Raw genomic sequence first — 57671 nt, forward strand, 5'->3', positions numbered from 1 at the left:
TAGGAATTGGGGTAGGAATTGGGGTAGGAATTGGGGTAGGAATTGGGGTAGGAATTGGGGTAGGAATTGGGGTAGGAATTGGGGTAGGAATTGGGGTAGGAATTGGGGTAGGAATTGGGGTAGGAATTGGGGTAGGAATTGGGGTAGGAATTGGGGTAGGAATTGGGGTAGGAATTGGGGTAGGAATTGGGGTAGGAATTGGGGTAGGAATTGGGGTAGGAATTGGGGTAGGAATTGGGGTAGGAATTGGGGTAGGAATTGGGGTAGGAATTGGGGTAGGAATTGGGGTAGGAATTGGGGTAGGAATTGGGGTAGGAGCCTGGCTGACGTTGATTCCTATTTGTGTTGGTGCTGAAGAGGATACGCGATCGCTTGCACTGATAGTTAAAGCATTTAATGACCCATTAGTATCTGTGGGAGGTGTGTACACCAAAGTATCGTCGCTAGATAAAGTAACACCAGTGGTTACGGGAACGCCATTGACAGTCAGAGTTCCCGTATTTACCGCATCAAGCCGGATGGTGGTAATGTCATTATTAGCATCCGTGACCAGTGGAGCCAAACTAGAGAACGTCAAGGTAACAGGTTGATTTGTCTGGGTATCGGGTAGCGATGAGTTTGTCGTTAATGTAGGCGGGGTGTTGACGGAAGTAATAGTGATACCCGTTGGAGTGCCGCTAGCATCTCCACCATTAGGTAAAACTGGAAAGCTATTTGAAGCGATGATTGAATTGTCGCCTGTATTAATTGATCCTGCTATGCCATTCACGCTTGCATCACCTACGGTAAATGGCACATTGTTTGGGCCACCATCGTGTCGAATTGTGACAGTACCTCCCGCTAGAACTTGAGCGATCGCACCTCCTTGACTAATAAAAAATCCACCAGTTGCGATCGTTACACCAGTATCATTAATTGTCCCTATTCCTTGAACTAGTCCATTGGTTAGCACTTGCACATTGCTTTGCACATCGCCACCTTGAACAACGTTAGCATTATCAGTAAAGATTGTGGCCTGTGTGTTGATGCTGCTAAAGCGAATTGTACTGCCAAAGGGATTGGTAGTTTGTAAAGTAACGCTACCACCTGTAACACCTTGTGTATCAAATCCCGTGGCAGTGGCTGAGGTATCAATAGCACCATTAACTATGATATTATTTGTGGCAGTTAAGCTGACCGCACCACTTGTAACATTTGCAGTACCATTTCCATCACCTTCAAAGGTGGCGATCGCTGAGGCATCAATCGCGCCATTAACGGTGATATTATCTGTAGCAGTTAAGCTAACTCCGCCAGCCGTACCGATAAAATCGCCACCTCCGGTTTTGAATACAGACGAGTTAATCGCCCCTGTGGTGATACTGCCGCCTGTGGTTGTTGCTACTACATTGCCACCCGTACCTGAGTTGTTAGCATCATTTGAAAAAGAATTAATCGTACCTGTGAGGATATTGCCTGCGGCACTCAAATTTACTGTTCCAGCCGTAGTACCATATCCAAATCCTTGAACATTGCTGGTGTCGAGGTTATTTAGAGTAATTCCACCACCAGTACTTTGGACTGTAATATTACCGGAGGAGTAGCCCTGACCACTGGCGATAATGCTGCCCGCAGTGATGTCGCCACTCGCAGACAAGGTTACGTTGCCGCTATTGCCAGAAAAATTAGTACTTGTATCTAAATTTCCCAGTGATAGGCTAGCTCCTGAAATGCTGATTGCTCCCCCGTTTGTCTCGATTGTGTTGGTGAGATTAGCAAAGATTACAGAACCACTTTGTGAGGTTAAGTTGAAGCTACCGCCATTGCCTAAGTTTAATGTAGCAACACCAAGGGTAGTTACTCCGGGTGTAGCTCCGGTGATGTCATTGATGGTAATATTACCTGTGGCTTGTAAGTTGATATTTGCACCGAATCCCAAAGCAGCGATCGCACCCCAAGAAACGGTATTAGCACCACTATCTGCAAGGTCAAAGGGAATATTGCTAGCCGTGCCATCAAAATCACCTGTCCCTGCTGCGGCATCGATAATGGTCAATGTGGTAGGGTCTAATAATAAAGTTCCAAAGTAGCCATTGGGGGCTGAAGCATCTACATGACCCCTGAAGGTCAAGAAATTTTTGCCTGATACTTCTACAAAACCACCATTCCCAGCATTTGCTCCGCCACGAGCCGAAATGTTCCCAAAGTACTGCGTTGTATTGTCGCCCCAAAGAATTACACGCCCCCCGTTTCCATTCAAATTACTATCGGCATTAATGACGGAATTGGAATTAACATAAGTCTGATCTGCATTCGGTAAAGTTCCCTTACCTTGATAATCACCGCCAATTAGCACCGTACCGCCGCCATTGGTTCCAGAGGCGTTAATATTGGCATCAATCACCCCCACTTGTTTACCCAAAGCAATTACTGTACCGCCCCTTTGACTCGATACATCCACGTTGCCAGAAACAATGGTTGTACCTGGATCTGTGGGAATCGTGACGTTAGAGCCTGCCAGTTGTACGGTTCCATCAGGATTGGCAGTTAATCCAGTGTTACCGACTGTGAGCAATTCTGGTAAAGATGCAATGGGAATTGTCCAGTTATTGGGTTGGTTGCTACTAGATGCGAGGGGCTGAATTTCTAGACTTAAAAGATTTCCTGGCTGACTGAGACGCACCCAGTTTTGCCCTGGTACGGATGCGATCGCAATTTGCCCCCCCGGTGCTGTTAGTTGCCCAGGGTTCACTACAGTACCGCCCAATAGATTCAAATTCTGTCCAGTACCTACTGCCAAATTCCCGGCGTTAACGATCGCTCCTGGTTGGTTGGTATTAAAGGCAAATCCGTTGGGGTTTCCTACTAAGGCTGTGTAGTCATTAATACCGATGGCATTGAACCAACTGCTGCCAAAGCCAATGCCGTTTGCTGTTGTCGCCGTGAAAGCACTAGGGACATTTAAGCTGGCGTTTGCTCCAAAAATAAATCCGGCTGGATTCATCAAAAAGAGGTTAGCACTACCACCTGTAACCTGAATCAAACCATTGATAATAGAAGCATTGCCGCCCGTGATTCTACCAAGGATATTTTGCAGAGCAGGATTGGCTTGAAAGTTGGCGATTTGTTCTGGTGAAATCCCAAACTGTTGAAAACTGTGGAACAGGTTAACACCATCTCCAGAAGTTGTACCGCCAGTGATATCAAGTCGATTGCCGTTGGGTGTAACAATTGTGTTTGTCCCATCAACTGCGGGAAGAATTTGTTGTGCTTGGGCTAATCCAGCACTTATGGCTGTCAGCAGAGGCATCATAATTACCACAGAAGCGGCAATGCTGGGCAGTAGAGATTTTTTACGACGCAATATGAAGCGACCTGCGGGCAATTCTACATCAATTTGCAACTTGTCTGCTAATCCGCGTCGCCTAAGTGCTTGAGCGATCGCTCGCTTAGACCAAAGAATTTGTTCTGTTCTTCTGGTAATCGAGAGGCTTTGAGGATGAATTCGGTAGAGGTAGAGTGGCTCTTGAACCCGGCGCACCTGAGCTACTTCTGAAAGTCGCAGGCATAGGTCATAATCATAAGCACAGCGAGAGAAAGACTCGTTAACACCTCCCGCTCGGTCGTAAATTGAACGGCGCATTAGGCGGAAGTGGAAAGTCATGAAGTTTACCAACAGACCTTCTTGGGAGTAGGGAATGTCACAGCGATGACCGTAGCTGATGACTTTGCCCTCTTCATTAATATTTAAGTAGTCAGTGTAAACAAATCCCGTTTCGGGATGGCTGTTGAGTACGGTGGCAGTTTTTGTAAGGGCGGTGGGGTCTAAGATATCATCACTGTCTACCAACCCGATGTAAGTGCCGCTAGTTTGGTTGATTGCTGCTTTACAAGCCGCAGCCGTTCCCTGATGGTGTGCTTTTATCACCCGCACTCGTCCATCTTGTTGAGCATAAGCGTCAGCGATCGCCACTGAGCCATCTGTAGAGCCATCATCCCAAACCAGCAGTTCAAAGTCTTGCCATGTCTGCGCTAACACACTGGCGATCGCTTCTCCAATGTAAAACTCCCGGTTGTAATTGACGATGACAATGGAGATCAGTGGTAACATCGAAGTATTCCCAAGTTTTCTACCTATTACCACAATATAATGCTAAGGGCTTTCACTTAGAGAATAATTACTGTTTATTATTTTTTAGTTACAAATCTTCTGAAATTGGAATGTCAAAAATATGATATTGAAATATTTATACAGCCATAGCATACTCAAAAATTAAAATCAGCCCAATCGTAAGATTAGGCACCCCATTGAGGATAAATGAGAAAAGAAACAGGAACTGGTGTTAAGCCGAAAGCAAAGACTCAGCAAGGAATTGTCTATTTCTCTCATCAGTTAGATGCCTTACTGAGTCTGGTAACTATTAAATGGAGTAAGCACAGTTTCAGTTTGCAGTGCGGTTTGTTAATTCTGCCTGCGATCTGGATTGTAACAGCAAATGAACTGAGAGCTACAGCCAATATTTTTACTTCTGACTCGGCTCAAAATAGCAGTTCCCCAGAGTTACAAATAGTACAGACACCGCAGCCCTCCCCAACTGACCTTAATCAACCTGAACCGAACCCCCAATCGTCGCCGCCACAACCAGAAACACCACAACGCATTCGGGTTCGCAAAATTCAGGTCGTAGATAGCACAGTCTTTAGTGAAAATGACTTTAATCCAGTTGTAAAACCCTATGAAGAACGGGACTTGACTTTAGAAGAAATCAGACAAGCCGCAGATGCTATTACCCAACTTTACTTAAATAAAGGTTATATAAATTCCAGAGCGATTCCAGAGGCTCAACAACCTGGTAGCACAGATGGTGTTGTGGTAATTCGTGTTATCGAAGGGCGTTTAGCAGAGATTGAAATCCAAGGAACACGAAAATTAAACCCATCTTATATTCGTAGTCGCATCCAGCTAGGTGCTAGTGTCCCTCTCAATACTGCTAAACTCGAAGATCAACTGAGGTTACTGCGACTCGATCCCCTATTTAAAAATGTAGAAGCACGTCTGCGTCCAACGGGTAAGGTTGGTCAAAGTATTCTAATTGTGAGAGTTGAAGAGGCAAATTCTTTAACTGGTAGCTTGGGTGTAGATAATTATTCGCCTCCCAGTATTGGTGCGGAAAGATTGGGTGTTGAACTGCGCGATCGCAATTTAACTGGTATGGGAGATGAGTTAGCAGGTTCCTATTACCATTCGTTTTCTGGTGGTTCCGATGCCTTTGATTTTAGCTATCAGGTTCCCGTTAATGCCATGAACGGCAAGGTACAGATTAGAGCGGCATTTTATAACAACGAAATTACTGAGCCACCCTTTGATGTATCTGGCATTCGGGCAAATCAGGATCTTTATGAAATCAATTATCGGCAACCGTTGATGCGATCGCCAAGAGAAGAATTTGCCCTATCCTTGGGATTTACCTACCAAGATGGTCAAACTTTTCTCTTTGATAACCTTGCAACGCCCTTTGGCATTGGGCCTGATGCCAATGGCGTTAGTCGCACCAGTGTAATTAAATTTGGTCAAGATTATCTTAAGCGCGATCCTCGTGGAGCCTGGTTTTTGCGATCGCAATTTAGTTTTGGCATTGACATCTTGGATGCAACTATCAACAATGACCCCACACCTGATGGTCGCTTTTTCAGTTGGCTAGGTCAAGTACAGCGCGTACAGCAACTCAATAACGATAACTTGTTGCTCATCCAAGCAGACTTACAACTAACACCAGATAGTCTCTTACCTTCACAGCAATTCGTCATTGGCGGCGGACAATCTGTACGGGGATATCGCCAAAATATCCGCTCTGGGGATAATGGATTTCGGGTGGCCATTGAAGATCGGATCACAGTTCAACGCGATGAAGCTGGATTATCCACGATTCAACTCGCGCCATTTGTAGACATGGGAGCAGTTTGGAATAAGTCTGATAATCCTAATAACTTACCAAATCAAACTTTTCTGGTGGGCGCAGGCTTAGGATTATTATGGAATCAGGCTTTGGGAATTGATAAGCTGAATTTGCGGCTCGATTATGGAATTCCATTTATCGATCTAAGCGATCGCGGTAATAACGCTCAGGATGATGGCTTTTATTTCAGCCTCCGTTATCAACCTTAGTACCCCAACTATTTCATGGTTGCTGGCATCCCGTATAAGGATGAATTTATAATCTACCTTGAAAGATATTTTTAAAATTAACGATAGCAAATATTCTGGTAATAGAAAGCCAGTTGCTAGCGATCGCTTTTTCTGAAAGGTTATTAAGATAAATATAGGCATTATTTTATACCCATTCAGTTGATAGTTCTTGCATGATTTTGATAATCATGCAAGAACAACCTTGTCAGGACTTACGCAAACAATAGCCGAAACCTTGATTTTCAGGTAGGGGCAATTCATGAATTGCCCCTACAGCGTGTAGTTTTGCGTAAGTTCTAGTTGTAATCAAATAAGCTTAATAAAGTGAGGTTTTTATGATGAATAATCTGGTTCCTGAACGCAAAACATCCGAAGAAGAACGTTTTGAAAATGACTATTATTCTTACTTTGAATCGCCTGAAAATGTCACCCGATATACACCAACATCTAGTTTTCTGGATAATGTTTTTAAGGAAAAGTCATTTTCTTTATTGGATTTAGGATGCGGTAACGCGGCTTTAAACAAATATCTACCTGCTCGATGTGACTACCTTGGAGTCGATCACAGTGAATTGGCCATTGAACAATGTTTAAAACTCTATCCAAATAGAAAGTTTGTTGCCCAAGATTTATCATTTTTCTTGTCAGAACTTGCTAGAGAAAATAAAAAATTTGATGCCGTCGTGCTAGCTGGTTTGTTATTTCACAGCGTTAACAAGGAAACTCAAGAACAAAAAGACGATCAAGAAATTATTCAATTTTGCGTGGATAAAATACTTAGCGAAAAAGGATATATCGTGATCATTGTACCTTTTTGCTATGGCAACCATCCAGATCATAGTCTATTTGTTCGAGCTGAGTGGCTGCAAAAGTCAGTAGAAAAAATGCTAGAAATTGCCAAAGCAAAAATTGTTCATGAAAATATATCCTTACAGGTGGACTTAGAGAAGAGAGTTGGACAACAGAAGGTAATTCCTGATTGGTTTGTTGCTGATAGCAATGCTGATTATCCTAGTATATTTGTTGGAACATATATGGCAAGTTTGACATTTATAGCCTCTCCTCAAGGGACTTGAATGTAGTACTAGTAACGACGAGATTTTTACATTAGTATAAGTAACTAAAAACAGGATTTGGGTTGTTTAATATCGGATTTTTAAAAGGAGACAATCATGCAAGTTTTAGTTATTGCCCGTGTCAAATCAGGAATTCCCATAGAACAGATTTTGCCCTTTGTTAATCCAGAAGCTGCTCAAGCTTGGGAGTTTTACGCTTCAGAGCAAATTCGTCAGATGTATTACATTGCCGACAAGAGTGGTGCAGTAATGCTCTGGGAAGGCGAAAGTGTTGAATCCGTCACCCAGCAAGTACAAAAGCTACCAATGGTAAAAGAAGGCATTCTTGCCTGTGAAATCCTGCCGCTCAAACCTTATACAGGTTATGCCTCACTATTTACACAGCAATAGGAGATATCTAATGAGTAACTCTAATACAATACGAGCAATCGTAGTTGATCCTTCAGTCCCCGAACGGTTGGTGATCCGAAAATTTGAGCGCCCTTCGTCCTTGCCAAATGAGGCGATCGTCCAAGTTGCTTCAGTCTCGCTCAATCGTGGTGAAGTGCGACGCTCTCAGAGCGCAGAAGCAGGATGGCGGCCAGGTTGGGATTTCGCTGGAACTATTCAGACTGCTGCTAGAGATGGTTCTGGGTTTCCAGTAGGAACCCGTGTTGTCGGATTTTTGCGACAGGGTGCTTGGGCGGAACAGGTAGCAGTGCCAACTCATGCGATCGCATCTCTCCCCGATGCCGTTGACTTCAAATCTGCGGCAACTTTACCTGTTGCTGGATTAACAGCGTTACTGTCTCTAGAGCGGGGTGGAATATTGTTGGATCGGGCAGTGCTGATTACAGGTGCGTCAGGAGGAGTCGGGTATTTTGCCTGTCAATTAGCGGCTCAAGCTGGGGCGATCGTTACTGCTCAAGTACGTCGCCCTGAATTAGTCGAATTTGTCAAAACTGCGAAAGCGCATCAGGTTATTGTTGGCGAGCAATTTGACCGATATGCGCCTTACGATCTCGTGCTTGACTCCGTAGGTGGGAAGGTTTTGCCTTCAGTCTTGGAGCAGTTAGCATCTGATGGAATCTGTATCATATTCGGGGCAACTGCTGGAGCAGATATTACCTTCAATGCTTCCCAATTCTATGGTAAAGGCGGATTGAATCTGTATGGATTTATTCTGTTTCACGAACTAAAAAAACAACCTGCTTCTGTTGGATTAGCGCGGTTAGTCAAGTTAGTTGCCAATGGTTCTTTAGTTCCCCACATCGATTTAGAAGCTTCTTGGACGGAAATAGCAGATGTAGCAAGGCAATTATTGGATAGACGCTTTGCTGGCAAAAGTGTCTTACACCTCTCAAATTAAATTGTTCCCTTAAGCCTTATACAGGTTATGCCTCACTATTTGCACAGCAATAGGAGTAAGTAATGAAAGGGTATCAGATTCAAACAGCTACGGGAATTGACGGCCTCAAATTGGTGGATTTACCCGAACCAAAACCAGGAGCAGGACAAATTTTAGTCCGGGTATGAGCCACTTCCTTAATAACTCTGGAAGACTTAAACTTGTTCCAGGAACATTTACACATTTGTCAAATAAAACTAATGTCTGAACAACAACCCGTAAATCCTTGGAACTACAAACCTTGGTGGTGTCAGCCCTGGTCTATAATTCTCACAGGTGTGACGCTGATTGGTGGTAGCTGGTTACTATTTAAAACTATCTGGTTAACAGTTCTCGTCTTCATCCCTGTAGCGACATGGATGGGATTTTTTGTATTACTTTGGCCGCAACTAATTACTCGCAGTGGTATTTTGGAATCAGATAAAGAGTAATTCGTAATTATGAATTTCTCCTGCTTTTACTGTTATATTGATGGGTAATCTTTCAGATTTAATGATTGATGCGGCTGATATAAGAATTTCCAGTCTATCTATCATACGAATTTGAAAAATGATTGCGACAGATGGACAGAGAAAACCCAGATACACCAAGCGGTTTCCAATCTAAAATCCAAAATCCAAAATGGTATCAGGTAGTGGGTGCGTCTCCTTCAGGCAAGATTTCATCTATGCTGAATACCCACGGTATACCTTTATTAGCTGGAGGGCTAACAGTAATCCTACCTCTGTTAGTAAATCTTTTCAATATGTCAGCGAATTGGGGAACAGTTTTCATAATGTTCTGATAACTTTCTATATCAGGACAAATCATGATTAACATCAGAACTCCACTATTAATTCTGAAATACCAATGACAACTCGATAACAAAATTCGTGTTATTTTGTCGCACGCTAAAAAAAACCTTTGCTTTGTTGCTTCTTCGAGTTGTCTAAATAGTATTTCACTCAATTGAATTGTCAGATGCGAAGGTAAATCATCTGGAGATAAGTACGGCTGATTCATAAGATTTGTCGTTTGGGTAAAATTTACCTATCGGTTAGAATTGGTTGGTAAGTTTTCCACGGCTTATATTACTCGCCTATCAAGGATCAAAGCTGAAATTGATTACTAAAACTGTATTAACTGCTGCTTTTTACCAACTATTTTGGTAAAAAGCAGCAGAACTGAAGAAAAAGAGTTTCCCGGCTTATTCAGTAAGGGCGTTCTCATTCCCGACTACAGTCGGAAGCTGACCCCCAGACTTTGTATGCGTTTACATTAGTGGCATCAAAAATATCAAGTTTTGACGAAGAACTCTTACAATTTAATAAGTTTTGATAATTTTTGGTTAATAGTGATAATTTTAACCGGGCTTTGGGCAAAAGAGATTGTAAATATCGACGTATTCAGGGAATTTGCACGGTGAAAGTTAGGGTGAAATGAACAACAGAGCAAACCAAAGGCATGAAAAACATAATGCAACACAATATTTCTATATATTCAATCGAATGTTGATTTTCATTGCAGAGATGTTGATATCGCGCAGCTTTGATGACGGACACACAATCCTGCGGTTGTTGCAAAATTTCCAACCTACCAGACTTTTTTTGCCAAGGTTCAGACACTCATCTGTAAAAAACCAAGCTGCTCCTCTACCTGAAAATGAAGCAGAAAGGCTCAAAGCATTAGCGGACTACAATATTCTGGATACCCTATCTGAACAAGCATTTGATGACCTGACTGCTCTTGCTGCTCACATTTGTAAGACTCCAATTGCTTTAATTAGCCTAATCGATGCCGATCGCCAATGGTTTAAATCTAAGGTTGGACTAAAAGCTAGCGAAACACCCAGAGATTGGGCTTTTTGCGCTCATGCCATTCTTCAAACAGAAGATATATTGGTAGTTACCAACGCCATCAAAGACAATCGCTTTAATAAAAATCCCCTAGTAGAAAGTAACCCCAAAATTCGTTTTTATGCTGGCGTTCCACTAGTTACACCCAATGGTTTTCCAATAGGAACGTTGTGTGTCATCGATACCATTCCTCGTCACCTAAGTTACCAGCAATTAAATGCACTGCGCCGCCTAAGTCGTCAGGCGATCGCTCAGATGGAACTCATTCAGGAAGTTCGCCACCGAAAACAATCAGAGATGGAAGGAAGGCAGTTATCGCTGACTGATGAACTAACAGGTTTGCATAATCGGCGTGGTTTCTTCTTACTGGCTGAACAACAGTTGAAAATTGCTCACCGCATGAAAGCTTTCTGCTGGGTTATATTCATTGATTTAGATGGTCTAAAACAGATTAACGACACCCTTGGTCACGACATGGGAGATGCTTTGATTGTTGATGCGGCTCAATTACTCAAGCAAAGTTTTCGTAGCTCGGATATTGTTGCTCGCCTGGGTGGAGATGAGTTCATTGTTTTTATCTCCAGCTACTTCAAAGATGCTGACAGCATAGAAGCGCGTCTGCAAGTAAATATCAACAACTTCAATCAACAACCCAAGCGTATCTGTCAACTTTCGATGAGTATGGGGATAGAGCGTTACTCACCAGAAAGCAATATGTCACTAGAACAACTAATTGCCAGGTCTGACGAGTTAATGTATGCTCATAAGCGTCTCAAGCGGCAATCTATCGGCTAAACCAAAACCGAATTTAGAGAACTAACAAGAATTTGACACTCTCAGGTCTAAAGACACCCTTGCTTTACGCTTACCGGAAAACTTGTAAAATGTTAGTCTATCAGTTACCTGTCTTTGTAAAAATCAGGGTGTCTAGTGTCAGAAGAATTCAGTTGCCAAATCTCACCGCCATTTTTGTCTGAGGGTAGCGATCGCGATCTCGGTTTAGATTCAACCCTCCAAGAACTACCAATGTACAACTTCCCGGTGGAAATTAACTGCACTGGTAGAGAAGTAGCTAATTTTTTGGAAAAATATCCCCTGCTACCAGGAGTAATTTTGGTAGAACAGGAAAAATTTATTGGGATGATTTCACGGCGGCGACTGCTAGAATTTTTGATTCGCCCCTATGGACAAGAGTTATTTTTTCAGCAACCATTGGAGGTTCTTTACAGCTATGCACGCATACCGATGTTGCTGCTTGCTGATACAACATCGATTTTAATTGCGATGCAACTTAGCTTAAAGCGATCGCCAGAATTATTAGCAGAACCAATCGTAGTACAAACGGCATCTGGTGCTTATAGATTGTTAGATGTTCAAGAGTTGAATATTATTTCTTGGCAAATTCGGGGAATCGATAATCTGGTGCGCTATGAACGCAGCCAAGCCCAAATGATTCAAAATGATAAAATGGCAAATCTAGGGCGTTTGGTAGACGGGGTAGCGCACGAAATTTTAGACCCAGTGGGTTTTATTTGGGGTAATATAATTTATGTTTCAAACTACAGCCAAGATTTACTCAAGCTGATAGCGGCTTATGAAAAAGAGTTACCAGCAGCTTCTCAGGCAATTAATCAGATTAAAGAAGAGATTGAATTTGATTTTTTAGAGCAAGATTTGTCGCGATCGCTTGCTAGTATCCGCACCGGAGCCGAAAGATTAAAAAAACTCGTCACTAGTTTACAAAACTTCTGTCATATCGATGCAATTTATCCTAAACCAGTAGATTTACATGCTTGTATAGATAGCATTATTCTATTAATTAATAGCCGTCTTCAAGGAGAGATTGAAATCGTCAAATACTATGGACAATTACCCCCAGTATATTGCTTTATGGGGCAATTAAATCAGGTTTTGATGAATATTTTAAGCGAATCTGTGGATACTTTACTCAATGAAGCAGTGCGACAGCAGTTGTATCTAGAAGATACAAATACTGTTCAAAAACCCCGAATTGAGATTACTACAGAAGTAATTTCACAAGAAGCAAACAACCCAGATGCACCAGATTCTCGCTGGGTTTTAATTCGCATTGCCGACAATAGCCCTGGAATGTCTGAGGAGTTGCAACAGCAAATTATGGAGTCTTTTTCTCTGCAAACAAAGACTGGTAAAGAAACTAGTTTGGCTGTAAGTTATCGAATTATCACAGCCAGGCATGGTGGTAAATTAAATTTACGTTCCCAACTAGGTTTAGGCACTGAATTTGAAATCTTGTTACCTTTGGTTTGATTAAACTCTACCTCCCAGCTTGTCTAATTGTAGTTTGGCGACATCCAACATTGAGTGTTATGCCACTACTGCAACCGCAAAGCGTAATGGTAAAACTCTTGATTCTTAATGTAATCTCGCGCTTCATAGAGTCTTTGCGCGGTTATGTTAGAAATTTGAGTAGCTAAAATTACTCGGACGGCTCCACTCTCTTTTGCGTATTCTTCCGCAACACTCATCAATAACTTTGCAATTCCCCTCCGGCGATACGACTCTTCCACATACAAATCGTTCAATATCCATACTCGTTTCATCGACACTGAAGAAAAGCTGGGATAAAGCTGAGTAAATCCAACTAATTCTCCATTGTCATTAGCTGCAAACACTACCGAGTCATTATTCTTGAAACGTTCTTTGAGAAACTCTTTGGCAGCTTCAAGGTTTGATGCCTGATTGTAAAAAGTACGATACCGATCAAACAGTACTGAAACACTTTCAAGATGATTAATATTAGCTAAAAAAACTTCCATCGCTTCTGGATAACTTACCAATTCAGTCCGAAATTTGGCAATTTATTCTGGAGTAACTATTGTTGGGTTAGCAGTCATAGAGTTTGTATTTTGCAGCAAGCTTTCGCCACGTTGGTAAATTTCCCGCGCGTAATCAGTCCAAGCGCCTTGTCCCCAATAGCGAAAACAACTGGTTTGCAACAAAAGGTTATGCAATAAAAGATTACGGTACTCAGATGAGTCGGTGGAAAGTAAATTATCAACTTTTTTATGAAATAAACTGCTTAGTTGATACATTGGAGAAATCACGTTTTCATATCCTTTTACCCAACTGATATGATTTGTCCACGAAGCTCCATCCATGTGAAAATTAGAATTAATTTGCTTTAATTCTTGAATGGCATTCTCTACAGCTTCAGGTTGGCAATTGTCTGCTGAAACTCGCGCCCAAATCTGATGTTGTCCCACTGGCTGGCAAGTTGGATAGTCTTCAGGTTTGCATCCAGCAGCTTCGATTAATTCTAAATATTCTGTACCACATATCCCAACAACACCTGATTTTCCTCCCCCATTATTGACCATATCCCACCAAGCTTGTTTGAAAGCGCTAGGAAATTCATTCATCATCACGCCGCCATTTTCACCATCTCCAATTTGGCTAACTATTGGTGGTACAAAAACACTCCCAATTTGTTGTTTGGATAATGTTTTAGCTTCATAGTAAGGCTGCATTTGGGCAACTAATTTAGTATCCGAACCTTGGGTTTTAATTAAGGCTGTAATGCTAATTGTTTCACCTTGGGAATTGCGAGCAATCAAACGATGTGGTAAATGTTTGTAGCTGAGAGATTTACCGCTAATTGTTTCTACAGAATGTTCTTGAACGAGTAGCCAGCGATATCCACATTCTTTCAGCGCTTTCACAAATTCAAACAAAGCATCAGGGTGATTTGGTAGGTGCATTTCTGGGGGCGAAAATCCTTTGACTCGCGCTAATGCTTCCCAACCAAAAATTGCGGCAAAGTGATGTTGCCATGCGACAATATGCAATTTAATATCTGGTATGGGGGTGGAAGGAATAACTGCATGGCTCCACATTGTACCCAGCCACTCGACATAAGGTTGATAGGTGCGATCGCAAGTGATGCGTTTTAGGTTATCGATAATATCATTGCGTCCCATTTGCCGCAGTCCCCACAAAAGATTACCTGAGTAATCCAACATCACACGCGGATTGCAACCTTGATTTACGAGTTCGGGGATCAAGTCTCCCATGCGGCTGTAACAATATGCAAAAGGATTTGCATTGTGGTTATCCCCAACATTTGGATGTTCAAACATATATTGCAGATTGCTGATCAGTGTACCATCATGTCCAGCAGGTATAGTTGGCTGGTGCATGTGTAAGGCGATCGCAAACACAGCATTTACGTTTTCTAAGCGGATATTCGTTGTTGGTAAAAATACTGCTTTATCATGGTTAACTACAGAGATAACCTCTGTTTCCCAACCAGAAATATTCGGCAAGCCATCAATGATTTCGGGCAAAGTGGGGAGAGTAGTAGACAGTGAAAGCATTTCTGGTTGCTCCGAAACAAGGTATGTCTCATTATGCGATCGCACAGCAATTTTGGATCTGCAACTTTATTTATTGATGCAAACTGCGTAGGCGTAGCCCGCCGCAGGCATCGCTTTGTAGTCACCTAAAATCTATGTAAGTTAGCAGTTCCCAAATCGCAAACCTCAGATTCCCGACTTCTTAGAGAAGTCGGGAATCTATTTGTTCACGAATGATTTAGGATTGCTAAGATGTTAACGCTGAGATAATAATTAAAGCGACTTGGCCTCACATTGATTTTTTCTGAAAAATAACAAATCGCCAGCACGCTGAATCTTAGCCAAAAAACTGAGTTTTTCTTCAGGCTGTTGTCTTCTTCGCGCTGGGGGAGCTGCTATTCGTAACATTAACTCTAGCAACCAAGGGGCGAGGCGTTGACACAACACAGCTAAATGACTTTGCCATCCGACTAAAATTTCTGGTGAGTCATTTTGCATTCCGGTGACGAGTGCTTTAGCCACTTGCTGGGGAGTCATCGGGATCACCCAGCGAAATAATTTGAAGTCGCGCACCATGTCTGTGTCGGTGAGGGAAGGCAATAATGCAATCACTCGGATATTGTATTCAGCTAGTTCCCGGCGCAAAGCTTGGGTAAATCCCAAAATTGCAAACTTGGTAGCTGAGTAAGTCGCCATCGTCGGTGCAGCCACTTTCCCCATCAGACTTGATACATTTACAATTGTCCCTTGTCTTTGGCTGGCCATGCGTCGAGCGATCAAACTGGTGAGGTTGTACATCCCTAACAAGTTTACAGAGAGTTCTTCTTGAACTTGGGGCATTTTAGATTGCAGAAACGAGCTTTGGTATGCGACTCCCGCACAATTAACCAACAGGTGAATCTGTCCGTAATTGCGCCACAGTTGGGCAACAGCGATGTTCACTTCAATTGTCTGCGTCAAATCTAATGGCACGATCGCAGTTTTTGTGCCCATCGCCTCGATTTCATTGGCTACCTCGACTAACTTTTTGCGATCGCGTGCTACCAATATCAGTCGCTTTATGCCTAGTTGTGCTAGTTCGAGGGCGATCGCTCGTCCAATACCACGGGAAGCCCCTGTAATTAGGGCTACTTTACCTTGAATCTCCATTGGTTTTATCCTCCAAAATTTAAGTCTTACCAAACTCTTCGTTATTGCCGACAAACACAAATCTTCAGTTACTTCCTTGCCGACACAAGGTAAGACAAATAATCAATCGCAATTGAAATCAAACTGAAACTGAGGCTTTAGCAACGAGATATTTCTTGGTTAATCTGCAATCCCTCATAATTGTCTATACGAGGCAGAAATTTCTCGTTTTTAACCTGTCAAAGCCCAATACATCGAACCGAATGCGTATAGCTCATAGATTTTATTTCTCCTATATCCGAGCTTCATCAGCATCGTTGTTATACACACGTTAGCAATTAAATCAAGGTATTGCAATATTCTTTAATAAGGATTTCTTAATACTTCTTAACGACAAGCATATATATACAAAAGATTTTATTAAATAAGTTTTCATGAATACCTCAGTACAAATATTTGACTTTCTTGACAATTAGCTCCAATTTGATGAAATTATTATATCTAAGTGATAACTTAGATATAAAAAAGACATATAGAGTTTGAACTTATGGTTGTAATAGTTGGCTTTTCTGATTCACTTGGAGATTAATATCAGTATATTTACTGTTGCGTTGAAAATAAATGTTTCTGATTTTTATTTTTTAAATAAGATAAGAAAGCTAAATTATTGTCTTGAATATAAATTACAATGGCATATTTATCTGCCAAAAGTTTAGTACAAATTGTAATCTGTTTGGGTTTAGCTTTGAGTTAATCAAAGGAATGCTTGAGACTTGCCTAATCTATAACGAACTTAAATCATTCGTGAACAACAAAATACCCAACTTCTTTAGGAAGTCAGGTATCTGAGCCGTAAGTCAATATAATTTATAGTTTAATATTCTACCTGAACTACACTCCGTGCATTTACGCAATTCGTAATTGTTACACTTACTTGATATTACTAAGGAGGGGTAGCGGTAGGTTGAGGATTTGGTGGTTTTGTTGACTGAGGATTTGACCCATTCCAAACTTGATTTAACTGAACTGCCGACAACGACTGTAAGATACTAAGATTAAGTGGCTCTTTACTGATGAATGTCCCATAGGATGGCTGTAAATAAGAGCGATATTCAGGACGGTTGAGGAGATGGGTTTCCAAAAAAGCTACACTCAGAGCTTTGAGATAGGAATAAACAGCAGCGCGATCGGGGCCTAGCAAAGCAGATGGCACAGGTAACACACTATTCTCAGGAGTAGATTCCGCGATCGCCGAAAAGTGGGTGGCGTTTTCGATTAAGGCTAGGTACTTATTGGAGCCAGAAAGCCAGGTAAAGGGGCGAATTTGCTCAAATACGGGTGGGGCGAAAATATCTTGACTACCCGCCACCAACATTACGGGAACTTTTATTTGACTAACTCCCCCCTGACCCAAAATTGAGCTGTCAACGGGATTAATCGCAATGATCGCCTTGATGCGATCGTCTTGGAGTTGGTAATTCCTTAGGGGTAACTCAGTTGCTTGACACTGCAAAAAGAGCGACAAATTAAAAAAGGAATTATTGGGATTACAGTCTTGGCGCAGTTGCTCAAAGTTAATTTTTGCTCCTGCTAGAGTCAAAACAGTGTAACCGCCAAAGGACTGACCGATCGCCCCAACTTGCTGAAAATTAAGTTTTCCTTGGAGGGTGGGATCAGATTTTTCTAAACGTTCGAGTTCGTTGAGTAAATATTTGATGTCCAAAGGTCGGTTGATAAATTCCGCTGCATCTGGCGGCCCTGCCAAACCTGCAAAGTATAGCTGGATGCGTTCGGCATTACTACCAGGGTGTTCCAGAACAGCAACGGCAAAACCATAGGATGCTAGATGTTCAGCCAGGTAGACGAAAGTAGAGCGATCTGAGGCCAGTCCATGAGAAATTACAATCAGGGGAAAAGGCGGAGTTTTGAGTTCTGAGTTTTGAGTTGTAGGCAGATAGATATCTATCGGTAAACGGCGATCGCGACGAATGTCATTTAACTCTAGGCTGGTTTTCTGCCAACGGAATTTTCCAGGCGATCGCAAATCTGGCTGTTGTGAGAAGTCAATTGTTGAATTGGCTGCTTGAGCGATCGCTTCCTTTTGAATAAAAGCAACAACTTCATCCTTTTTTTCAAGCAATTGCGACAACTCTTCGACTATCCTTAACCCCTCTGTGAAATCCACCCGAATAGTATTGCTAGGAAATTTACGCAGCAAATTCACAACCGTTAAGCCCTCTTGATCAGCAGCAGCCAAAATCAAAGAGGCACGTATGGCATAAAAGCCGTTATTTCGAGACTCAGTGAGAAGTAATTTTCCCAGCTGTTGCACTACCCGCTCGCCTATAGGTGAGTAAGTAATCTGAGATACCAAAGTAGGTGTGAGATTGAAACGCTGCTGGAGCAGATCCCGCAGTTGAGCGAGTTGTTGGGGAGTAGCACGGCTGGCATAAAAAGAAAAGTCTTCGTCAATTTTGCCTTCTTTAGCAAAAGTTTCCAGCGAGTCCACTGGCAAATAAAATTCGCCGAAGGGAGGATAAAAAAAGCTAATGCGCTCAGCTCCCAATCCGGGAGTAGCAGTTAAAAAAGTAGATAGCAAACCTAAACCCAGGTATCTCAAAAATTTTATCATCAGAAAAACCCACTGTTTAACCCTGCTAAATAAGTTTGGACGACGAGGAAAGCGGGGCGGGATCTATAACCGCTTTCCTATTTAATTGGTTTAGATATATCAAACAGGCTATAAGCGTAAGAAAGCAAGTACTTACAGCCATAGTTTTGCATATACGCAATAATCGGCACGGATGAAATTTCGGGATGTAGGGGCCTTCTTAAGTATTTCTAGAGTCTGCCTATCCCCAGCAAGCTTATTGTCTTAAATTATCAAAACACATAGGGACAGCCAAACAGCATCAGGAGCGCGATAATATATTTATATAGAGATCAAAGTGCCTCATATGTCCTTCCCTTCTTGCCCCTCTTGTGTTGTTGTCCTTAATCAACAACAGGAGCAAAATATGTCCCACCAAAACCAGTGCCAGGATGTGCCAGTTAACCACGACAAGAGTCCGGTTAAAAATTGTACTGTAGTTGAAAATGGTCGGGTTGTCGTTAAACCCTTACAACCACCAATATAATAAAACTTCCGAGTAACTTTCAGGCATTCAACCCCTTTCATCGTGAGGTAAGACATCATGGAAGTAGTTGTAGTCAATATAACGATGTCCATCTGGTGCGTGATGAATAATATCGACAAATCGATTATTCCACAAAATTTCATTAGCACCATAGCTATGACGGGCATGGACGACCTGTGCGACCGTTTCATCAATGCCACTTAGAGAAATAATCAATATAGTATTCGTCTGGGTTAACGATTCTGGTGTCATCCCATATAAAGGACTAAATTCATCAATAATATGTACAACTGACCAAGTTAGCGAAAAGTTAGGTGTTTGGTTTCTTAGCAGTTTGAGATCGTAGATCCGCCGCATGAACTGCCCTTCTACTGTCACTTCGTCACGCATTAAGTATACTCGCATCTGCGCCTCTAAAATCATGTTGCGGCGCTGATTAGCAGCGCGAAGCATCAGAGTAGGCTTTGCATCATGAGGTGTAATCACTGCTACACGGCTAAACATCACACGGGCAGTTGGTCGGGAGAAACGGGCAAATGCTAGTCCTGTCATTACAGCAATTCCTACCAAGCCAATCATCGCTTCAATCGTGACAATGATGTTGGCATAAGTTGTTTTAGGATACATCGCACCATAGCCGATGGATGCTAAGGTTTGGACGCTAAAGAAAAAAACATCTAAAAAAGAGCCAGGTCGGGCGTTGGCAATACAATCTCCTCCTACCCAGTAAGCTAGGGCAAATAGAGCATTAATAGTTACATAAAAAACACAAATCAATATCAGAAAGCCAGGCCAGGGAATCGTCAGCAGCAGATGGTAAGGATCGCGCCAGTAGGAATACCATGCACCCATACCCTTAGTTTCAAGTTTTCCATCTCGAACTTGAATGTGAATAAGTGGGATCAAGCGCTGTCGTTGCTTCTTTAAAAGTCTCTTCAGTCTAAATCTCATCGGGGATAGCCAAAAGAACGACAAGTAGTTAGTATGACTAGGGTTGAAAAATCCTGTTTTCAGGTAACAATCTGATAGCTCTATATATTACTGATGAATCGAAATTTTTGGATTACCGCTTTAATTGCTTTTGTTAACTCCCTCAGTTTTACAGTTTTAATTCCCATTATCTATCTTTATGGCAAACAATTTGGTCTTAGCGATTTTCAGACCAGCTTGTTATTTTCGATTTACTCTATAGCTCAGTTTTTTGCTACTCCCGTCATTGGTAAACTGTCTGATCGCTTTGGCCGCAAGCCTTTACTGATCATCAGTTTAGCTGGAACTGCGATCGCTAATTTGATAGCTGGAACAGCGACAACAGCAGTGATGCTTTTTCTGGCTCGATTCTTGGATGGAATCACCGGCGGGAATGCTTCTGTAGCTCAGGCGATTATTTCAGATATCACCATTCCCGAAAAGCGTGCTCAGGGGTTTGGGATTTATGGAGCAGCATTGGGGTTAGGCTTTGTACTAGGCCCAGTTACCAGCTTGCTGGCACAGCAGATTTCTTTAGGATTCGCATTTCTAGTTTCCGGTGCAGTCGCATTTGTCGCCCTGTTAATTACAATCTTCTTCTTACCAGAAACTCTGCAAAACAAGGCTGGTAAAGCGCGAAATATCTTTGATTTAGGTTTGGGGAATTTAATTAGAGGTCTGACTATGCCTAAAATTGGGGTACTTCTAGTTATAAACTTTTTTCTTGGCACAACTTTCACTATCTTTACTTATGCTTTTCAACCCTATTTTATTAATGTATTGGGTCAAAATAACCGATCTTTAACGCTAATGTTTATATTATTTGGAGTGCTAGGTGTAATGATGCAGACTTGGGGAGTTTCAGTTCTGATGAAAAAATTTAATGTAGTTAATATATTATTTTTAGCTTTATTTATCCGAAGTCTCTCATTTGTCTTAATGCCAGTTTTTCCTAGCACCGTTTATTTTGTAGGAGTCAGTATACTCTTTTCAATCTTTAATTCTCTAGTTCAACCCATGATCACTACGCTAATTTCTATGAATGCTAAAGCACAGGATCAGGGAACTGCGATGGGATTGAACGCATCTTATTTAAGCATCTCCAATGGTATTGGCCCTGTGATTGCAGGAATGCTAATTCATCAATCAAACCCCAAAACCTATGGCTATCCATTATATTTAGCCGGAACATTTACCTTTATAGTATTATTTTTGGCAATACTTACTCGCAAAAGCTACACGCCCCAACCTAATTCATGAGAAGTGCAGAAGGAAAACCCCACAAATTAAACCGAAAATTAGAAATTAGTTAAAAAAGAGGGTTCGGGAGAATCAAGTTTTAACTAATAGTAAAAAAATAGAGTGGGGATTGCCCACTCTACTAATTGCTCTGCTAGAAAGTTATTATTCCAACTTAGGTGATTGACCTTTGGAACAGCGATCAAACCACTCCTGATATTTGGTCAAATGTGACTCATTTTCAACAGTAATTGTCACTTGCACCTGCTTGCATCCGTGATTTTGCTCTAGTGCGATCGCATTCAACAATAAACTAGCAATTTTAGGCGAACTAAATTCGCCACTCACTGTTAAACCACTATCAAAATGTGTAGCTTCAAGTATTTCTACTTCAGTTAAATCAATTCCAGAAATTTCCCCTTGTGATAAATCAATTTCTGCAAGTTGCTTATGTTCGGGGCTGATTTGTTCTACAATTAGTTTCTCCCGTCGGACAGGAACTTGTACCATCCGAGTTTCGATTACTTTGCGAACAATTACTTCACCAACTTTCCGCTTGCTACTTTCAACAACTAATCGTTCTTCTACTAAACGAATAATCTTCTCTTCGGTAACGTACTCTAAATTTTCTGATTCAACTGAGCTACTTGTAATTTCACTATAGTCTAGTTGTTCAATTGAGTTTTCTGATAGTTTGCCATCGCCTGGTGTTTCTGTTTCTAAATATTCAGGCATATACTCTATTTCTGATTTGTTTAAGTCTATAAAAACAGATTTACTTGGCTTGTCGATTTTTTTTATTCTCTGGCTCTGCAATCGAAATAAAGAAGGATCTTTATCGGTTAACTGCTGACTATATTCTACAGTTTGTTGATTTGCCTGATTAGATATAACTAAGTTTAGCCGACGATTAGCATCCACAATTAAATCATGAACTACTCCTATTAGCTGACCTTGCTTATCGATTACAGCAAAATCCTTCACCTTCTTTTTCAAATCTGCTAATGAGGTGCGAGTGTTCGTGTTTGCTTGTCCAATGTTTTTTGCCATCGTTTGGCTATTCATATGCAAAATTTATGAACTGCTTTTTACTTAGATTAAATGTATTAATCGTTTTGAACTATTGCAAGCACAGGTAAAGCTAACCAAACAGCCTCACCTGCGCTAGGTCGAATTAGTCATTAGTTATAGTTATTAGCTAATGACTATGTTAGTTAGCGTTCCTCAATTGGAAGTCCAGAAGTGTTTACGTCCAACTCTTCACGACGCACAGTTTCTTGAGTTTCAACTGTTTCTTGATCTACAACTTTTCTAACTCTGACTTCTTCACGCAAAACTGCTTCTTTGCGAACATCAGCAACTTCTTCGTGGAGTTCGATCCGAGCAACTTCGCCTTCACGGAAATCTGCTTCACGTCCAGAAACAGCCGTACCAGCATTTGCTGGAGTTACACGCTCAATTACAACTCGTTCTCTTTCAACTGGTATTGCAACTCGTGCAGTCTCAGTCTCAACACGTTTACCAATCGATACTTCTCCAGTTTTTTGGCTTCGTTTGCTGGCAACCAACCGTTCTTCATATAATTTCAGGGTTTGATGATCTTGCTCATTTAACCCAAATAAAGCAGGCTCATTTTCGTAAGTATAATCATCACGATTGTAAGCAGGTGCAACCGGCTGCTGATAGGTTGTATCCACTGCTGCTGTAGCTTCCAATGGTACTAACGGAGCTACTGGTAGGGTTGAGTCTGTAGGTTGGCGATATACCCCACGCACCCGTTCTTCATAGTCGTAATCAAGCGCTTGGCGTTCACTGAACTCAGGTAAATCCTCTGCTTGCTCTCTAGTCAAACCAACAGTGTAGACGCGATCGGTGTTATAGTCAATACGGGCGCGACCAATTGGTAGCAACACTTTTTTACCAAAAATCCAGAAGCCTAAATCAACGACTAGATAACGGAAATGACCTTCCTCATCAACTAAAACATCGCTAACAGTACCAACTTTTTCATCAGTTCCTTGTGTATAAACCCCAAGCCCATTAATATCCTGACCTTCAAAGGTGTCACGGTAGTTAGGCTCAAAATCTTCTAATTTGTAAAGAACCATTATATTTAACCTCAAAAATTATTTCCATCTCATACCTAACAAGATAGACAATTTGTATATTTGTCTACATCTTTCTGGCGAGTGAATTATTTGAAGAGTGAAATAATCAAAAGTTATAGATATTTTCTATAGTAAATAAAATAATTGAGCAATCTTTGTCTCCTTCCTCTGTATGATACGTCGCAAGCGGCACAACATTATCAGCGTGAGTGCTAAAAATACACCGCTAGGGAGAATTAATCTGAGAAAGCAATATTACTGATAGTTCAGGAACCCTCCAAAATCGCTGATCGTTGGTTATAAAAGTATGTTTTTATCTCACGCAAAGGCGCAAAGGCGCAAAGGAAGAAATAAGATTGTGTGCCTTAAATAGCATCTATAATTCCCATGCATCTCGTTCTTGGCGAATAAACTTATCGACTTCTTCCGGTGTGGTAAAACTGCCTCTAGCAGATCCGATAAAGCTAGTTAGAAGCTTTTCAGAATCGTTTGGGGGTGACTCCAGAAGTACTATCACTTCGACAGTTGCACCTGCTGGAAGTTCTGGAGAACAAATTTCTACTACACCACCAAGTTTAACGATCGCCTGTTGCTTGAGTCCATTAAGCACGATAATTTATCCTTATTAGTGTCGGAATATTGCATTTCATCAGAATAGGTGAAAAAAACTGCGATGTCTATGACGGGCGTAGCTGCGGCGCTCACAAATTTTCTATAAATTCTTCAGGTGTGATTTTTGCTTGCTTAATAACACCACTGAGTGTACCAACTTTTAACTCGCGGTGGAGTGGTACAACACAAACAATTTCTCCTTCGAGAGTTAGTTTTTTAAATACAACATGACTACCAGTTTGTCTAGTTTGGATAAATCCTAAATGCTCTAATGCACGAATTGCCTCGCTGCCTGATATTCTTGGCAATCTAGGCATAGCTGACTTCTATACTTGTTACAAATCTCGGACTAGTATCAGTGTCGAGCAAAGGACATTCTTCTAAGTATAACCTTGTAGCTTCTTTAAGATTAGCAAGAGCTTCTTCAATTGTTTCACCTTGATCAACTGTGCCGACTTCAGGACATTCAGCAATATACATATCTTCTTCTTTGTAAAGAATGGCAGTTAATGTTTTGGTCTTCATAGGGTTTTATTTTGATAAAGATAGTTGAGCGATGTCTACACGGGCGTAGCTGTGGCACTACTTTTTCTAGTTTAACTTTGAGGTGCGTAGGCGTAGCCCGTCGTAGACATCGCTTGACTTATTACCAATGGAATTTTTCTCAGCGTAGTTTAGATTTCTCTGATATTCTGTGATTTTTTGTTGAGCTACTACATAATTTGGGCTAAAAGATGGAACACTTTTCATAAGTGCGATCGCAGCTTCCCACTCACTCATAACTATCTTCCAATCATCTGGATACTTTGCTGATTGGGTTAGTTTGGCAGCATTGATTGCTTTATTTACTGCTTCTCGGAATGTATCAGTTTGAAGTAACACAGTCGGCAATTCTGAAATCACTGGTGAGGGTGTAACTAATACAGGCTTTGATGGTATTTGTGTTGCAATTTTAGAGGTTATAGGAAGTATTTCTATGAATTTTGAAGAAAAGTATATTCCTACAGCAATTGAAAATATCAAAAAACTAAGCAACCAATTTTTATTTAACTTACGATACTTCCGTTGAGTATTGATGATTGTAGTTTCTTCGTCAGTCGATGAAATATTTGATTTCATTTTGTGTACGCCCATTTCCCCACGCAATCTATTAAGTTCTTTATCTGTCTTTAAATCAGCGTTGGATTTACTTACATCTGTTTTTTTATTACCAGAATAAGCAGATATTATTCGGTGTCTTACCAAGTGTTCAATTTGATACGTTAGTGCGCCAGCAGAAATATAGAACAGCCCAAATATTACTATTATATTATTATTAATATTTTGCATTTGTGTGTAATATTCAATTGGTTCGACGTAGCTCAGATCAAATAATGATAGAAATATTGTAGAGAAAAAAGCTGCTATCAGTGTAGAAATTGCAATTACAAGCCAAGCGTACAATCCTTCCCACCAACTCATTATTCCTGGTAATAATCCTTGTGTTTTACCTATTTCGGGTGCTTGAATTTCTGACATAAACCGACTAATAAGCAAGTGTAAGCAGTGATGAGTCAAAGAAATTATAGGAATTGGAGATAGGAGTAACAGTATTGTAAATATAGCAAATAATTCTGGACTGCGTACAAAATATACGATACGGTAGCCTAACTCTCCAGGATTTTTGAGTCCAAATAGAATAGCGCTCAACAATAGATTCAAAATCAATGCTTTTAACCAAGAACTAGGATAAGGAAACCATAAAGGCCAGTAAAATTTTTGCTTAGTAACTTCCTGAATATTCGGCTGTGTCATAATAACCAATAAATCCAAAAAAATGAGAAATTATCGTCTATCCTAGAATTCCCTATTTACAGAGAAAAGCAATATTTTAAAGCCATGTATTTAAAATTTAGATAGATTTTACAAAGACCCCAATTCTAGACTCTCTCTGCGACTCTGCGCCTCTGCGTGAAAAAACTAACGTTCCTTTGTAATCACAGAACTACCATTACTAATACTTACTTTTTGAACAAAAACATAACTACAAGATGATAAAATATCAGTTGTTATCTGATTAGCAATAACTTCAAAATCATGGTTTGTTAATCCGCGTGCAGTATCGCCACTTAAATTAATATAAATAGTTAGAATTTGAGGATTGCTAGAAGACTGTTCATTATCTACTGCTTCTGCTATGCCTAGATTAAACTCTTTACTCCAAGCTGAAAACTCCTTACCCGTTTGTTGTCCGTAAACTTTCACTCTTTCAACAGATGCAGCCCCTAAAGCCGTTAACCCTTTGCGGATAAATGCAACTAAGATTTGCTTATTTGGTACTTTGGCAGATTCTAGTATTACCTCTAAGCAAGCATCTTTGAAGGCAACTTTTGCAGTGATCCCTTTGGCGTGTAGATGGCGGTTCATCAGAAATGCGATCGCCTGGGTATCTCCCTGTTTTGCAAGTTCCAGAGTATTCGGCTGTGTCATAACCAGTAAAAGAGAAATCTGGGAAAATAAACTTATATTCTCAGGATTCCCTCTTGACCGCCTTAAATAACATTATGATGCAAGATATCAACTAACTAGGGCTTTAATGTCTACTATAAAGATAGTCTTTCACAAACTTTTGCAATAAATATATTTTCTCGACATCAATATCAAAAATTCTTGTTTTTGTGCTTGCCAAATTAGCAGGATTAATATTAATCAGTTTAATTCCAATTGTAAATATGAAGTTTTATCGAGATCATGCTTGGCCTTCAACTCTAGAAGAAGCCATAGTTATCCAAGAAAAATTGCAAGATCAGGTAATTACCGAGGATCAACTGCAAGAACCTGTCCAGTATGTTGCTGGAGTGGATATGGGTTTTGAAGCTGATGGAACAATTAGCCGTGCAGCTGTCGCAGTACTGAGTTTTCCTGATTTGCAAGTAATCGAGACAAGCCTAGCACACCGCCCTACGACCTTTCCTTACATTCCTGGGTTCCTCTCATTTCGGGAAATTCCAGCTGTCCTCGATGCCCTGGAGAAGATTAAAATAACACCAGATATTTTCTTGTGTGATGGTCAAGGAATTGCTCATCCCCGCAGATTAGGTATAGCTAGCCATCTAGGGTTACTTATAGATATGCCGACAATTGGTGTAGCTAAGTCGTTGTTGGTAGGCAAGCATGAGGAATTACCAGAAATAAAAGGCAGCCAGCAACCATTGATATATAAGGGTGAAACGGTTGGGGCAGTTTTACGCACACGCACAGGAGTAAAACCTCTGTACATCTCAAGTGGGCATCGAGTTAGTTTACCTACGGCAATTGACTATGTATTACGTTGTACGCCAAAATATCGGCTACCAGAAACTACACGCATCGCTGATAAATTAGCGTCTGCAAAATAAAGCGAAACCTCACCCCCAACCCCTCTCCTTAGCAAGGAGAGGGGAGATAAAGCACAGCTTTATCGGGGTGAGGTTAAGCCGTACCTCACTAAATCAGGAAACCTATAAAGCTTGTTGAAGTTTTTTCTAAATACTTGCTTGCACCTACTCAATCGTGTTAGGAATCGCACAGAAGGAAGTTGAAATAGCTAAATACGAGTTACGAAGTTAGAACAATGAACGCACTAACTTTACAGTGGCACGATGCAGGTCAAGATAAAACTCAGAACATTTACGAACAACAGCCAAGTCAAAATCCTGGCACTGTCCGCATCGGTCGTGATCCCTTGCGGTGCGACATTATTCTGAGTCATCCCACTGTATCTGGTCTGCACATTGAAATCTTTTTTCATTACCAGCAACAGCGCTTTTATATCAGGAATTTGCGATCGCAAAATCCCCCCGTTATCGATGGACGGCAATTAGTCCAAGGTGAAATGCCTTTAACTAAAGGCACTACTATCTCTTTGGGACAAATAAAACTCAATGTTACTAGCATTTCCACTGGCAGCATTCCAGCAACAATTTTGCTGCCACCACATCCACCAGTAAATATCCCACATCACTACTATCCATCAACATCCCCCGCACCACTGCCAGGAGTTTATGGCTTAGAATGCCCCAAATGTCATAAAGTTTCCCCAGGAGAGAATTTACACATAGGCTGTCGTTGGTGTGGAACATCTTTAGCTGCGGCTGTGAGTGTGTTGGTAGCACCGGGTACTTGAGGAGCAGGGGAGCAGGGGAGCAGGGGGAAATAACCAATGACAAATGACTTACAAATCCAATTGAGTTGGGAAGAACCAGCGACGGGTGAACGGCGAGAACCAATGTTGAGTATGCCGATCGCTTTTGGTCGAGAATTCGCTCGATTACCTGCTGAACTCAGGGGAAAGCGCGTTTCTAGGATGCTGCTTAACAGTAACGAAGTTTCTCGTTACCATGCCCTAATTGACTGGGAACAAGATCATCTGCTGGTGATTGACCAAGGTAGCGTTAACGGTGTCTATGTCAACGGTCAACCACAAACCCGCAGTGTTCTGGCTAATGGCGATACGTTGCAAATTGGCCCTTATGTGATCACGGTGACATTTGCTGCTAGCGCCTCTGCACCAGATACTAGCCCTCCTTCAACGATTCACTTCAACGCAAATACCAATCTCCCAGACCCCAGGTTGCCTGTAGTCCAGCCGCTAACGCCCTTGGGAAGTAATTTCCCGCCACTAGCGTTTCAGGCGGAAAAGGTCGCTGTGCAAGCACTTTATGCTACAGGACTTCCAGTAGATGAATCTGATTATCTAGCGATCGGGGCGGGATTGGGTAGCTTTTTCTGGGCTGATTTGCTGCGAATTAGTGGGGTGTCTGCTGACAAAATTGTGGCTTTGGGATTAGAGGCGGAGCCTTATGCTCGTTACAAGCGCCTTTGTCTGAATTCGCAAATTCCCTTACATGAAAGGCTGCGTTCTAATTCTGACTCTTGTCCTGATAATATTTGGGGCTGGCCTAGTTATGCCTTGCGTGAGGCTTGGCACGATTTCACCAAGGGACAGATGAAATCAGCATTTAAGTATTTGTGGCAGGTGTTTGCTGAACCAACATTTGCAGAAACTTATACTCCTCGTGCGGGTAACGTCTTTGATTCCATAGATAGGGAGGCGAAGCGCATCGGCTGGAACCAAATTTATCGCTATGGGCGAGTTAGGGTAATTCGCAAAACTGATGATGGCAGATATTGTGTAGCCTATTCTCGCGCCCCAGGAAATTATGCTTTTTTAGTTAGTCGTTATTTACATTTAGCTACTGGGTATCCAGCAATTCAGTTTCTTCCAGATTTGCAAGCTTATAGAGCAAAATATCAAGACTTTAACTCTGTCGTCAATGCTTATGAAGCACACGATCATGTTTATGAGCAACTAGAGCAACAAGGTGGTACGGTGTTGATTCGGGGGCGGGGAATTGTGGCTTCGCGGATTTTTCAGCGCATTTATGAAGCCAGAAAACGAAATCAGAATATTTCAGTTTTGCATTTAATGCGATCGCCTAAACCCCAAGGCAACAAATTTCAAAATACCCAGCGCCTAGTCAAAAATCATTACGAATTTCAACCCTTTAACTGGCCTAAAGCTTGTTGGGGCGGCGAACTCCGGGCAATGTTAGAAAAAGCTAGCCCTGATGAACGCAAGCGTTTACTGGCAGACTGGGGCGGAACTACCACCGCCGACCGGCGCGACTGGCAACGAATTACTGCCCAAGGGTTAAGCGAAGGCTGGTATCAAATTACTTTTGGTGAAGTGCTGGATGTGGAACGAAATGCCCAAAACCGGACTATTACCCATATCCGAGAACAAAGCTTTGGGGAAATGAAGTTGTTAGCTGACTTTATTGTTGATGCTACTGGACTCGATGCCAAGGTAGATGCTAGTCCCCTACTGGAAGATTTGGTGAAACATTACAACCTCCCAGTCAATCACCTGGGGCGATTTGCTGTAGCGAACAATTTTGAATTGATAGAAATGCGTAATGATAGAGGTCAAATGTATGCTGCTGGGGCTATTACATTAGGTGGCCCTTATGCAGCAGTTGATAGTTTTTTGGGCTTGCAGTATGCCGCATTAGTCGCCGTTGATGGACTCGCTGCCGTCGGTGCTACTGGAGTTCAAAGGTTGAATGTTGTAAGTTCCTCTGGGCAGTGGTTGAAGTGGGTGTTAAATCAATCACCTTAGTCGAAAGAGGCAGGAGGAATACAGTATTTATTTAGCTGTTTTGAGTCCCAAACTCCAAACTTGAGGTAAAAAGGTGCAACGTTCAGGCAAAAAGGCTCAACGTTCAGGCAAAAAGGCTCAACGTTCAGGCAAAAAGGCTCAACGTTCAGGCAAAAAGGCTCAACGTTCAGGTTAAAAGGCTCAACGTTCAGGCAAAAAGGTTCAACGTTCAGGTTAAAAGGTTCAACGTTCAAGTAAAAAGGCTCAACGTTCAGGTTAAAAGGTGCAACGTTCAGGTTAAAAGGCTCAAGTGGCGATGTCTACGACGGGCTACGCCTACGCAGAACTCTTGCATTCTGATATGGTGAATTAAATCGGCGGTTAGAAACCAATACACTTGGGTTAAGATCCCCCCGCCTCCGGCGACCCCCTTAAAAAGGGGGTAAATAGAGATATTAGCCCCCCTTTTTAAGGGGGGTTGGGGGGATCTCCGAACACTAAATATCACTAACTCAAGCGTATTGGGTTAAAAACTAGCCTCTACACGAGGCAAGACCCACCTCCGTGGGTTTCAAACCTTCAATTTTTCCTTAGTCCGCGTAGGCGGACTTTGTTTGTGTAGCCGCGAATTCCATTCGCCCCGGCTCTAAATAGACTACTTCTTATTTTCCCTTGTCGGCTGTACCATCACAGGCACTAAAGTTTTAACTAAACCCGTAATCGCCACAATCACAGAAGCAATTCCCCCAATGGACAATGAAGTTAAAATTGCTGCCGCAAGAATAACTTCAGTGGGGCTATATCCATCTCGCATCCAAGTAGATGGATTCTCTACCGATGTTGGCGAGGTTGGGATTAATTGCGAAGTTTGGGTGGTTTGATTGGAGTTGACTGGAGTTGTTAAGGCAGTTTTCATGGCTAAACCTCTTCTAAATGTTTCTATGCAAATGGTATTTCTGCCAGAAGAAGAGGAGATTCCCTAGAAATGGAGACAAAGTAGAGAGCAAGTAGAATTTAAGTAGAATCGAGAAGAAATCTCACAAGCTGTCTATGCAATGGGCTGATTTTCTAGCCAATGAAGCTGCTACTCATAGCTTATCCCCAGAGCAAACGGCAGCTTTTGTAGAGCGTTTGAAGACTGAAAACTCAGGGAAGAGTGAGGCAAAACTTGCCAGCGAGTTAAACATCGGTGCGGCTGCTTTCAAAAAGCGGATGACTGAGGTTTATGACAAATTTGCTCAGAGTTATCCTGAGTTAGCCAATTCTGAAAGCCGGGGTAAGCTAGAAAAGTTACGGGCTTGCCTGACAAGGAAATATAATGGCGGGCAAGATGTTCGCCCCACAATTAAAGAAATTCATCAAAATATTCCCCCTGCTGTCCCATTTGAAAAATTTGTGGGACGTGAGGCGGAACTAGAAGAACTGCACCAGCAATTACAAAAATCTCGGCAAGTTGCAATTGTAGCTGTGGCGGGTATGGGTGGAGTAGGCAAAACTGAACTTGCTACCCAATACGCCAAACAGCACTTGGAGAATTATCAAGGCGGGGTTTGCTGGTTATCTGCACAGGGAATAGATGTCATAATTCAGATTTTCAGATTTGTTGAATTGAAATTTAAACTCATTGCACCGGACGATTGGGAATTAGCAGATAGGCTGAGATACTGCTGGCAGAATTGGCAACAAGGTGAAGTACTGCTGGTGTTTGATGATGTCACCGACTACAAAAAACAGGTTCAGCTTTATCTACCCCCAGAATCACCCCGGTTTAAAGTATTGCTGACAACGCGCCAGGAATTTGATAGAACTTTGCCGCAATTACCTTTAGGTGTTCTCAAACCATTGGCGGCGATGAAATTATTAAAATCGCTGGTTGACAGAGAACGACTCAAAAGTGAACCTTGGGTTGCGAGAAGAATTTGTAAATTCTTGGGATATTTGCCTTTGGCGTTAGAGTTAGTGGGGCGATATCTGGATACAATGCCGGATTTGTCTCTGGAAAAACTGCTGAAGCGGCTAGAGAAAAAGCGACTGGAACACGAAGCAATAGCCAAAGCTAACCCATTGATGCGTTATGAATACGGCGTAGCTGAAGCTTTTGCATTGAGTTGGGAACAGTTGGATGAAAATGCACAAAGCTTAGGCTGTTTGCTAAGTTTGTATGCTTTGGCTGATATTCCGTTGTTTGTTGAGCGGATAGAAGATGATGATGAACAAGAACTCTGCGAAAAAGCTATAGCTGAGTTGCGGAAACTGCATTTAATACAATGGCAAAGTCAGGGAATTTATCGCCTACATCCACTGATTCGGCAATTTTTACAAATGAAGTTGGATGAGTCAAGTGAGGCCGATGAGGTGAAAACAAACTTTACAGCGCAGATGGTAAAGCTGGCAAAGCAAATTCCTCAACATCCTAGCCTTGAAGATATTTTCAACTTCACTCCCTTTATCTCTCACATTGCAGAAGTTGCAACCCACTTATGCGACTATCTCAGCGACGAGGATTTAATTTGTCCCTTCACAGGCTTAAGCTGGTTTTATCAAGGTCAAGGACTTTATCAGCAAGCAGAACCTTGGTACAAACTATGTGTAGAGCTAGTTGAAAATCGTCTTGGTTTAGAACATCCCAATGTCGCCGCTAGCCTGAACAATCTTGCAGAACTCTACCATTCCACAGGACGCTACAGCAAAGCTGAACTCTTGTATCAGCAAGCTTTGGCACTGAATAAACGCTTACTGGGAGACAATCATCCCGATGTCGCTACTAGCCTGAACAATCTTGCAGCACTCTACAGTTCTACAGGACGCTACAGCGAAGCCGAACCTCTGTATCAGCAAGCTTTGGAACTGACAAAACGCCTACAGGAAGACAACCATCCCAATGTCGCCGCTAGCCTGAATAATCTCGCATTACTCTACGAATCTACAGGACGCTACAGCGAAGCCGAACCTTTGTATCAGCAAGCTTTAGAACTGACAAAACGGCTACAGGGAGACAACCACCACAATGTCGCCGCTAGCCTAAATAATCTCGCATTACTCTACAATTCTACAGGACGCTACAGCGAAGCTGAACTCCTGTATCAGCAAGCTTTGGAACTGAGAAAACGCTTACTGGGAGACAATCATCCCGATGTCGCTAATAGCTTGAACAATCTCGGAGGACTTTACAAGTCTACAGGACGCTACAACGAAGCCGAATCCCTGTATCAGCAAGCTTTGGAACTGAGAAAACGCTTACTGGGGGACAATCATCCCGATGTCGCCGATAGCTTGAACAATCTCGCATTACTCTACAATTCTACAGGACGCTACAGCGAAGCCAAACCCTTGTTTGAGGAAGCTTTGGCAATTTATGAACATACTATAGGTGTAGGTCATCCCCATACAATGAGGGTTCGGGGAAATTATGCAATCTTGTTAAGAAAAGCAAGTCCCTAACGATCGCACCCTTTCACAAAATCACACCAAATTGATGCTATACAACAGTTGTAGTTTAAATTTTAGCAGCGATCGCCCATCAACATTAGCGCTTTTGACTCTAAGCTGAGGAATGCTCTCTAATAAACAGAGAATAAATTTATGCGAACAGTACCAATTTTGAGTGCCAAACTTAAAACTTGAAGTTAAAAGGTGCAACTTCGAGGCTAAAAGATGCAACGCCGAGGTTAAAAGGTGCAACTTCGAGGTTCAAAGGCTCAACGTTGAGGCTAAAAGGTGCAACTTCGAGGTTCAAAGGCTCAACGTTCAGGTTAAGAGGTTCAGCGTTCGAGTTTAAAGGTGCAACGTCGAGGCTAAAAGGCTCAACGTCGAGGCTAAAAGGCTCAACGTTCAGGTAAAAAGGTGCAACGTTCAAGTAAAAAGGCTCAACAGTGAGGTTCAAAGGCTCAAGTGGCGATGATGTCTCCGAGTTTCAGAAAGAATGATATTAAGTCTTTGGAGGCAGACATTATGGCCATGTTGGGAGAAGTGGTTTAAGAACTAAAATAAAAATGTAGAGTTAGGAGATTTTAGCAATGGCTTTAACAATTTCAGATGAAGAGTTGGAAAGTATTCAGCTTTCGGCTGAAATTCGAGAAAAGGCTTTACAAAAAGCTAAAGAGGGGTATGTAATGACGTTATTAGAGGTAGGAGAAATTAGCAGTGGAAGAGCGGGTAAAATTCTTGGCATTTCTCGTTTGGAAGTGATTGAAATGATGAATAACTGGGGCATTTCTCTTTTTGATGATTCGCAGAGTTTGGAGGAATTACGTCAAGAAGTAGAACAGGCAGAATTACTTTTAAATCAGCAGATTTATTAAATGATCATTGTTTCTGATACTACGCCAATTAGTGAGTTAGCAAAGGTAGAACATCTTGATTTGTTGCCAAAAGTTTTTGGTAAAGTTGTAATTCCGCAGGGTGTATTTAATGAATTACTGATAGGTCAGCATCCAGCAGCAAAACTTGTAGATAATTTATTTTGGTTGGAGATTGTAACGGTAGATAATCAGCAAGTGGTTGAGGAGTTACAAAAGTCTTTTAATTTACATTTGGGAGAGTCAGAAGCTATTGCTTTAGCAGAGGAGCTTGGGGCTTCTCAGTTGTTGATTGATGAAAAGGCGGCGAGGAAGGTAGCTATGGCTCGAAAGTTACCTTTAATTGGTACTGTGGGGGTTTTATTGTTAGCAAAGCGTCGAGGTTTGTTGGACAGTGTTAAGGATGTTTTGGATGAGATGCAGCTACAGGGAATGAGAATTTCGGATCGGCTTTATGTGCAGGTTTTGACTTTGGCTGAGGAAAATCAAGGGGAATAATGATATTAAATCGCTGGAGGCAGACATTATGGCGACGTGGGCTGAAGTGGTTTGAGTACTAAAATAAAAATGTAGAGTTGGGAGATTTTCAAATTATGCAAATCACAATTGATACTGAACTAAAACAAGCCAACTTAGTTGAACAGGAGCAAATCACTGAAACGGCGATCGCTAATGACTCCATGAAACAAGCGGCTCAAGTCAATACAAAAAAAACTTTGCCCTGGTTCTAGAAAAGCATCTTGAAAATCTCTTTATCGAACGCATGGACGGTAACGAAAAAATCTTTATACAAGTGATGAATAGTGAAGAATTTAAAGCAGTTGTGTTTGAAAAATTACTATCTAGTATTTATGAGAGTATCAACAGTGAACAGTCAGATTAGCACTTGATACATTGGCAGCGATCGCCCTCACACACCCAATATTAAAGTCAATAATACTGCGTAGGCGTAGCCCGTCGTAGACATCGCATAGCCATTTTGAGTACCAAACTTAAAACTTGAGGTTCAAAGGTGCAACTTCGAGGCTAAAAGGTGCAACGTTGAGGTTCAAAGGCTCAACTGTCAACCTCAAAGGCTCAACGTTCACGTTCAAAGGCTCAAATGCCCATTGCAGAACTCTTGCTTTCTGATATTGTGAGTACTTACCCAAGATTTTAAAGAGGTAATTATCGCAAATTTAATCTAACAATCTTCCAAAACTTTAATTTGGCTTACCCGTAATCGTAAATGCTGCCCAGTAGTAAGGATGACTATAAAGATTTTTATCTGATGCCATCTTACTATTCCTATATAATTGTGTTGCTAAATAAGCTTTAATTCGTAACTCCTCAGGATGGAGATTATTTAGTAAATCTTCATACCATTTTGTCAATTCTCCAGCAGTTAGTTCTTTTAGCCATAGTGTTGCTTCAGCTAAGGCAATAACTGCTGATTTATTGGGTTGTAATCGTCGGTAAAACTCTATCATCACCAAGGCACTAGCCGAAGATTCTACACTCCAAAAAGTACTCACCACATGAGGAACACCCTGACTCAAAAAACCATTGACTAAACTCACATATTCGGTGCTGATAGTGTAGTTGCTAGTACTTAAATTTTCACAAGCAGAGAGAGTAACGAGATTGTAACTTGCTAAATTTTGTTGACAGATTTCTTCTAGAGTTACTTTGTCTGCACCTGCTAATGCTAACTCTGACTTTTTAGGTTCACCCAAGTTATTAATCGTATGACCAGTAAAATGAAAGATGTTGTAATTATCAAATAAAGCATTTTCTACAAGATTTTTTGTAGCTTGCGATCCTTGAATTCGCTGTATATTACCGAACATTTGGCTGACAATTTCAGACTCAAGTTTGGCAAATTTCAGTGCAGGATAACTTGCACTTTCGGGATATTCAACACTGAGTACTGACTGATTTTGCCATTGCCAAATATCTTCAGTTTTTATTGATAAACCTACTTGAACACTAGGCAAATAGATTGCGGTGAAATTTGACTCTACATTTGGCAACTCTTCTTGAGATGGAGAAGAAAGATGGAAAAGGGCATGAAGAGGCAATCTGGATAAATCGCGGTGAGGAATTAAAATCAGTTGAGTGATCCCTTCAAGTTCTTGTGCAATTGTAGAAATATTCAGGATTTCATACAGTTGCAACAATTTTTGCTCCATATCAACTCGCCAAGAATGCTGGCTTTTACTTTCTTTATCTCTGCTACGATATTCTTGGTATTGTTGATGCCAATCTTCTAGCCAATTTTCAAATTCAATTAGGCGTTGCACCGCTTCGGGTAAAGGCAATTCATTTAGACGGATGGCATCTTCTCCTAAAGGTATTACCCCCGTATCTTGCATGGGTGTAAAGAGCAGAATCGGTGATGGCGCTTGGTCTTTGAGGATGAAGGTGTGTAGGGCAACTGGACTAATATGCCAATAAATAATTGCTGTTGTGGGATTAAATAGTTGTTGAATTGCGTGATAATAAGGTGAGTAAATATGATCATTCCAGCCATGAAGCAGCCAGTTTAAACAAGCATTTTTACCTTGTTCGGCAATTTCCCAAGCTTCCACCAAATCACCGGACTCTACAGCTAAATCAACTGCTAATTGAGCAAAACCGGCAAATTTTAGAGCTAGCTGTTTTTTACTTTCGTCAGAGCGAGTTTCTTCATTTAGTAATTGTTGCAATAAGTCTGTGCCGCGTTGCTGCAATTCTTGAACTTGGGTTGTTTGTCCCAAACCCATCAGCACTTTGCTCAGAGATTGCAAAACCTCTAGGTGGAATTGGGGAAAATATTCTAGTGTGAGGGTTAAAAGTGCTTGATGGTACTCAGATGCAGCTTTGCGCCAGTAATCGCGGGAGTTAGGATGTTTCTTACCTCGCTCGTAGTAAGTATTAGCGATCGCTAAATGCAATCTACCCCAACCTTCTGGGTGAGTATCTGTCCGCAGATGCTTTAACCCTTCTTCGTAGCTGGCTAATTTTCCTTCGTAGCCGCTCTGTTGTAAGGCGGGATTTGTCGCTGTTATACTACTCGACATCAGCAATGCGTCAGCATCCACTAAATTACCGATCGCAGTTCCCCTACCAATCCAAGCTTCCCAATAATCTTGTTTAATTTGCAAAGCGTTGTCATAACAAGCGATCGCTTCCACAAATTCTTCTAAATAAAACAGTGCTAACGCCTGATTATACCAAGCTAAGTGAAAGTCGGGTTTAATGGCGATCGCTTGCTGATAGGAGGCGATCGCTTCAGTGCGGCGTCCTAAGTTGTCTAAGGCTATACCCCGGTTGTACCAAGCTAAGTAGAAGTCCGCTTGAACTGAAAGGGCTTTGTCCCAGGAAGCGATCGCTTCTGACCACTTTCCTAAATTAAACAGCACTACACCCCTATCTATCCAAACCTCGTGATACTCTGGGTCAATTTCTATAGCTCTGTCGTAAGATATAATCGCCTCGGCAAATTGTTCACCTACAGCTAGGGCTATGCCTCGGTGATACCAGTTTTCCTGGTCTTCTGGTTCCAAATGCAGCGCTTGGTCATAACTAGAAATAGCTTCGGGTAGCCAGCCTAACTTTAGCAGCGCCAAACCCCGGCTAGACCAAGCTTCCTGATAATCTGGTTTAATTTCAATAGCTTTATCAAAAGATGCGATCGCTTCTTCAAAGTATCCTAATTCTCCGAGAGTTCCACCTCGGTTGTACCAAGCTTTGTAGTAGTCGGGTTTGAGTTGTGTGGCGGTTTCGTAAGCTGCGATCGCTTCATCAAAACGTTCTAAATGAAACAGCGTCAAACCTCGATTAAACCAATATTCTGAGAATTGGGGTTGCAATTCAATCGCTTGAGCATAAGATGCGATCGCGCCTAACAAATCACCCGTTTTCGCTTGGCTTAGACCTTTATAAAACCACCCTTGAGCCTGGGTAATCGGATTATCGCCATGCCGCTCAATAATACCTGGAGAATTGTTGCCTTGAACTGCCAAGTTAGAAGCAAGTTGCTGGACTAAATTGGTACTTTGATCCAACCTTACCCACAACTTATCTAGGGTATAAGCTACATTCGGCTCTAAATTCGTTAAAGTATTATCCCAGGTTTCCTCTGAAGAAGAGGTTGTTAATTCAGTTCTTTGTCTAGTAAAAAGGAGATTTGCTGGTGTTTTAGTTGGAGTAACTTCCTCTTCATCGTCAAACCTCAGTTGGGTTAATGAGGTGATTGAATCTTTCTCTGCCGGGAGAGGGACATTTTCAGGTATTGTGCTTTGAGTGTCTTTCCTTTCATATTCCAATACCAGTTCCTCTAAGTTCTCGGTCAATCTTTCTTCAAAAGAGGTATTTTGGGGAATTGGCGTGATTGGTTCAACATCTTGCACATCATATTCATACTCCCATAACTGTTCACCTAAGCTGCGGATTAGCTCTTGCCCAGGCGAAATAGGGAGAATTTCTGCATCGGTTGTGGTTTCTACAACATCAGGCTCGTCATACTCCCATAACTGTTCACCCAAATTGCGGATCAGTTCTTGTCCAGGAGTGGTTTCTATGACATGAGGCTCATCATACTCCCATAACTGTTCGCCTAAATTGCGGCTCAATTCTTCTTGCCCAGGAGTGGTTTCTGTGCCATCTTGCGCCTGATTCTCCTCAGACTGAATCTGTGTAGGTAAGTTTTGCATCAGCCGGAGGCCAATGTTATGTGCAATGTCTCCAATTCTGCCGACACCAAGTTCCCCCAATTGCACCATCTGCGTTGCTAACAGAGGATTCGGTGTGGGTGAAGCTAGCAAGCGATCGCCAAATATCACCAACCAATCTATCCAGCGTTCAGCCGGAATCCGATTTTCGATCCGTTGCAGATACCTCAATGCCCACTGTCGTCCTCGTGCTTGATGCACGCCTTCTAACAATTGAATAAACAATTGTTCCAGATCCGCATTGGTTAGTTCTGGTAGTACCTCTACCAGATTGCGTCCTCTCGCACCCTTGAGAGAACTAGTCTGCTTACTTTCAATGAGGCGCTTTAAAAACCTTTTAAGCGACTGCGATATGCGCCTGAGCATCTGCCACACTCTTGGATTCTGTTTTTCTAGATTGTAGCCATCGTTGTGTTCAAAAAATCAGCAATTACTTAAAAACCAATTTAGATCCAGCCATCGCTTCCGTAGCACATTAGCAAAAAATATACAAAACTTCAAGAGCATAGCATTACAACGTTACAATTCCCAGATTCAACTCTTGAATTTTCACTCTGCGAAGCAGTTAATTTTCTGTTTGCTCTGTAGTCGGTTGACCAGCAGGATATAGTTGACTAATCAATTCCTGTACAAGCACTTGTGGATCATCTGTTTCAACTGCAAGCTGTTGAGCAATCTGCTTGCGTAAGTTTTCATCCTCCTGCAACATCACAAACAACTCTTCTAGGGTGACAGTTTGGTATTCTCCCTCCGGGAGATTCTCTGGTGCATCTGCTGACTCTGATACTAGGGCGGTTGGCTCAAGGGGCAAAGTTGTATTGACAACATCTGGCCCTTCATATTCCCAAATTGGTTCGCCTTGATTGCGTGTCAACAACTGCATCCCGATACTATAGGCAACATCTCCGACTTCTCCAATGCCCAACTCACCCAGTTGCACCAACCGCGCAGCTATTTCATTATTGGGTGTAGCTGATGCGAGCAATCTGTCGCCAAAGCGCCCTAACCACTCAACCCAGCGTTCAGTTGGGATGCGATGTTCAACGTTATGCAGCCACTTCCGTGCCCATGCTTCCCCTCGTGCTTGATGTACTCCTTGCAACAGTTCGTTGAAGAGAAATTCCAGATCCGTATCGCTTAAGGGGGGTGCTGGTTCTTTTTGCACATTCCCCCTAGATTTTGAAGCAGTCTGTTTTCCACCAAACAAGCTCCCAAAGAGCTTTTTGAGCCATTTAAATAGCCGCTTGAGCATCTGCTGCACCATCGAATATTGCTTATCCTAAGATTGTAGCGATGCACTGGACTATAGCGTTAGTTCAGTCATTGACACTCTCCACCTTAGGAGTACCTTGAAGGTGAGGATTCTACATTCATCCTAGTTACTTGCTCGTGCCTTGGTTCCCCCAAGTAGAGTAGAGGTCGCTAGTCCTGTAGCGTTACTTCCGGTCTGCCCGACCGTAGCTTTTGCAAGACTTAGAATATTAAGTGCTGCGTTTATATCCCTCTGCAAAATACAACCGCATTTACAAGCATGGATGCGAACTGACAAAGATTTTTTAACAATCACACCACAACTGCTGCATTTTTGGCTTGTATATTGCGGAGGAACAGCGACTACAACAGTTCCAAACTTAGTCGCAAAATATTCTAACCATTGACGGAACAAAGTCCAGCCAACATCATTAATTGATTTTGCAAGACAGTGATTTTTTACCAACCCAAAAACATTTAAGTTTTCATAGGCCACTAAGGCGTTAACCTTGCATACGCAGCGTCCCAGTCTCTTGGAATGCTCATTACGTTGCCTACTTATTCTTAAGTGTTTTCGAGCATATCTCACTCTTGCTTTGCGCCTTTGGTTTTTGCCTTTTTCTTTTTTATAAATCTGACGTTGAGCCTGTTTAACTGACTTTTCAGCTTTTCTCAAAAATCTTGGATTTGGTTCATGATGTCCGTTGGAATCTGAGTAAAAATACTCTAACCCGACATCTAAACCAATTTCACCATCACCTGTTCTTGGCTCAAGAGTCGCTTCTATATCTAAGCAGAATTGGACGTAAAAGCCGTCAGCACGTTTAACAATTCTGACTCGCTTAATGGACTTAATTGGATATGCGTGAATATCCCACTTCCCAAACAATTTGAGTTCACCAACACCTTTCTTATCAGTAAAGGTAATTCGTCTTTTAGTCTGATGTAAAGACCATCCACAGGTCTTGTACTCAACTGAACGGTTATCATGCTGGAACCTCGGATAACCTTTTTTGCCCACCTTGCCTTTTTTACAATTCTCGTAAAAGCAAGAGATCGCTGTCCATGCCCTTTCAGTTGCAGATTGACAAGCCATTGAGTTTAATTCTTCAACAAATGCAAACTCTTTACGCAGTGCTGTAGAGTAATTGTTTAAAGCTATTTTATTAATTTTTGCTTCTCTATGTGCATCCATCCAATAGCGTATAGCCCTATTCCTGATGAACTGAGTTGTCTGAATAGCTTCCTCAATAGCCACTGTCTGCTTTTTATTGACTACTGCTTTATACTCTAATACTAACACTGCGTTACCACCTCCTTATTTACTTTGCTATACTCTAATTATAGAGTATCAATTGGAGTATATCAAGTGGCTAGACAAAGAAAAATGCAGTTTAATGTGACTGAAGATGAGTATCAAATTATCAAGGAATACTCGGAGAAAAAACAACTATCTATGGCTGAAATCCTTAGAGATTATATTAAAACTCTGACGCTAACTTCTAAGAAATAGCTCATTCCTCATACATCTGTTCTCTGTCTTACCTACGGTAAAAATTGATTACAGATGTAATCATCAATCGTAACCTGCAATCCCCACCCTGTAGAAGGATGGGGTATTACGGTGTTCTGATAAAATGTATTTTTCCTCTAGGGCATTGGGGATTGAGCATTGGGCATGGGTTATTCTCCTTAAATTTGTCCTCCCAGTCCCAACTCTTTGTATAGAACAAATGTACTAAATGATATGCTATAATTCGGATGCATTAGATAGTGAAATCATCTGATAAAATATGCTGTCGTTGCTTGCTTCTCTTAGTGCCAAAATTTACAGCATTGCTTTAGTGCAATTGGTATGGCAATATCGACAAACAAAGCAGGTACGAGAGATTAAAATAGTTGAATCCTAAACTCGACTTGGTGCTACTAATTAACTTTGAAAGGCATTGAAGTCTATATTTCCATGTCTTACGAACCCCTGCACCACAAATATCGCCCTAAGAGTTTTGCTGAACTGGTAGGTCAAGAGGCGATCGCGACCACCCTCACAAACGCGATCGGCACATCCAAAATCGCCCCCGCCTATTTATTCACTGGGCCTAGAGGTACGGGGAAAACTTCTAGCGCCCGGATTCTGGCTAAATCCCTCAATTGTCTCAAAAGTGACAAGCCCACTGCTGAACCCTGCGGTGTGTGTGTGGTTTGTCAGGGGATCACCAAAGGCTATACCTTAGACGTAATTGAAATTGATGCTGCTAGCAACACTGGTGTCGATAATATCCGCGAATTGATTGAAAAAGCTCAGTTTGCTCCTGTACAGTGTCGCTACAAAGTTTATGTCATTGATGAGTGCCACATGCTCAGTACCCAGGCATTCAATGCGCTACTGAAGACCCTAGAAGAACCACCGAGAAACGTGGTTTTTGTATTGGCGACAACAGACCCGCAACGGGTGTTACCAACGATTATTTCGCGCTGTCAAAGGTTTGATTTTAGACGCATTCAGTTAGAAGCAATGGTCAGGCATTTGAGTGCGATCGCCTTTAAAGAAAACATTCATATTTCACCCGATGCTGTAACCCTGGTAGCCCAACTTTCTCAGGGAGGATTGCGGGATGCAGAAAGTTTACTTGACCAATTGAGTTTGTTAGCGGGTGAAGTGACACCAGAGCGAGTTTGGGATTTGGTTGGGACGGTGAGCGAACAGGATTTGCTGAAGCTCCTAAATGCGATCGCTCAAGATAGTCCAGAAGCCGTTCTAGACTGTACCCACAACATTCTAGATCGTGGTCGAGAACCGCTAACTCTTCTCCAAAATCTCGCCGGTTTTTACCGCGATTTACTCATTGCTAAAACCGCACCCAATCGCCACAATTTGGTTGCTTGTACTCAGCAAACCTGGACAGCGCTGGTTGAGTTTTCCCAATACTTAGATATAAGGGCAATTTTGGCAGGACAGCAACACCTGCGAACATCAGAAGTGCAAATAAAAAATACCACTCAGCCGCGTTTGTGGTTAGAAGTAACGTTACTAGGATTGTTACCTAGTGCGACGAATATTCAGCTACAAGCCCCAAGTATCGCGCCGCGAGTTAACACACTTGCTGTATCGCCAAGCTATTCCCCAGCAGTTGCCCAAAATCACGCAGTTTCTTCTGTACCTCTAGCTGATTCGCAAACAAACCATAATTCTGCATCTCCGAATCATCTAGCATCTGCCCAAAATCATCCCCTCACTTCATCTCCTCCAGTTGAACAGCAAACAAATAACAATTCGGCTGCTAACTCAGTTTCACCACCAACGCCAGAACCTGTATCTGTATCTGTGCCACCTGCGAACGTTGAACCGATAACTTCAGAAGTTGTTGGCGAGGCACAATATGACTTAACTCAGGTTTGGCAACAGGTGCTTGCTAACCTCCAGCCAAAATCAACGCAAGAAATGCTGCGTCAAATGAGCCATGTCATAGAGTTCGACGGTGTTGTGGCTCGAATTGCTATCAAACAGGCATGGTATGACAAGGGAAAATCTTATCTACCGATGATTAGGGCAGCTTTCCAGCAGACTTTCCAGCGTGAAATCCAGATAAATATAGAAAAAGGAACTTCTTCAAACTCTACCTCAGCCAAAAAAAATCCTCCCCCAAAAGACTCTAGTCGCGTTCAGCAGCCACCAACTCCCAATTACAACCAGCAAATTCCGCCTCCAGCGCCAGTACCACAGCCAGCAACTCCACCACCAGCAGCGACACCAGCACCAGCACAAACTGAGTCGGCTGCAAGGAACGGAAATGGGCTGAATGGAAATAGGGCAAATGGAAATGGGCTGAATGGAAATGGGGGGCAAACTTTGCCTCCACCGCCAAAGCTAACACCCGCAACTGATTGGGAAGTTGACGAAGTAGCGATCGCAGCTCATCGTCTAGCAGAATTTTTCAACGGACAAATTATCCGCTTTGCAGATGATTCCACAGAATTATCCGACTCTATGACCACACCTGATTGGGTAGAAGAATCAGAAGTAGATGATGAATAAAAAATTGGGCATTGGGCATTGGGCATTGGGCATTGGGCATTGGGCATTGGGCATTGGAAAAACCCTGAGAAAGTTCTCCCCTACTCCTCTAATCTTGTAGTCCATCATGCCCCATGCCCCATGCCCCATGCCCTATGTCCCATGACATCGCCTCTTCCCGCAACTGCTGGGCAGCTTTTTCTAAATATTCCACTTCCGCTTGCAGCAGTTCTGCTGTTTGGGCTAAGGCTGATTCTACTTGAAGATTGAAATTTTTTTGTAAATATGGTAATAACTCTTTGCGGATACGGTTGCGGGCGTATTTCAAATCTTGATTGGTAGAATCTTCCCAAATTGGCAATTTAAACTCTTGACAAAATTGCTCTGTTTGTGTGCGAGTGATTTCTAAAAGTGGACGCACTAGCATAATGTCTGTAGTTAGAGAGCGTTGCCAAGTTAGGGCTTGTAAGCCATCAGCACCAGTACCGCGAATTAAATTGTAGAGGAGAGTTTCGGCGCGATCGCTTGCGGTGTGTCCTGTAACTATATATTGATAATTGTTTGCCTGAGCGATCGCACTTAAAGCTTGATAGCGCCAATCGCGTGCAGCAGCTTCACTATTTACCGGAGCGATCGCTGTTTCTAAATAAAAAGATATATCCCAAGTTTTAGCTAAGTTTTCGACGTGATTAGCATTAGCTTGAGAATCAGAACGCCAGCGATGATCACAGTGAGCAATACCTAAATACCATCCCCATTTGGATTGTAAATCTAAAAGTAATTTTATTAAACATAAAGAATCTTGTCCGCCAGAGACAGCGATTAATAGACGCTGGTTATGCTCAAATAAGTGACGCGATTTGATAGTGCGATGTATTTTTGCATGTAGAGAAGTCCATACCATTTTTGGAACTCCTCATAGTTTTTTGATTTGACTTGCAGCCACAACTTCTTTAACAGTTAACACTAGTTCGGGAAAAGTAGTAGAAAGAATGCGGTCATTGCCCGTAAACTTTTGGATTTGATACTGTCCGTAAACTAACTGGTAAACAAAAATCGTGGGGAGTTTGGGATTACCGAGATAAGCGCGAGAAGCGATCGCCAGATAGTCAACAATCCAATACTCAAGGATACCGAGCCGATGATACTCATCTAGTTTGTCAATGTAATCATCATCCCAGTTTGTTGAGGTGACTTCCACAGCAAGTTGAATTGGCTCAATCAGCGCCCCATAGGCTAGAACATTACTATTCCACTGTGATTCACTAACTACGCTCACATCTGGATTTCTGCCTTGTTCTTGCCCAGTATCAGTAAACGTTCTAATGATCACATCTTTGTCAGCAATATAGTCTAATCCCAAGCGTCTAATTTCATCATTGAAGGCAAGCATTAAAAACCTTGCCACATTCTTATGCGCTCTAGTTGCCTCCACTGATATAATCTCTCCGTTGCTTAGTTCGTAAATGCCAGAGCCATCAGGGTATTGTTCTAGAAACTCTTCAAAAGTTAGTTTTTTAACTGGAGTCTGAACCATATTGTTAACCTGCTAAAAAAGGACTTAAAATTCCTAAAGTATAGTGGTTAATCTTACATCTACTCTTTAGCCCTCCTGTGCGAGTAGAGAAGGGCTAAATTTATTAAACTTAGTACGATTTCACTAGATATTAGTTTTCTACTTGTTTAAGTTTCTGAAAAATTTCATCAAGTGGTGATTCAGATTCATCAGGACAAAATTCTAAAGCAAGTCTAACTTTTCCTTTTTTCCATCCCTGAGTACTAAACTGCAAAACTTCACAATTTAATCCTTGGGTATACAAATTTACTTCATCTGGCTCATCTGCTCCAATATATTCCTTAATTGCTGTAATTAAATCACGGACTTTAAAAGTTTTAGCAATATTTAACTTATTAAAAGTGTCTGGTTCTATAGACACAACTTCATCGTGATTCAGTCTGTCGAATCCATCTTCCATAAAAATCTCCTATCACTAAATCTATACTTTCTACAGATTTAGTAGTTGATCCGAAATAAAATAATGATGATTTTGTAGATTTAGTGCTATCCAATATAAAGTTAATTTTTCTTCGGTTGCTGCTGATGACTATTATCTTTTGATACCTACAATAGGACTTTTCAAACAACCTCTTAGAGGAAGTCAGACATTGAGCCAGAGACTCAATGAATGCATTCCCAGGCGGAGCCTGGGAACGAGGAAAGCGACTGCCGCGCAAACTGAATCTAGATATTTGCCTATCTTCACATGAGATTAAAAAGAATCATTCATACTCAAATTAAGCAACGCCCTGATTATTTTTGGGTGAGGGCGATTTCCAAAATTAGGTGAGGTTTTTAGAAGAACCAACCGTAAGAATGCAAACCTTTACCTAAAAGATTCACACCGAGATAGCAAACCCAGACAACGACAAAGCCGGTGGCGGCTAAAATTGCGGGACTACGCCCTTGCCAACCGCGAGTGATTCGTGAGTGGAGGTAGGCGGCGAAAACTAACCAGGTGATTAATGCCCAAGTTTCTTTGGGGTCCCAACTCCAGTAGGAACCCCACGCTTCGTTAGCCCAAACGCCACCGGCAATGATCCCAATTGTCAATAAAGGAAAACCTAGTCCAATGATGCGATAACTAATGTTGTCGAGGGTTTCGGCAAGGCTAAGGCGCTGGGGTGAAAGAGGTTCAGCAAATGTTACGGTTTGAGACTCAGGGGCAGCTACTAAACCCAGAACAGCAGTGTTACCGTTGCCGTTGCCACTGCTTTCAAAACGAGTAAAGCCGTTATTTTCGATAGGGGGGGCTGGTGGTTGAGAAACTAACTCAGATGCTTTGTGCAAGCGGTAACCGTTGCTGCGATAACCACCAGTACCTACTGAACTGCCTTGCAGTTGGATATCTTGACCGCGAGTGACAATTAGAAAAGCGATCGCTAATAACGAACCCACCATCAAAGCAGAATAACTTAACATCATGACGCTGACATGCATCATCAGCCAATTTGACTTCAAGGCAGGTACTAGGGGTTCTGACGCTTGCATCTGGGATGGTAGTGTCATGGTAGCAAAAGCAGCGATCAACATTGCCACCGGAGCTGTAACAACTCCTACTAAGCGGCTACGGCTACTATTTTCGGCAATTAGATGGACAGTGGTAATTCCCCAAGTTAAGAAAAACAGAGATTCATACAGATTACTTAGAGGAAAGTAACCAGCTTCTATCCATCGTGCCCCTAGTAGAGTCGCCATGCACAAATTAGCGATCGCCATCCCACCTGTCCCTAAAGCGGCTAGATAAGGCAGATTTGGAAAAGCCGCTCCTCCCCAATACACGAGCATTGTTAGGAATAATATGGCAAAGGAGGCATTGTCCAGCCAGTTTTGGAGTACAACCAGATTCATAAAGTGTTCTCTCCGTGGATGATTTAAAGTAATGGTTTATGAGTTCTAGAAAGTTTTTAACTCATAAATTTTACTACGATGCCAGCAATTGCCGAATTAACCTAGCTACAGCCTTCTGCGTAAAGCGGTTGGCAATTTGTTGACCTAAACGTTGCACACCTGGATTTACCAGTAACTGGGCAATTTGGGAGGCAAGTTTTACTGGGTCAAAGCCTTGTGTTTCTCTGAGAATACCTAATATACGTTTGATATGCTCCAAGGTTTGTTGTTGCTCAACTGTCGCCGCCGGAGTTTTATTAACTCCTGTCAACCCTACCCGTTCCCGCAGCAAATAGGTGAAGTTATGTAAAACATTCTTACCTAAAGCATCGAGTCCGTTAACAGATTCATCTACCAGTTTGTCACGAATAAAAGCTCCGCGTTCAGATGACAGAAATTCTATTCCCTGATTCAGGACTAAATTAAAGTCGTAGTCTTGACTATTACGTGCATTTTTTAACAAGTTTTCTAAGCGATTCCAGCGAAATCTGCCATCTTTAAATAGCAAATCTTGCAATGATGCTCTTAATTGCGGTGCTGGGTCAGTTAACAGACGTTTGGAAACGTAGGGATAAGCTTCGCTGAGAACTTTAAAGTTTGGATCTATAAAGATTGCAATACCTTCGAGCGTCACGAGGGAGCGAATAATTAAGGCGTAGTAGGGCGGTACGCGGAAAGGATACTCATACATCAAAGCCGATAGTTCATCGGTGATGCTTTTAATGTTGAGTTCGGCAACACTGGCTCCTTGAGCATCAGCAAAGACTCTCGCAAAAGCTGGGATTATTGGTGTTAAATCGGTTTCTGGTGATAAGAAATCTAACTTAACGTAATCTTTTGCTAACCCTTCAAAGTCACGGTTGACGACGTGGACGATCGCTTCAATTAAACCATAACGCTGTAGTGGCTTAATCTCACTCATCATCCCAAAGTCGAGATAAGCTAATTTGCCATCGGTTGTGGCTAACAAATTACCAGGGTGGGGATCGGCGTGGAAAAATCCATGTTCTAGCAACTGGCGCAGGGAACACTGCACACCCACTTCAATTAGATAACGAGCATTGATACCTTGGGCTTTAATTTCTTCTGTCTGGGTTAATTTGGTGCCATTAATCCACTCCATCGTCAAGACGCGACGATTAGTATATTCCCAGTAAATTTTCGGTACGTATACGTCTTTCATGTGACCGTATAACTCGAAAAATCTTTCGGCATTTTCACCTTCGTGGATGTAGTCCATCTCTTCAAAGATGCGATCGCCTAATTCATCGAGAATACCAACTAAGTCACTTTTTACCCGTTTGACCTTTTTCTGCACCCAGGCGGCGAGGTTACGCAAAATATACAAGTCAATGGTGATTCTCTCTCTTAAGTCGGCGCGTTGGACTTTAACAGCGACTTCTTCACCAGTTTTTAGCTTACCTTTATAGACTTGCCCCAAGGAAGCCGCAGCAATTGGCTGGGCTGAGAGTTCCGCGTAAACCTCTTGGGGAGGTGCACCTAGTTCTTCTGTGATAAACTGGTAAGCAATTTCGTTGGGAAAAGGCGGTAATTGGTCTTGTAGCTTAGTTAATTCTTCTAAGAATACGGGAGGAACCAGATCCGGTCTGGTGGACAAAGCTTGGCCAATTTTGATGTAAGCAGGCCCCAGTTGGGTCAGCAATACTCGGAGCTGAGTGGCTCGGCGGCGATCATTTTTGACGACAATTCCCCGTTTACCATCCGACCACAACCCAAAAACAAAGGATAGAGTCGGCCCCAACACGGCGAAAATCCGCCGTACAACTTCCAGGGGTCTATTTTGGTAATGTGCCGCTATGCTCACGGGATCGTAAAGCGTCTCAGGTTGAGCTGTTGTCCTGATCTTTTGGGCGGCTAAGAGGCTTGGCGAGCGAACAACTAAGCTTTGTGTACCATTTTCTTCTGGCACTACATCAATAACGTCCAGTTCGCCTCGGCGACTTGTGCCGTTGCTACTGTCCTCCTGAATCGGTCGGGAACTAGGGGGAAGTGTCTTAACAATCATGAAGAAGGCCACCAGTCAGAACGATCACATTAAGTATTGTAACAATATGTTCAGGATTGGGAATAAGTATTATTATTTTCCCTCTCCCTCACCTACTCCTTCCTCTGCCTCTTAAAAGTTCTCAGTACCAGGAGGTCTGCTAAACTTAAATGGGCATATTAGTTTAATAGTAGTAGGTATTGCTAATTGCCGAAAAATCATCCTTACATTGTTCTGTAAATTGAAACTACCCGGCATCTGCCCTTATGGAGAATTTGGCTTGATGTTGCTTTGCCTGCGAATTGAAAACTTTGCCCTAATTGACCAACTGGAATTGGAATTTGGCGCGGGATTAAATGTGTTGACGGGTGAAACCGGCGCTGGAAAATCGATTATCTTGGATGCCATTGATGCCGCTTTAGGCGGTAAAGTCTCTAGTCGAGTCATTCGCACAGGGACAAGTCGGGCAATGGTAGAAGCAACTTTCACCTCAAACGCCCCCCTAGCTGCTTGGTTGACTGAACAAGAAATAGATTTGCTTGATGAAAATTCCGTAGTGATTAGCCGAGAAATTACGGCTACTGCTAGTAATATCCGCAGCCGATCGCGGGTAAATGGCGTGTTGGTAAATCGGCAGATCATGGGAGGAATGCGCGATCGCTTGGTGGAAATCACAGCCCAAGGCCAAGCGGTACAAGTGGGACAATCCGCCCAAGTCCGCGACTGGTTGGATTTATATGGCGGTGACTCTTTAATGCAGCAGCGCCATAAAGTCGCCACCAGCTTCAGTACTTACCAACAGGCGCATCTAGCACTAGAAAAACGCCGGACATCTGAACGGGAACGGTTGCAACAATTCGACTTGCTCAATTATCAAGTGCAAGAATTGGGAGCAGTTAATCTTAGCGAATCTAATGAATTGGAACAGTTGGGACAAGAACGAGAACGCCTGAATCATGTCGTCGATTTGCAACAGATGAGTTACAAAGTTTATCAAGCTTTGTATCAAAACGATAATGAAACCCCAGCCGCAGCAGATTTATTGGGAGACAGTGAAGCAACGTTAAATCACATGGTGGAATATGATACCCAACTGCAACCTTTGTTGGAATTGGTAAGAGACGCGCAAGCTGCGGTAATGGAAGTGGGAAAGCAAATTAATGCCTATGGGGATGGTTTAGAAGCCGATCCCCATCGGTTGGAAGAAGTGGAAGAACGGATTCAGGAATTAAAGCAAATTTGCCGCAAGTATGGGCCGACACTAACAGAAGCGATCGCTTATTACCAACGTATCCAAGGGGAGTTAGGGATACTTAACGACAGCGAACAATCTATTGAAAACCTAGAACAGCAAGAAAAGGTGTGTTTTGAAAAACTCATCCAAGGAAGTAATCAGTTAACTCAACTGCGGAGTAAGGCGGCTGCTAATTTAGAATCACGTTTGATAACTGAACTCAAGCCCCTAGCGATGGAAAAGGTGAAATTTCAGGTTGAGATACTGCCTGCTTCCCCAACTGCTATGGGAGCAGATAAAATTACCTTTATATTTAGTCCCAACCCTGGAGAACCACTGCAACCTTTAACAGAAATTGCCTCTGGCGGTGAAATGAGCCGCTTTTTACTGGCGCTGAAAACTTGTTTTTCCCAGGTTGATGTGGCTGGGACAATGGTATTTGATGAAATTGATGTCGGGGTTTCGGGAAGAGTCGCCCAAGCGATCGCTGAAAAATTACACCAGTTAAGTCAACGCAACCAAGTATTGTGTGTTACTCACCAGCCCTTAGTTGCTGCAATGGCCGATCGGCATTTCCGCGTAGATAAGCAAATTATTAATCAAGGCAAAAATAAAAAAGACAACGCCGAACAGCGTACCGTTGTGCGAGTTACTACCTTGGATAATTTAACCACCCGCCGGGAAGAACTAGCGCAGTTAGCTGGTGGTAAATCTGCAAGTGATGCGATCGCTTTTGCCGAATCTCTGTTATTGCAAGCTGCTAACCACCGCCGCAGGGAGCAAGTCTAAATTTAAGAATTGACAAGAGGTTGAAATGTAGGGGATATTTACAGAGAAGAGAGTTAAAATATTGACTTTTTACAGAAAATATGATAGTTTATTGTCCTATAAAGAAAAATCATATATAAACGTGAATATTTCTCCCTCCCTTAAAAAACCGCGTGTCTCATGGCAGGCGGTTTTCTCACTGCTTATATTTGTATTCATGTACCTCCCTATAGTGGTACTTGCCTTTTATAGCTTTAATCAATCGCCCTACAGTGCAACTTGGCAAGGATTCACTCTTGATTGGTATGGCAAATTATTCAGTGACGATCGCATTTTATCGGCTTTGCAAAACAGTATGATCGTTGCTGGTTGTGCAGTGGCAATTTCAGCAGTGCTGGGAACTTTGATGGCGGTTGGGTTAGCGCGTTACGAATTTCCTGGGAAGAAATTGTATCGCGGTGTTGCTTACCTACCATTGATTATTCCCGATATTGCGATCGCAGTGGCTACTTTGGTGTGTCTAGCGGCGTTTGCAATACCTTTAAGTTTGTGGACGATAGTTGCAGCCCATGTAGTGTTTTGTCTCGCCTACGTCGGACTTGTAGTTGCCTCACGACTTACAAATTTAGATCCTCACTTAGAAGAAGCAGCACTAGATTTAGGGGCTACACCAATTCAAGCCTTCATCAAAGTATTACTGCCTCAATTAATGCCTGGTATTGTAGCTGGTTGTCTTTTGGCTTTTGTCCTCAGCTTAGATGATTTTCTCATTGCCAGTTTCACAGCTGGTAGCGGTTCTAACACCCTGCCAATGGAAATTTTTAGCCGGATTAGAACAGGAGTCAAGCCTGATATTAATGCTTTGAGTGTTATGTTGATTTCAGTATCTGCGATCGTTGCTCTTGTAGCTGAATTAATTCGCATCGCTGGAGAGAATAAAACTTTCAAATAAGAGTCGCAATTGGCAATAAAGTTCTTTGCAAACTTTTTTGGATAGTGAACAACAGCTATATTAAAATGTAGGGTGCATCAGTTTCAGTCAGGGTTTAAAATCCCCCGCAGTCGCCACAACGGTAGGAACCCCCGCAAGACGCTGCTGTTTTTATCTAACTCTTTTTAATTTTGAATTATTAATCATCCTTCTATGAAAGAGAGTTTTAAGCACATGGAAAAACTTCCGTGTTCGCTTCTCTACATCACTGTTTTCAATTAGATAATATTGGGGCTAACTTTGGAGAAGATGCTATTTCCCCTTCATTATGCAAATCTGCCAAAATCCCAATTGCTCAAATCCATTTAACTCTGATGGCAATAGATTTTGCGTGAGTTGCGGACAAAGCAACTTTGGCAAACTTCTCAGAAACCGTTACCGCGTATTAAGACTCTTAGGTGAAGGTGGGTTCAGCAGAACTTATGCTACAGAAGACGTAGACAGACTAAATGCGCCTTGCGTCATCAAGCAATTTTTCCCACAATTTCAGGGAACAGGACAACGCACCAAAGCAGCAGAATTTTTTAAAGAAGAAGCTTTTCGGTTGTATGAACTGGGAGAAAATCATACCCAGATTCCCAGATTACTCGCTTATTTTGAACAAGGTTCTAGCTTGTATCTTGTGCAAGAATTTATTCAAGGAAAAACTCTCTTACAAGAAGTTCAGCAACAAATATATCGTGAAGAACAAATTTGGAAACTATTAGCTGATTTATTGCCAGTTCTTGATTTTATTCATACCCATAATGTCATTCATCGGGATATCAAACCAGAAAATATTATTCGCCGTGCAAGTGATGAAAAACCCGTATTAATTGACTTTGGCGGTGCTAAACAGGTAACACAAACCAGTTTAGGAAGACAAGCTACAGTAATTTATACTCTTGGTTATGCACCAACTGAACAAATGGCTGGATTTGCTTGTCACGCCAGTGATTTGTACGCTTTGGGTGTAACTTGCGTGCGTCTTTTAACTCAATGTTTGCCTTTACAGGATGCTTCGGGACAGATTAATGACCCTATTTATGATGCAATGAATGCTAAGTGGTTGTGGCGCGAACGGTTACAGGAAAGAGGCATTACTATCAGCGACGACTTAGGAAAAATTTTAGATAAATTACTGAAACATCTACCGAGCGAAAGATATCAAACAGCAGTAGAAGTTATTAATGATTTAAAGTTTACAACATTGAACATTGAACCTGTTGCCTTAAAAATTGTCTCAATGTCTCAACCCCTATTACCGCCATTACCACAAAAAATAATAGTACCATTACCCCCGTTAGAAACTTTTGAATTTGACGTAGTGACAGTAGACACAGGTGGTAGAGAAGTAAACCGGATGAACTGTAGTGCAAACTTCTTTGCCGAAGAATTGGGTAAGTCTGTCACATTAGAAATGGTATCGATTCCTGGTGGTACGTATATGATGGGTTCACCAGAGTTTGAAGGAGATGCTGACGAACGTCCTCGGCACAAAGTTACCGTCGAACCATTTTTTATGGGAAAATTTCCTGTAACTCAAGCACAGTGGAAAGTAGTAGCAGCTTTACCCAAAATCAAACAAATCTTAAATCCCAATCCATCAAAATTTAAAGGTCTAGATAGACCAGTGGAAAATGTATCTTGGTATGAGGCTGTAGAATTCTGTCTCAGGCTATCAGAAAAAACTGGACGCGACTATCGTTTACCGAGTGAAGCTGAATGGGAATATGCTTGTCGTGCTGGAACTACAACATCCTTCCACTTTGGCGAAACGGTTACTTCTGAGTTAGTCAGTTGCGCTGTCGAACCAAAAAGCAAATTCCGTAAAGAAACAACAAATGTCGGTAGTTTTGAAGTCGCTAATGCCTTTGGATTGTACGATATGCATGGGCTAGTTTGGGAATGGTGTGCTGATTCGTGGCACAACAATTACAACGATGCGCCTTTAGATGGAACAGCTTGGGAAGTTGGCGGTGATATACATCGCCGGGTGCTACGCGGTGGTTCTTGGAGTTTCGGTGCAGAACTTTGTCGCAGCGCCAGTCGCAGTTGGAATGAGTCAGACGGTGGACTGAGAATTTCTGGCTTTAGAGTAGTATTTTCCGTAGAAGATATTATTTAGCAATTTTATGTTGAAGTTGTATAAATTATGAACGATAAAATTGAGAAAGGTGACATAGTACTTATAAATAAAAGTGGAAAATATCAAAAACAAGTGGGTGAAGTAAGTGCGGTAGATTACAATATTTTCTTGGTTAAAATAGTAATAGTAAAGTTAGGGAATCAAGAAGAAACCTTTGAAGAAAAGGATTTACAATTACAAGCTAAAAAGCCGAGCCTGAAAGAAGTAATTGCATCAATAGATAAAGTTTTAGAACTAGTTGAGCAAATTCCCAATTTACCTACAAAAGAGAAAGTAGAATTACCTAACCGTCTAAAATATCTTAAATTAGATATTCCTAAACTAGATAAACAATTGATTCAAAAAAACTTCGACTGCATTTATAAAATGCTTGAAATAACAAGAGAAGCAGAGGAATCAGCAAGTTTTTGGCATGAAATAAGTGCTAATTTGGAGAAAATAAGCTGGTGGGTTAGAACAAGTCTCTGAATTAAAAGCAATAGCGAAATACTCTCAACTTCGGCCAAAATTTTATCGGTGATAGTTGTTAATAGCTTTAATCGATTTGTAGGAAGCTCAATAATCGCTATACTTCTTCCAGTCAAATTTTGCTGGTATTTCAAATTCTTATCTGATGTGAGAAAAATATCATACACACCATCAATCCTCGCAATCAGTTCGCCATTCTTAACTCCAGCCCATCCCTGCTCTTGAACAGTTGTCACTTCATAAGCTGAAAAATATCCCTTCAAAGCTTTTGGTAAATTCTCATCCAGAATGATTTTCATGTTGAACTTGTTGACGAGCAAGTTTCAGAAAATTCACCGCATCTACACGAGTGACAGATGGAAAATTGTCCAAAAACTCCTCTAGAGAAAATCCGTCATCTAAATACTCAAGAAGCGATTGGGCTGGGACTCTCGTATTTCGGAATACCAAAGTCCCGCCCATGACTTCTGCATCAGAATTTACTGGACTTTGGAATAAGGTAATCATAATCTTTTTTGCTATTTATTCGTCTACTATATCGCCTACGAACCCTTTCCTGACTGGAGTTACACAAAAAAGCCTCTGCTGAAGTAAAATAAAAAGCGTTGTGTTTGTAGCACAACGCCTTATCAGACTTAATTGTTTGGTTTAACCTTGCAATTGATTGATTCGCTTTTGGACTTCAGCCTCAAACTCTTCATCTGTAGTGCAAAGTACACCGGGGTACTCATTCAATCTATCCATGTACTTGTGAAATGCGTCAGTATTCTGTGGATGAGTCCTGACGTAATTAAACCAATCTCAAATCAGGATAATTTGCCAATACATCATCAGATGTGAGAGTATCGCCTTCAGCTTGCGGAGTCCAAAGAACTTCAATTGCCAGAAGTTTCTCACTGGGGATGCTACCAATTTGCCGCAAAGCTTGACGCAAATCATCAGCACTGTTAATAGCTGTTGGGATTTCAAACTTACCAAATGTCGCTGCCAATAAGGTGACGATAATGTATTCACCAGGGCCTTCGGTAATTAGACGGGTAGGGTTGTCGAGTTCACCAGCCGGGGGTAAAGCATCTTTGGCAAGGGCTGCTCTAAGCTGGTTGTTGACGTTAGAAAGAGTTTCTTCGCTAAACTTGCTGCGTTCTGCAAGTGACAGGCGGTTAAACTGACCTTCAGCTGAATTTAAACTGGCTTGTTGAGTGCCACCACCTGCATATACAAAGTATTCGGGATGGCGGAGTAAAGCTAGGCTAGCTTCTTGCAGAATTTCTGCTCTCCCTTCTGGGGTGTTAGTATCAGCAGTTTCGGCAATGTGGTTGAGTTCATTTTGCAATTCACGGGCTTGAGCTAACAAACCTACTTGCAAACGGCTTACAGAAACAGAAGAGTTACTGCTGTAATCTGTTTCTTCAGTTTCACCGCTAGAGATGCGGCGGAAACTTTGTAATAGGAAGTTAGCGATCGCCAAGAAGATTAAGATGGTAAATATACCACCGAATCCTCCCCCAATACCCCAGAAGGGAATTAGGAAGGGAAAGCCAAAGCCACCACCACCAAAACCACCACCAGGATAGTATCCGCCACCGCCAGGAGGTGCATAGGTACGCGGTGTATAGGTGCGGCTGCTGGAAGGCGCTCTAAAGGAGCCACCACCGATTCTACCGCCACTGCGAGCAGCTAATGCTCCATCGGCGTGAGCAAAAGCCAAAGTTAACACCAGGCTTAAGGCGAAGAAGGTTTTTAAGAGCGGTTTGATGGTTTGTTGTAGTTTTTTACGCATAATACAATCGCTTGAAAAATGGAATTATTTATGATTTTTCTTGATGCTCGTAGGAGTGTTGCGGTATGTAGCTAAGGACAGCCTGTAACAATCAAGCGAGTTTGTAGCAATCACATTTTAGAGGCTACATATTCAATTTACCGCGTCTTATGTTGGGTAGGTAGCGATCGCAGGGGGGATTTCTCGACTGGGGAACCGTACCTTAAGATATGTTTACAATCGCCGAAGCTTGCGATGTCTACGACGGGCTACGCCTACGAGTAATCGTTGCTATCTTTTGGACTAGCACTTTAAGAGTACAGTTTTGAATTATACAGATGATTTTAATTTTTAGTAATTATTTTGACTAATTTTTTAATACTTCACTCTACTTGTTTTGTCACCAGGTAGGAGAATATTTTTAACTTTTCAACAGCATTTGTTACATCTGGCAGCTTAAGATTTACGTATACGCGCTAGGCTAGCAAGTGTGCGTGATGCCT

47 protein-coding genes and 2 pseudogenes are annotated in these 57671 nt (G+C 42.0%); 21 read left to right on the forward strand and 28 right to left on the reverse strand.

The genetic code is table 11. The features are described from left to right. Nucleotides 1-4090: two-partner secretion domain-containing protein (locus tag F8S12_RS04960; protein ID WP_230967800.1), on the reverse strand; the 4090-nt coding region annotated here is incomplete at its 3' end. 207 nt (nucleotides 4091-4297) lie between these two features. Between F8S12_RS04960 and F8S12_RS04965 the strand changes: the two genes are divergently transcribed. From F8S12_RS04965 to F8S12_RS04985, 5 genes are all read left to right on the forward strand, one after another. Next, on the forward strand, nucleotides 4298-6145 hold the full coding sequence (locus F8S12_RS04965) for a ShlB/FhaC/HecB family hemolysin secretion/activation protein (protein ID WP_196515219.1): 1848 nt from the start codon (nucleotides 4298-4300) through the stop codon (nucleotides 6143-6145). A gap of 356 nt (nucleotides 6146-6501) precedes the next feature. Next, on the forward strand, nucleotides 6502-7242 hold the full coding sequence (locus F8S12_RS04970; protein WP_196515221.1) for a methyltransferase domain-containing protein: 741 nt from the start codon (nucleotides 6502-6504) through the stop codon (nucleotides 7240-7242). A gap of 96 nt (nucleotides 7243-7338) precedes the next feature. Further along, on the forward strand, nucleotides 7339-7632 hold the full coding sequence (locus tag F8S12_RS04975; RefSeq protein WP_196515223.1) for a hypothetical protein: 294 nt from the start codon (nucleotides 7339-7341) through the stop codon (nucleotides 7630-7632). Nucleotides 7633-7642: 10 nt separating this feature from the next. Further along, nucleotides 7643-8590 (forward strand): zinc-binding dehydrogenase, encoded by a 948-nt coding sequence (locus F8S12_RS04980; protein ID WP_196515225.1) that lies wholly within the window; start codon nucleotides 7643-7645, stop codon nucleotides 8588-8590. A gap of 239 nt (nucleotides 8591-8829) precedes the next feature. After that, nucleotides 8830-9060 (forward strand): DUF6737 family protein, encoded by a 231-nt coding sequence (locus F8S12_RS04985; protein WP_196515227.1) that lies wholly within the window; start codon nucleotides 8830-8832, stop codon nucleotides 9058-9060. A 196-nt stretch (nucleotides 9061-9256) separates the two neighbouring features. On the opposite strand, the gene F8S12_RS04990 is transcribed toward F8S12_RS04985, so the two are convergent. Continuing rightward, nucleotides 9257-9631 (reverse strand): hypothetical protein, encoded by a 375-nt coding sequence (locus F8S12_RS04990; protein ID WP_196515229.1) that lies wholly within the window; start codon nucleotides 9629-9631, stop codon nucleotides 9257-9259. A 416-nt stretch (nucleotides 9632-10047) separates the two neighbouring features. Between F8S12_RS04990 and F8S12_RS41940 the strand changes: the two genes are divergently transcribed. Both F8S12_RS41940 and F8S12_RS05000 read left to right on the forward strand, forming a co-directional pair. Beyond that, nucleotides 10048-11259 carry a sensor domain-containing diguanylate cyclase gene (locus tag F8S12_RS41940; protein ID WP_196515231.1) on the forward strand — a complete coding sequence of 404 codons (1212 nt, stop codon included), beginning with the start codon at nucleotides 10048-10050 and terminating at the stop codon, nucleotides 11257-11259. Between the two features lie 135 nt (nucleotides 11260-11394). Continuing rightward, nucleotides 11395-12753: a sensor histidine kinase gene (locus F8S12_RS05000; RefSeq protein ID WP_196515233.1), complete on the forward strand. Its 1359-nt coding sequence runs from the start codon at nucleotides 11395-11397 to the stop codon at nucleotides 12751-12753. Nucleotides 12754-12818: 65 nt separating this feature from the next. On the opposite strand, the gene F8S12_RS05005 is transcribed toward F8S12_RS05000, so the two are convergent. From F8S12_RS05005 to F8S12_RS05030, 5 genes are all read right to left on the reverse strand, one after another. Next, nucleotides 12819-13262 carry a GNAT family N-acetyltransferase gene (locus F8S12_RS05005; RefSeq protein ID WP_196515235.1) on the reverse strand — a complete coding sequence of 148 codons (444 nt, stop codon included), beginning with the start codon at nucleotides 13260-13262 and terminating at the stop codon, nucleotides 12819-12821. 42 nt (nucleotides 13263-13304) lie between these two features. Beyond that, entirely contained in the window at nucleotides 13305-14819 is a 1515-nt protein-coding gene (locus tag F8S12_RS05010; RefSeq protein WP_196515237.1) for a glycosyl hydrolase family 57, read from the reverse strand. 252 nt (nucleotides 14820-15071) lie between these two features. Beyond that, nucleotides 15072-15947 (reverse strand): SDR family NAD(P)-dependent oxidoreductase, encoded by an 876-nt coding sequence (locus F8S12_RS05015; RefSeq protein WP_196515239.1) that lies wholly within the window; start codon nucleotides 15945-15947, stop codon nucleotides 15072-15074. Between the two features lie 922 nt (nucleotides 15948-16869). Next, entirely contained in the window at nucleotides 16870-18558 is a 1689-nt protein-coding gene (locus F8S12_RS05020; RefSeq protein WP_196515240.1) for an alpha/beta hydrolase, read from the reverse strand. 532 nt (nucleotides 18559-19090) lie between these two features. Then, entirely contained in the window at nucleotides 19091-20014 is a 924-nt protein-coding gene (locus F8S12_RS05030) for an ion channel (RefSeq protein WP_196515241.1), read from the reverse strand. Between the two features lie 93 nt (nucleotides 20015-20107). Here F8S12_RS05030 and F8S12_RS05035 point away from each other — a divergent pair, with 93 nt between their 5' ends. Further along, nucleotides 20108-21292: an MFS transporter gene (locus F8S12_RS05035; protein ID WP_196515243.1), complete on the forward strand. Its 1185-nt coding sequence runs from the start codon at nucleotides 20108-20110 to the stop codon at nucleotides 21290-21292. Between the two features lie 144 nt (nucleotides 21293-21436). Here F8S12_RS05035 and F8S12_RS05040 read toward each other — a convergent pair whose 3' ends face one another. From F8S12_RS05040 to F8S12_RS05070, 7 genes are all read right to left on the reverse strand, one after another. Continuing rightward, complete coding sequence (locus tag F8S12_RS05040) at nucleotides 21437-22321, reverse strand: YsnF/AvaK domain-containing protein (RefSeq protein WP_230967801.1); 885 nt, start codon at nucleotides 22319-22321, stop codon at nucleotides 21437-21439. 164 nt (nucleotides 22322-22485) lie between these two features. Continuing rightward, nucleotides 22486-23379 (reverse strand): DUF2382 domain-containing protein, encoded by an 894-nt coding sequence (locus F8S12_RS05045; RefSeq protein ID WP_196515246.1) that lies wholly within the window; start codon nucleotides 23377-23379, stop codon nucleotides 22486-22488. A gap of 376 nt (nucleotides 23380-23755) precedes the next feature. Then, on the reverse strand, nucleotides 23756-23989 hold the full coding sequence (locus F8S12_RS05050; protein ID WP_196515248.1) for a hypothetical protein: 234 nt from the start codon (nucleotides 23987-23989) through the stop codon (nucleotides 23756-23758). A gap of 91 nt (nucleotides 23990-24080) precedes the next feature. Further along, a complete protein-coding gene (locus tag F8S12_RS05055; protein ID WP_196515249.1) occupies nucleotides 24081-24308 on the reverse strand; it encodes a type II toxin-antitoxin system HicA family toxin in 228 nt (75 codons plus the stop codon). After that, the gene (locus tag F8S12_RS05060) at nucleotides 24301-24516 is read right to left on the reverse strand and encodes a type II toxin-antitoxin system HicB family antitoxin (RefSeq protein WP_196515251.1); all 216 of its coding nucleotides are present in this window, start codon (nucleotides 24514-24516) and stop codon (nucleotides 24301-24303) included. The genes F8S12_RS05055 and F8S12_RS05060 overlap by 8 nt, the downstream gene beginning before the upstream one ends. Nucleotides 24517-24582: 66 nt before the next feature. Then, nucleotides 24583-25785 carry a hypothetical protein gene (locus tag F8S12_RS05065; protein ID WP_196515253.1) on the reverse strand — a complete coding sequence of 401 codons (1203 nt, stop codon included), beginning with the start codon at nucleotides 25783-25785 and terminating at the stop codon, nucleotides 24583-24585. Nucleotides 25786-25950: 165 nt separating this feature from the next. Continuing rightward, a complete protein-coding gene (locus tag F8S12_RS05070) occupies nucleotides 25951-26460 on the reverse strand; it encodes a hypothetical protein (protein WP_196515255.1) in 510 nt (169 codons plus the stop codon). 242 nt (nucleotides 26461-26702) lie between these two features. Between F8S12_RS05070 and nfi the strand changes: the two genes are divergently transcribed. The 3 genes from nfi to F8S12_RS05085 all read left to right on the forward strand — a co-directional run bounded on the left by nfi (nucleotide 26703) and on the right by F8S12_RS05085 (nucleotide 30130). Beyond that, nucleotides 26703-27368, forward strand: coding sequence for a deoxyribonuclease V (gene nfi / locus F8S12_RS05075; protein ID WP_196515257.1), 666 nt, complete (start codon nucleotides 26703-26705; stop codon nucleotides 27366-27368). A 215-nt stretch (nucleotides 27369-27583) separates the two neighbouring features. Then, nucleotides 27584-28135, forward strand: a complete 552-nt coding sequence (locus F8S12_RS05080; RefSeq protein ID WP_196515258.1) for an FHA domain-containing protein — start codon at nucleotides 27584-27586, stop codon at nucleotides 28133-28135. A gap of 36 nt (nucleotides 28136-28171) precedes the next feature. Further along, nucleotides 28172-30130 carry an FHA domain-containing protein gene (locus tag F8S12_RS05085; RefSeq protein ID WP_196515259.1) on the forward strand — a complete coding sequence of 653 codons (1959 nt, stop codon included), beginning with the start codon at nucleotides 28172-28174 and terminating at the stop codon, nucleotides 30128-30130. 634 nt (nucleotides 30131-30764) lie between these two features. On the opposite strand, the gene F8S12_RS05095 is transcribed toward F8S12_RS05085, so the two are convergent. Then, nucleotides 30765-31025, reverse strand: coding sequence for a hypothetical protein (locus F8S12_RS05095; RefSeq protein ID WP_196515260.1), 261 nt, complete (start codon nucleotides 31023-31025; stop codon nucleotides 30765-30767). 134 nt (nucleotides 31026-31159) lie between these two features. Between F8S12_RS05095 and F8S12_RS05100 the strand changes: the two genes are divergently transcribed. Further along, the gene (locus F8S12_RS05100) at nucleotides 31160-33550 is read left to right on the forward strand and encodes a tetratricopeptide repeat protein (protein ID WP_196515261.1); all 2391 of its coding nucleotides are present in this window, start codon (nucleotides 31160-31162) and stop codon (nucleotides 33548-33550) included. A 172-nt stretch (nucleotides 33551-33722) separates the two neighbouring features. On the opposite strand, the gene F8S12_RS05105 is transcribed toward F8S12_RS05100, so the two are convergent. Continuing rightward, entirely contained in the window at nucleotides 33723-33992 is a 270-nt protein-coding gene (locus F8S12_RS05105) for a hypothetical protein (protein ID WP_230967802.1), read from the reverse strand. Nucleotides 33993-34125: 133 nt separating this feature from the next. Between F8S12_RS05105 and F8S12_RS05110 the strand changes: the two genes are divergently transcribed. From F8S12_RS05110 to F8S12_RS40310, 3 genes are all read left to right on the forward strand, one after another. Beyond that, nucleotides 34126-34410: a UPF0175 family protein gene (locus F8S12_RS05110; protein WP_196515263.1), complete on the forward strand. Its 285-nt coding sequence runs from the start codon at nucleotides 34126-34128 to the stop codon at nucleotides 34408-34410. Continuing rightward, nucleotides 34411-34905, forward strand: coding sequence for a DUF3368 domain-containing protein (locus F8S12_RS05115; RefSeq protein WP_196515265.1), 495 nt, complete (start codon nucleotides 34411-34413; stop codon nucleotides 34903-34905). Between the two features lie 95 nt (nucleotides 34906-35000). Next, entirely contained in the window at nucleotides 35001-35138 is a 138-nt protein-coding gene (locus F8S12_RS40310) for a hypothetical protein (protein WP_230967803.1), read from the forward strand. Nucleotides 35139-35399: 261 nt separating this feature from the next. Here F8S12_RS40310 and F8S12_RS05125 read toward each other — a convergent pair whose 3' ends face one another. From F8S12_RS05125 to F8S12_RS05140, 4 genes are all read right to left on the reverse strand, one after another. Further along, on the reverse strand, nucleotides 35400-35558 hold the full coding sequence (locus F8S12_RS05125) for a hypothetical protein (RefSeq protein ID WP_196515266.1): 159 nt from the start codon (nucleotides 35556-35558) through the stop codon (nucleotides 35400-35402). Between the two features lie 51 nt (nucleotides 35559-35609). Beyond that, complete coding sequence (locus F8S12_RS05130; RefSeq protein WP_196515267.1) at nucleotides 35610-39467, reverse strand: CHAT domain-containing protein; 3858 nt, start codon at nucleotides 39465-39467, stop codon at nucleotides 35610-35612. A gap of 199 nt (nucleotides 39468-39666) precedes the next feature. After that, nucleotides 39667-40365, reverse strand: coding sequence for a hypothetical protein (locus tag F8S12_RS05135; RefSeq protein ID WP_230967804.1), 699 nt, complete (start codon nucleotides 40363-40365; stop codon nucleotides 39667-39669). A gap of 111 nt (nucleotides 40366-40476) precedes the next feature. Further along, nucleotides 40477-41655, reverse strand: coding sequence for an RNA-guided endonuclease InsQ/TnpB family protein (locus tag F8S12_RS05140; RefSeq protein ID WP_196515268.1), 1179 nt, complete (start codon nucleotides 41653-41655; stop codon nucleotides 40477-40479). Nucleotides 41656-41721: 66 nt separating this feature from the next. Here F8S12_RS05140 and F8S12_RS05145 point away from each other — a divergent pair, with 66 nt between their 5' ends. Continuing rightward, nucleotides 41722-41865 carry a hypothetical protein gene (locus tag F8S12_RS05145; protein WP_196515269.1) on the forward strand — a complete coding sequence of 48 codons (144 nt, stop codon included), beginning with the start codon at nucleotides 41722-41724 and terminating at the stop codon, nucleotides 41863-41865. A gap of 450 nt (nucleotides 41866-42315) precedes the next feature. After that, complete coding sequence (locus F8S12_RS05150; RefSeq protein WP_196515270.1) at nucleotides 42316-44388, forward strand: DNA polymerase III subunit gamma/tau; 2073 nt, start codon at nucleotides 42316-42318, stop codon at nucleotides 44386-44388. 139 nt (nucleotides 44389-44527) lie between these two features. Here the strand turns inward: F8S12_RS05150 and tilS are convergent. The 5 genes and pseudogenes from tilS to F8S12_RS05175 all read right to left on the reverse strand — a co-directional run. Further along, nucleotides 44528-45271 (reverse strand): annotated as a pseudogene (tilS, locus tag F8S12_RS05155) (tRNA lysidine(34) synthetase TilS); the annotation flags it as partial. A gap of 12 nt (nucleotides 45272-45283) precedes the next feature. Beyond that, a complete protein-coding gene (locus F8S12_RS05160) occupies nucleotides 45284-45904 on the reverse strand; it encodes a Uma2 family endonuclease (protein ID WP_196515271.1) in 621 nt (206 codons plus the stop codon). 130 nt (nucleotides 45905-46034) lie between these two features. Beyond that, nucleotides 46035-46343 (reverse strand): KGK domain-containing protein, encoded by a 309-nt coding sequence (locus F8S12_RS05165; RefSeq protein ID WP_196515272.1) that lies wholly within the window; start codon nucleotides 46341-46343, stop codon nucleotides 46035-46037. 377 nt (nucleotides 46344-46720) lie between these two features. Then, nucleotides 46721-47776 carry a c-type cytochrome biogenesis protein CcsB gene (gene ccsB, locus F8S12_RS05170; RefSeq protein ID WP_196515273.1) on the reverse strand — a complete coding sequence of 352 codons (1056 nt, stop codon included), beginning with the start codon at nucleotides 47774-47776 and terminating at the stop codon, nucleotides 46721-46723. Between the two features lie 73 nt (nucleotides 47777-47849). Beyond that, nucleotides 47850-49841 (reverse strand): ABC1 kinase family protein, encoded by a 1992-nt coding sequence (locus tag F8S12_RS05175; RefSeq protein WP_196515274.1) that lies wholly within the window; start codon nucleotides 49839-49841, stop codon nucleotides 47850-47852. A 262-nt stretch (nucleotides 49842-50103) separates the two neighbouring features. Here F8S12_RS05175 and recN point away from each other — a divergent pair, with 262 nt between their 5' ends. From recN to F8S12_RS05195, 4 genes are all read left to right on the forward strand, one after another. Then, a complete protein-coding gene (gene recN, locus F8S12_RS05180) occupies nucleotides 50104-51843 on the forward strand; it encodes a DNA repair protein RecN (RefSeq protein ID WP_196515275.1) in 1740 nt (579 codons plus the stop codon). A 196-nt stretch (nucleotides 51844-52039) separates the two neighbouring features. Further along, nucleotides 52040-52774, forward strand: coding sequence for an ABC transporter permease (locus F8S12_RS05185; RefSeq protein WP_230967805.1), 735 nt, complete (start codon nucleotides 52040-52042; stop codon nucleotides 52772-52774). 307 nt (nucleotides 52775-53081) lie between these two features. After that, the gene (locus tag F8S12_RS05190; protein WP_196515277.1) at nucleotides 53082-54920 is read left to right on the forward strand and encodes a bifunctional serine/threonine-protein kinase/formylglycine-generating enzyme family protein; all 1839 of its coding nucleotides are present in this window, start codon (nucleotides 53082-53084) and stop codon (nucleotides 54918-54920) included. A gap of 27 nt (nucleotides 54921-54947) precedes the next feature. After that, on the forward strand, nucleotides 54948-55409 hold the full coding sequence (locus F8S12_RS05195) for a hypothetical protein (RefSeq protein ID WP_196515278.1): 462 nt from the start codon (nucleotides 54948-54950) through the stop codon (nucleotides 55407-55409). Between the two features lie 279 nt (nucleotides 55410-55688). Here F8S12_RS05195 and F8S12_RS05205 read toward each other — a convergent pair whose 3' ends face one another. The 3 genes and pseudogenes from F8S12_RS05205 to F8S12_RS05210 all read right to left on the reverse strand — a co-directional run bounded on the left by F8S12_RS05205 (nucleotide 55689) and on the right by F8S12_RS05210 (nucleotide 57189). Next, the gene (locus F8S12_RS05205; RefSeq protein ID WP_196515280.1) at nucleotides 55689-55916 is read right to left on the reverse strand and encodes a DUF433 domain-containing protein; all 228 of its coding nucleotides are present in this window, start codon (nucleotides 55914-55916) and stop codon (nucleotides 55689-55691) included. 141 nt (nucleotides 55917-56057) lie between these two features. Beyond that, nucleotides 56058-56189: pseudogene (locus F8S12_RS42235) on the reverse strand (DUF6887 family protein); the annotation flags it as partial. A gap of 10 nt (nucleotides 56190-56199) precedes the next feature. Further along, nucleotides 56200-57189 carry a DUF1517 domain-containing protein gene (locus tag F8S12_RS05210; protein ID WP_196515281.1) on the reverse strand — a complete coding sequence of 330 codons (990 nt, stop codon included), beginning with the start codon at nucleotides 57187-57189 and terminating at the stop codon, nucleotides 56200-56202. Nucleotides 57190-57671: the final 482 nt, after the last annotated feature.

It is taken from the genome of Nostoc sp. WHI (assembly GCF_015714725.1).
Taxonomy (GTDB): domain Bacteria; phylum Cyanobacteriota; class Cyanobacteriia; order Cyanobacteriales; family Nostocaceae; genus Nostoc.

What these genes read in the sequence shown, in the direction of transcription:
- F8S12_RS05195 (WP_196515278.1), top strand. Translation starts at nt 54,948, where the DNA reads ATGAACGATAAAATTGAGAAAGGTGACATAGTACTTATAAATAAAAGT.
- F8S12_RS05005 (WP_196515235.1), bottom strand. Translation starts at nt 13,262, where the DNA reads ATGGAAGTTTTTTTAGCTAATATTAATCATCTTGAAAGTGTTTCAGTA.
- F8S12_RS05015 (WP_196515239.1), bottom strand. Translation starts at nt 15,947, where the DNA reads ATGGAGATTCAAGGTAAAGTAGCCCTAATTACAGGGGCTTCCCGTGGT.
- F8S12_RS05130 (WP_196515267.1), bottom strand. Translation starts at nt 39,467, where the DNA reads ATGCTCAGGCGCATATCGCAGTCGCTTAAAAGGTTTTTAAAGCGCCTC.
- F8S12_RS05205 (WP_196515280.1), bottom strand. Translation starts at nt 55,916, where the DNA reads ATGATTACCTTATTCCAAAGTCCAGTAAATTCTGATGCAGAAGTCATG.
- F8S12_RS05150 (WP_196515270.1), top strand. Translation starts at nt 42,316, where the DNA reads ATGTCTTACGAACCCCTGCACCACAAATATCGCCCTAAGAGTTTTGCT.
- recN (WP_196515275.1), top strand. Translation starts at nt 50,104, where the DNA reads ATGTTGCTTTGCCTGCGAATTGAAAACTTTGCCCTAATTGACCAACTG.
- F8S12_RS40310 (WP_230967803.1), top strand. Translation starts at nt 35,001, where the DNA reads ATGCAAATCACAATTGATACTGAACTAAAACAAGCCAACTTAGTTGAA.
- F8S12_RS05010 (WP_196515237.1), bottom strand. Translation starts at nt 14,819, where the DNA reads ATGCTTTCACTGTCTACTACTCTCCCCACTTTGCCCGAAATCATTGAT.
- F8S12_RS05210 (WP_196515281.1), bottom strand. Translation starts at nt 57,189, where the DNA reads ATGCGTAAAAAACTACAACAAACCATCAAACCGCTCTTAAAAACCTTC.
- F8S12_RS05060 (WP_196515251.1), bottom strand. Translation starts at nt 24,516, where the DNA reads ATGAAGACCAAAACATTAACTGCCATTCTTTACAAAGAAGAAGATATG.
- F8S12_RS05045 (WP_196515246.1), bottom strand. Translation starts at nt 23,379, where the DNA reads ATGGTTCTTTACAAATTAGAAGATTTTGAGCCTAACTACCGTGACACC.
- F8S12_RS04965 (WP_196515219.1), top strand. Translation starts at nt 4,298, where the DNA reads ATGAGAAAAGAAACAGGAACTGGTGTTAAGCCGAAAGCAAAGACTCAG.
- ccsB (WP_196515273.1), bottom strand. Translation starts at nt 47,776, where the DNA reads ATGAATCTGGTTGTACTCCAAAACTGGCTGGACAATGCCTCCTTTGCC.
- F8S12_RS05110 (WP_196515263.1), top strand. Translation starts at nt 34,126, where the DNA reads ATGGCTTTAACAATTTCAGATGAAGAGTTGGAAAGTATTCAGCTTTCG.
- F8S12_RS04985 (WP_196515227.1), top strand. Translation starts at nt 8,830, where the DNA reads ATGTCTGAACAACAACCCGTAAATCCTTGGAACTACAAACCTTGGTGG.
- F8S12_RS05095 (WP_196515260.1), bottom strand. Translation starts at nt 31,025, where the DNA reads ATGAAAACTGCCTTAACAACTCCAGTCAACTCCAATCAAACCACCCAA.
- F8S12_RS05065 (WP_196515253.1), bottom strand. Translation starts at nt 25,785, where the DNA reads ATGACACAGCCGAATATTCAGGAAGTTACTAAGCAAAAATTTTACTGG.
- F8S12_RS04975 (WP_196515223.1), top strand. Translation starts at nt 7,339, where the DNA reads ATGCAAGTTTTAGTTATTGCCCGTGTCAAATCAGGAATTCCCATAGAA.
- F8S12_RS41940 (WP_196515231.1), top strand. Translation starts at nt 10,048, where the DNA reads ATGAACAACAGAGCAAACCAAAGGCATGAAAAACATAATGCAACACAA.
- F8S12_RS05115 (WP_196515265.1), top strand. Translation starts at nt 34,411, where the DNA reads ATGATCATTGTTTCTGATACTACGCCAATTAGTGAGTTAGCAAAGGTA.
- F8S12_RS05100 (WP_196515261.1), top strand. Translation starts at nt 31,160, where the DNA reads ATGCAATGGGCTGATTTTCTAGCCAATGAAGCTGCTACTCATAGCTTA.
- F8S12_RS05035 (WP_196515243.1), top strand. Translation starts at nt 20,108, where the DNA reads ATGAATCGAAATTTTTGGATTACCGCTTTAATTGCTTTTGTTAACTCC.
- F8S12_RS05055 (WP_196515249.1), bottom strand. Translation starts at nt 24,308, where the DNA reads ATGCCTAGATTGCCAAGAATATCAGGCAGCGAGGCAATTCGTGCATTA.
- F8S12_RS05040 (WP_230967801.1), bottom strand. Translation starts at nt 22,321, where the DNA reads ATGGCAAAAAACATTGGACAAGCAAACACGAACACTCGCACCTCATTA.
- F8S12_RS05085 (WP_196515259.1), top strand. Translation starts at nt 28,172, where the DNA reads ATGACAAATGACTTACAAATCCAATTGAGTTGGGAAGAACCAGCGACG.
- F8S12_RS04990 (WP_196515229.1), bottom strand. Translation starts at nt 9,631, where the DNA reads ATGAATCAGCCGTACTTATCTCCAGATGATTTACCTTCGCATCTGACA.
- F8S12_RS05020 (WP_196515240.1), bottom strand. Translation starts at nt 18,558, where the DNA reads ATGATAAAATTTTTGAGATACCTGGGTTTAGGTTTGCTATCTACTTTT.
- F8S12_RS05175 (WP_196515274.1), bottom strand. Translation starts at nt 49,841, where the DNA reads ATGATTGTTAAGACACTTCCCCCTAGTTCCCGACCGATTCAGGAGGAC.
- F8S12_RS05165 (WP_196515272.1), bottom strand. Translation starts at nt 46,343, where the DNA reads ATGGAAGATGGATTCGACAGACTGAATCACGATGAAGTTGTGTCTATA.
- nfi (WP_196515257.1), top strand. Translation starts at nt 26,703, where the DNA reads ATGAAGTTTTATCGAGATCATGCTTGGCCTTCAACTCTAGAAGAAGCC.
- F8S12_RS04970 (WP_196515221.1), top strand. Translation starts at nt 6,502, where the DNA reads ATGATGAATAATCTGGTTCCTGAACGCAAAACATCCGAAGAAGAACGT.
- F8S12_RS05135 (WP_230967804.1), bottom strand. Translation starts at nt 40,365, where the DNA reads ATGGTGCAGCAGATGCTCAAGCGGCTATTTAAATGGCTCAAAAAGCTC.
- F8S12_RS05030 (WP_196515241.1), bottom strand. Translation starts at nt 20,014, where the DNA reads ATGAGATTTAGACTGAAGAGACTTTTAAAGAAGCAACGACAGCGCTTG.
- F8S12_RS05160 (WP_196515271.1), bottom strand. Translation starts at nt 45,904, where the DNA reads ATGGTTCAGACTCCAGTTAAAAAACTAACTTTTGAAGAGTTTCTAGAA.
- F8S12_RS05080 (WP_196515258.1), top strand. Translation starts at nt 27,584, where the DNA reads ATGAACGCACTAACTTTACAGTGGCACGATGCAGGTCAAGATAAAACT.
- F8S12_RS05070 (WP_196515255.1), bottom strand. Translation starts at nt 26,460, where the DNA reads ATGACACAGCCGAATACTCTGGAACTTGCAAAACAGGGAGATACCCAG.
- F8S12_RS05185 (WP_230967805.1), top strand. Translation starts at nt 52,040, where the DNA reads ATGTACCTCCCTATAGTGGTACTTGCCTTTTATAGCTTTAATCAATCG.
- F8S12_RS05190 (WP_196515277.1), top strand. Translation starts at nt 53,082, where the DNA reads ATGCAAATCTGCCAAAATCCCAATTGCTCAAATCCATTTAACTCTGAT.
- F8S12_RS04980 (WP_196515225.1), top strand. Translation starts at nt 7,643, where the DNA reads ATGAGTAACTCTAATACAATACGAGCAATCGTAGTTGATCCTTCAGTC.